Source organism: Rhizobium sp. P1_B8, from assembly GCF_056406515.1.
The window spans coordinates 114,036-168,170 of sequence record NZ_JBFTZZ010000005.1; the positions used below are offsets into that span (position 1 = coordinate 114,036).

The 54,135-nt window shown below is 61.4% G+C and carries 57 protein-coding genes, 1 tRNA gene and 2 pseudogenes (2 of these 60 running past the window's edge); 32 read left to right on the plus strand and 28 right to left on the minus strand.

What is annotated here, in order from left to right; genetic code table 11:
• From AC1D2N_RS08960 to AC1D2N_RS08985, 6 genes are all read left to right on the plus strand, one after another.
• Positions 1 to 474 carry the 3' portion of an amino acid ABC transporter permease gene (locus AC1D2N_RS08960; protein WP_018245130.1) on the plus strand. It extends 234 nt beyond the left edge of the window, so 474 of the gene's 708 nt are visible here — the last part of the coding sequence; its start codon lies beyond the left edge, outside the window; it ends in the stop codon at positions 472 to 474.
• A gap of 19 nt (positions 475 to 493) precedes the next feature.
• The gene (locus tag AC1D2N_RS08965; protein WP_018245131.1) at positions 494 to 1,186 is read left to right on the plus strand and encodes an amino acid ABC transporter permease; all 693 of its coding nucleotides are present in this window, start codon (positions 494 to 496) and stop codon (positions 1,184 to 1,186) included.
• A gap of 641 nt (positions 1,187 to 1,827) precedes the next feature.
• Positions 1,828 to 1,956: a hypothetical protein gene (locus AC1D2N_RS08970; RefSeq protein ID WP_258719863.1), complete on the plus strand. Its 129-nt coding sequence runs from the start codon at positions 1,828 to 1,830 to the stop codon at positions 1,954 to 1,956.
• On the plus strand, positions 1,953 to 2,702 hold the full coding sequence (locus AC1D2N_RS08975) for a metal ABC transporter ATP-binding protein (RefSeq protein ID WP_018449257.1): 750 nt from the start codon (positions 1,953 to 1,955) through the stop codon (positions 2,700 to 2,702). Before AC1D2N_RS08970 ends, AC1D2N_RS08975 begins: the two co-directional genes overlap by 4 nt.
• Positions 2,699 to 3,571, plus strand: coding sequence for a metal ABC transporter permease (locus tag AC1D2N_RS08980; RefSeq protein WP_028734837.1), 873 nt, complete (start codon positions 2,699 to 2,701; stop codon positions 3,569 to 3,571). Before AC1D2N_RS08975 ends, AC1D2N_RS08980 begins: the two co-directional genes overlap by 4 nt.
• A 16-nt stretch (positions 3,572 to 3,587) precedes the next feature.
• Complete coding sequence (locus tag AC1D2N_RS08985) at positions 3,588 to 4,487, plus strand: metal ABC transporter substrate-binding protein (RefSeq protein ID WP_028734836.1); 900 nt, start codon at positions 3,588 to 3,590, stop codon at positions 4,485 to 4,487.
• A gap of 35 nt (positions 4,488 to 4,522) precedes the next feature.
• On the opposite strand, the gene AC1D2N_RS08990 is transcribed toward AC1D2N_RS08985, so the two are convergent.
• The 3 genes from AC1D2N_RS08990 to AC1D2N_RS09000 form a co-directional block, all read right to left on the minus strand.
• Positions 4,523 to 4,831 carry a Dabb family protein gene (locus AC1D2N_RS08990; protein ID WP_018245137.1) on the minus strand — a complete coding sequence of 103 codons (309 nt, stop codon included), beginning with the start codon at positions 4,829 to 4,831 and terminating at the stop codon, positions 4,523 to 4,525.
• Between the two features lie 136 nt (positions 4,832 to 4,967).
• Positions 4,968 to 5,393: a hypothetical protein gene (locus tag AC1D2N_RS08995; RefSeq protein ID WP_018449254.1), complete on the minus strand. Its 426-nt coding sequence runs from the start codon at positions 5,391 to 5,393 to the stop codon at positions 4,968 to 4,970.
• A gap of 142 nt (positions 5,394 to 5,535) precedes the next feature.
• Positions 5,536 to 5,979, minus strand: coding sequence for a RidA family protein (locus AC1D2N_RS09000; protein ID WP_052215302.1), 444 nt, complete (start codon positions 5,977 to 5,979; stop codon positions 5,536 to 5,538).
• 231 nt (positions 5,980 to 6,210) lie between these two features.
• On the opposite strand from AC1D2N_RS09000, the gene AC1D2N_RS09005 reads away from it, so the two are divergent.
• Positions 6,211 to 6,909 (plus strand): TetR/AcrR family transcriptional regulator, encoded by a 699-nt coding sequence (locus AC1D2N_RS09005; protein ID WP_130651866.1) that lies wholly within the window; start codon positions 6,211 to 6,213, stop codon positions 6,907 to 6,909.
• Positions 6,910 to 6,984: 75 nt separating this feature from the next.
• Here AC1D2N_RS09005 and AC1D2N_RS09010 read toward each other — a convergent pair whose 3' ends face one another.
• The 5 genes from AC1D2N_RS09010 to AC1D2N_RS09030 are packed head-to-tail and all read right to left on the minus strand — an operon-like array spanning position 6,985 to position 9,684.
• Positions 6,985 to 7,335 (minus strand): DUF2200 domain-containing protein, encoded by a 351-nt coding sequence (locus AC1D2N_RS09010; protein WP_130651867.1) that lies wholly within the window; start codon positions 7,333 to 7,335, stop codon positions 6,985 to 6,987.
• Between the two features lie 48 nt (positions 7,336 to 7,383).
• Positions 7,384 to 7,542 (minus strand): nuclear transport factor 2-like protein, encoded by a 159-nt coding sequence (locus AC1D2N_RS09015; RefSeq protein ID WP_157214111.1) that lies wholly within the window; start codon positions 7,540 to 7,542, stop codon positions 7,384 to 7,386.
• Positions 7,543 to 7,547: 5 nt separating this feature from the next.
• Entirely contained in the window at positions 7,548 to 8,444 is an 897-nt protein-coding gene (locus AC1D2N_RS09020; RefSeq protein ID WP_018245142.1) for an MBL fold metallo-hydrolase, read from the minus strand.
• A gap of 60 nt (positions 8,445 to 8,504) precedes the next feature.
• The gene (locus tag AC1D2N_RS09025; protein WP_130651868.1) at positions 8,505 to 8,993 is read right to left on the minus strand and encodes a GlcG/HbpS family heme-binding protein; all 489 of its coding nucleotides are present in this window, start codon (positions 8,991 to 8,993) and stop codon (positions 8,505 to 8,507) included.
• Positions 8,994 to 8,997: 4 nt separating this feature from the next.
• Positions 8,998 to 9,684 (minus strand): DsbA family protein, encoded by a 687-nt coding sequence (locus AC1D2N_RS09030; protein ID WP_130651869.1) that lies wholly within the window; start codon positions 9,682 to 9,684, stop codon positions 8,998 to 9,000.
• 106 nt (positions 9,685 to 9,790) lie between these two features.
• Here AC1D2N_RS09030 and AC1D2N_RS09035 point away from each other — a divergent pair, with 106 nt between their 5' ends.
• Together AC1D2N_RS09035 and AC1D2N_RS09040 are read left to right on the plus strand one after the other, a co-directional pair.
• Complete coding sequence (locus AC1D2N_RS09035) at positions 9,791 to 10,687, plus strand: LysR family transcriptional regulator (protein ID WP_130651870.1); 897 nt, start codon at positions 9,791 to 9,793, stop codon at positions 10,685 to 10,687.
• A 389-nt stretch (positions 10,688 to 11,076) separates the two neighbouring features.
• A complete protein-coding gene (locus AC1D2N_RS09040; RefSeq protein WP_130651871.1) occupies positions 11,077 to 11,703 on the plus strand; it encodes a class I SAM-dependent methyltransferase in 627 nt (208 codons plus the stop codon).
• 268 nt (positions 11,704 to 11,971) lie between these two features.
• On the opposite strand, the gene AC1D2N_RS09045 is transcribed toward AC1D2N_RS09040, so the two are convergent.
• On the minus strand, positions 11,972 to 13,129 hold the full coding sequence (locus tag AC1D2N_RS09045) for an acyl-CoA dehydrogenase family protein (RefSeq protein WP_477981130.1): 1,158 nt from the start codon (positions 13,127 to 13,129) through the stop codon (positions 11,972 to 11,974).
• Positions 13,130 to 13,293: 164 nt separating this feature from the next.
• Between AC1D2N_RS09045 and AC1D2N_RS09050 the strand changes: the two genes are divergently transcribed.
• The gene (locus tag AC1D2N_RS09050) at positions 13,294 to 13,986 is read left to right on the plus strand and encodes a winged helix-turn-helix transcriptional regulator (protein WP_028734827.1); all 693 of its coding nucleotides are present in this window, start codon (positions 13,294 to 13,296) and stop codon (positions 13,984 to 13,986) included.
• A 274-nt stretch (positions 13,987 to 14,260) separates the two neighbouring features.
• Positions 14,261 to 14,770, plus strand: a complete 510-nt coding sequence (locus AC1D2N_RS09055) for a DEAD/DEAH box helicase family protein (protein ID WP_477981132.1) — start codon at positions 14,261 to 14,263, stop codon at positions 14,768 to 14,770.
• A 253-nt stretch (positions 14,771 to 15,023) separates the two neighbouring features.
• Here the strand turns inward: AC1D2N_RS09055 and AC1D2N_RS09060 are convergent, their stop codons facing one another.
• The 4 genes from AC1D2N_RS09060 to thrC are packed head-to-tail and all read right to left on the minus strand — an operon-like array spanning position 15,024 to position 21,303.
• Positions 15,024 to 17,936: a sensor domain-containing phosphodiesterase gene (locus AC1D2N_RS09060; RefSeq protein WP_130651875.1), complete on the minus strand. Its 2,913-nt coding sequence runs from the start codon at positions 17,934 to 17,936 to the stop codon at positions 15,024 to 15,026.
• Positions 17,933 to 18,547: a GNAT family N-acetyltransferase gene (locus AC1D2N_RS09065; protein WP_018245151.1), complete on the minus strand. Its 615-nt coding sequence runs from the start codon at positions 18,545 to 18,547 to the stop codon at positions 17,933 to 17,935. Before AC1D2N_RS09065 ends, AC1D2N_RS09060 begins: the two co-directional genes overlap by 4 nt.
• 29 nt (positions 18,548 to 18,576) lie before the next feature.
• A complete protein-coding gene (locus AC1D2N_RS09070) occupies positions 18,577 to 19,875 on the minus strand; it encodes a M16 family metallopeptidase (protein WP_026231110.1) in 1,299 nt (432 codons plus the stop codon).
• Positions 19,876 to 19,878: 3 nt separating this feature from the next.
• A complete protein-coding gene (gene thrC, locus AC1D2N_RS09075; protein ID WP_130651876.1) occupies positions 19,879 to 21,303 on the minus strand; it encodes a threonine synthase in 1,425 nt (474 codons plus the stop codon).
• Positions 21,304 to 21,578: 275 nt separating this feature from the next.
• Here thrC and AC1D2N_RS09080 point away from each other — a divergent pair, with 275 nt between their 5' ends.
• A complete protein-coding gene (locus tag AC1D2N_RS09080; RefSeq protein ID WP_112906119.1) occupies positions 21,579 to 22,226 on the plus strand; it encodes a hypothetical protein in 648 nt (215 codons plus the stop codon).
• Between the two features lie 185 nt (positions 22,227 to 22,411).
• Here the strand turns inward: AC1D2N_RS09080 and AC1D2N_RS09085 are convergent, their stop codons facing one another.
• The 4 genes and pseudogenes from AC1D2N_RS09085 to AC1D2N_RS09100 form a co-directional block, all read right to left on the minus strand.
• Positions 22,412 to 23,101, minus strand: a complete 690-nt coding sequence (locus tag AC1D2N_RS09085; protein WP_028734823.1) for an HAD family hydrolase — start codon at positions 23,099 to 23,101, stop codon at positions 22,412 to 22,414.
• A 357-nt stretch (positions 23,102 to 23,458) separates the two neighbouring features.
• Positions 23,459 to 24,868, minus strand: a complete 1,410-nt coding sequence (locus AC1D2N_RS09090; protein ID WP_130651878.1) for a Dyp-type peroxidase — start codon at positions 24,866 to 24,868, stop codon at positions 23,459 to 23,461.
• Between the two features lie 206 nt (positions 24,869 to 25,074).
• Positions 25,075 to 25,302: pseudogene (locus tag AC1D2N_RS09095) on the minus strand (hypothetical protein); the annotation flags it as partial.
• 41 nt (positions 25,303 to 25,343) lie between these two features.
• A complete protein-coding gene (locus AC1D2N_RS09100) occupies positions 25,344 to 27,176 on the minus strand; it encodes a methyl-accepting chemotaxis protein (protein ID WP_130651879.1) in 1,833 nt (610 codons plus the stop codon).
• A 262-nt stretch (positions 27,177 to 27,438) separates the two neighbouring features.
• Here AC1D2N_RS09100 and AC1D2N_RS09105 point away from each other — a divergent pair, with 262 nt between their 5' ends.
• On the plus strand, positions 27,439 to 27,648 hold the full coding sequence (locus tag AC1D2N_RS09105; protein ID WP_003557162.1) for a hypothetical protein: 210 nt from the start codon (positions 27,439 to 27,441) through the stop codon (positions 27,646 to 27,648).
• A gap of 236 nt (positions 27,649 to 27,884) precedes the next feature.
• Complete coding sequence (locus tag AC1D2N_RS09110) at positions 27,885 to 28,316, plus strand: hypothetical protein (protein ID WP_026188649.1); 432 nt, start codon at positions 27,885 to 27,887, stop codon at positions 28,314 to 28,316.
• Between the two features lie 46 nt (positions 28,317 to 28,362).
• Here AC1D2N_RS09110 and AC1D2N_RS09115 read toward each other — a convergent pair whose 3' ends face one another.
• Positions 28,363 to 29,049 (minus strand): ArsR/SmtB family transcription factor, encoded by a 687-nt coding sequence (locus AC1D2N_RS09115; RefSeq protein ID WP_130651880.1) that lies wholly within the window; start codon positions 29,047 to 29,049, stop codon positions 28,363 to 28,365.
• A gap of 84 nt (positions 29,050 to 29,133) precedes the next feature.
• On the opposite strand from AC1D2N_RS09115, the gene AC1D2N_RS09120 reads away from it, so the two are divergent.
• The 3 genes from AC1D2N_RS09120 (at position 29,134) to AC1D2N_RS09130 (ending at position 31,131) form a co-directional block, all read left to right on the plus strand.
• Entirely contained in the window at positions 29,134 to 29,463 is a 330-nt protein-coding gene (locus tag AC1D2N_RS09120; protein WP_130651881.1) for an NIPSNAP family protein, read from the plus strand.
• Entirely contained in the window at positions 29,460 to 29,810 is a 351-nt protein-coding gene (locus tag AC1D2N_RS09125; RefSeq protein WP_018449230.1) for an antibiotic biosynthesis monooxygenase family protein, read from the plus strand. Before AC1D2N_RS09120 ends, AC1D2N_RS09125 begins: the two co-directional genes overlap by 4 nt.
• Before the next feature lie 178 nt (positions 29,811 to 29,988).
• Positions 29,989 to 31,131, plus strand: a complete 1,143-nt coding sequence (locus tag AC1D2N_RS09130) for a site-specific DNA-methyltransferase (protein WP_130651882.1) — start codon at positions 29,989 to 29,991, stop codon at positions 31,129 to 31,131.
• 109 nt (positions 31,132 to 31,240) lie between these two features.
• Here the strand turns inward: AC1D2N_RS09130 and AC1D2N_RS09135 are convergent, their stop codons facing one another.
• Genes AC1D2N_RS09135 through mutY form a run of 3 tightly spaced genes read right to left on the minus strand, consistent with a single transcriptional unit; the run spans position 31,241 to position 33,332 of the window.
• Entirely contained in the window at positions 31,241 to 31,606 is a 366-nt protein-coding gene (locus AC1D2N_RS09135; protein ID WP_018245163.1) for a nuclear transport factor 2 family protein, read from the minus strand.
• A gap of 5 nt (positions 31,607 to 31,611) precedes the next feature.
• Positions 31,612 to 32,226 carry an HAD family hydrolase gene (locus AC1D2N_RS09140; protein WP_130651883.1) on the minus strand — a complete coding sequence of 205 codons (615 nt, stop codon included), beginning with the start codon at positions 32,224 to 32,226 and terminating at the stop codon, positions 31,612 to 31,614.
• A gap of 2 nt (positions 32,227 to 32,228) precedes the next feature.
• On the minus strand, positions 32,229 to 33,332 hold the full coding sequence (gene mutY / locus AC1D2N_RS09145; protein ID WP_130651884.1) for an A/G-specific adenine glycosylase: 1,104 nt from the start codon (positions 33,330 to 33,332) through the stop codon (positions 32,229 to 32,231).
• A gap of 108 nt (positions 33,333 to 33,440) precedes the next feature.
• Between mutY and AC1D2N_RS09150 the strand changes: the two genes are divergently transcribed.
• The 6 genes from AC1D2N_RS09150 to smc all read left to right on the plus strand — a co-directional run bounded on the left by AC1D2N_RS09150 (position 33,441) and on the right by smc (position 39,157).
• Positions 33,441 to 33,938, plus strand: coding sequence for a DUF721 domain-containing protein (locus AC1D2N_RS09150; RefSeq protein ID WP_130651885.1), 498 nt, complete (start codon positions 33,441 to 33,443; stop codon positions 33,936 to 33,938).
• A gap of 16 nt (positions 33,939 to 33,954) precedes the next feature.
• The gene (locus AC1D2N_RS09155; protein WP_205936658.1) at positions 33,955 to 34,131 is read left to right on the plus strand and encodes a hypothetical protein; all 177 of its coding nucleotides are present in this window, start codon (positions 33,955 to 33,957) and stop codon (positions 34,129 to 34,131) included.
• 3 nt (positions 34,132 to 34,134) lie between these two features.
• The gene (locus AC1D2N_RS09160; RefSeq protein ID WP_165403078.1) at positions 34,135 to 34,299 is read left to right on the plus strand and encodes a hypothetical protein; all 165 of its coding nucleotides are present in this window, start codon (positions 34,135 to 34,137) and stop codon (positions 34,297 to 34,299) included.
• 91 nt (positions 34,300 to 34,390) lie between these two features.
• Positions 34,391 to 34,615, plus strand: coding sequence for a type II toxin-antitoxin system RelB family antitoxin (gene relB / locus AC1D2N_RS09165; protein WP_130651887.1), 225 nt, complete (start codon positions 34,391 to 34,393; stop codon positions 34,613 to 34,615).
• Between the two features lie 213 nt (positions 34,616 to 34,828).
• On the plus strand, positions 34,829 to 35,599 hold the full coding sequence (locus AC1D2N_RS09170) for a DsbA family protein (RefSeq protein WP_018245170.1): 771 nt from the start codon (positions 34,829 to 34,831) through the stop codon (positions 35,597 to 35,599).
• A 96-nt stretch (positions 35,600 to 35,695) separates the two neighbouring features.
• A complete protein-coding gene (smc, locus tag AC1D2N_RS09175) occupies positions 35,696 to 39,157 on the plus strand; it encodes a chromosome segregation protein SMC (RefSeq protein ID WP_130651888.1) in 3,462 nt (1,153 codons plus the stop codon).
• Here the strand turns inward: smc and AC1D2N_RS09180 are convergent.
• Positions 39,154 to 39,414, minus strand: a complete 261-nt coding sequence (locus AC1D2N_RS09180; RefSeq protein ID WP_165403069.1) for a hypothetical protein — start codon at positions 39,412 to 39,414, stop codon at positions 39,154 to 39,156. The two genes, smc and AC1D2N_RS09180, sit on opposite strands and share 4 nt — an antisense overlap.
• 441 nt (positions 39,415 to 39,855) lie before the next feature.
• On the opposite strand from AC1D2N_RS09180, the gene ppdK reads away from it, so the two are divergent.
• Positions 39,856 to 42,564 (plus strand): pyruvate, phosphate dikinase, encoded by a 2,709-nt coding sequence (ppdK, locus tag AC1D2N_RS09185; RefSeq protein WP_018240961.1) that lies wholly within the window; start codon positions 39,856 to 39,858, stop codon positions 42,562 to 42,564.
• Between the two features lie 37 nt (positions 42,565 to 42,601).
• Here ppdK and AC1D2N_RS09190 read toward each other — a convergent pair whose 3' ends face one another.
• Positions 42,602 to 42,880, minus strand: a complete 279-nt coding sequence (locus tag AC1D2N_RS09190; RefSeq protein WP_018240962.1) for a hypothetical protein — start codon at positions 42,878 to 42,880, stop codon at positions 42,602 to 42,604.
• A gap of 258 nt (positions 42,881 to 43,138) precedes the next feature.
• Positions 43,139 to 43,336: a hypothetical protein gene (locus AC1D2N_RS09195; protein ID WP_130651889.1), complete on the minus strand. Its 198-nt coding sequence runs from the start codon at positions 43,334 to 43,336 to the stop codon at positions 43,139 to 43,141.
• A gap of 143 nt (positions 43,337 to 43,479) precedes the next feature.
• On the opposite strand from AC1D2N_RS09195, the gene AC1D2N_RS09200 reads away from it, so the two are divergent.
• Positions 43,480 to 43,725 carry a hypothetical protein gene (locus AC1D2N_RS09200; protein ID WP_018449220.1) on the plus strand — a complete coding sequence of 82 codons (246 nt, stop codon included), beginning with the start codon at positions 43,480 to 43,482 and terminating at the stop codon, positions 43,723 to 43,725.
• Positions 43,726 to 43,740: 15 nt separating this feature from the next.
• Here AC1D2N_RS09200 and AC1D2N_RS09205 read toward each other — a convergent pair whose 3' ends face one another.
• Complete coding sequence (locus AC1D2N_RS09205) at positions 43,741 to 44,133, minus strand: hypothetical protein (RefSeq protein ID WP_018240964.1); 393 nt, start codon at positions 44,131 to 44,133, stop codon at positions 43,741 to 43,743.
• A gap of 340 nt (positions 44,134 to 44,473) precedes the next feature.
• On the opposite strand from AC1D2N_RS09205, the gene AC1D2N_RS09210 reads away from it, so the two are divergent.
• Entirely contained in the window at positions 44,474 to 45,370 is an 897-nt protein-coding gene (locus AC1D2N_RS09210; protein ID WP_477981170.1) for a DUF1499 domain-containing protein, read from the plus strand.
• A gap of 391 nt (positions 45,371 to 45,761) precedes the next feature.
• Positions 45,762 to 47,624: pseudogene (locus tag AC1D2N_RS09215) on the plus strand (adenylate/guanylate cyclase domain-containing protein).
• 341 nt (positions 47,625 to 47,965) lie between these two features.
• Here AC1D2N_RS09215 and AC1D2N_RS09220 read toward each other — a convergent pair.
• The 3 genes from AC1D2N_RS09220 to AC1D2N_RS09230 are packed head-to-tail and all read right to left on the minus strand — an operon-like array spanning position 47,966 to position 51,066.
• Positions 47,966 to 49,690 (minus strand): saccharopine dehydrogenase family protein, encoded by a 1,725-nt coding sequence (locus AC1D2N_RS09220; RefSeq protein ID WP_130651891.1) that lies wholly within the window; start codon positions 49,688 to 49,690, stop codon positions 47,966 to 47,968.
• On the minus strand, positions 49,687 to 50,136 hold the full coding sequence (locus AC1D2N_RS09225) for a thiol-disulfide oxidoreductase DCC family protein (RefSeq protein WP_018240968.1): 450 nt from the start codon (positions 50,134 to 50,136) through the stop codon (positions 49,687 to 49,689). Before AC1D2N_RS09225 ends, AC1D2N_RS09220 begins: the two co-directional genes overlap by 4 nt.
• A 21-nt stretch (positions 50,137 to 50,157) precedes the next feature.
• Positions 50,158 to 51,066, minus strand: coding sequence for an MBL fold metallo-hydrolase (locus AC1D2N_RS09230; RefSeq protein ID WP_130651892.1), 909 nt, complete (start codon positions 51,064 to 51,066; stop codon positions 50,158 to 50,160).
• A gap of 162 nt (positions 51,067 to 51,228) precedes the next feature.
• Here AC1D2N_RS09230 and AC1D2N_RS09235 point away from each other — a divergent pair.
• The 5 genes from AC1D2N_RS09235 to AC1D2N_RS09255 all read left to right on the plus strand — a co-directional run.
• Positions 51,229 to 51,302: transfer RNA gene (locus AC1D2N_RS09235), tRNA-Gln, on the plus strand.
• 158 nt (positions 51,303 to 51,460) lie between these two features.
• Positions 51,461 to 52,099: a nucleotidyltransferase domain-containing protein gene (locus tag AC1D2N_RS09240; protein WP_245484536.1), complete on the plus strand. Its 639-nt coding sequence runs from the start codon at positions 51,461 to 51,463 to the stop codon at positions 52,097 to 52,099.
• 153 nt (positions 52,100 to 52,252) lie between these two features.
• Positions 52,253 to 52,528: a hypothetical protein gene (locus AC1D2N_RS09245; RefSeq protein ID WP_018240973.1), complete on the plus strand. Its 276-nt coding sequence runs from the start codon at positions 52,253 to 52,255 to the stop codon at positions 52,526 to 52,528.
• 135 nt (positions 52,529 to 52,663) lie between these two features.
• Entirely contained in the window at positions 52,664 to 53,353 is a 690-nt protein-coding gene (locus tag AC1D2N_RS09250) for an HNH endonuclease (RefSeq protein WP_165403079.1), read from the plus strand.
• 171 nt (positions 53,354 to 53,524) lie between these two features.
• Positions 53,525 to 54,135 carry the 5' portion of a restriction endonuclease gene (locus AC1D2N_RS09255; protein ID WP_026188295.1) on the plus strand. Its footprint extends 388 nt past the window's final position, so the window shows 611 of its 999 coding nt (coding positions 1-611); its start codon is at positions 53,525 to 53,527; its stop codon lies beyond the right edge, outside the window.

Below are 54,135 nucleotides of genomic sequence, written 5' to 3' on the forward strand. Positions count from 1 at the left end.
TTGTTCGAGGTCGAGGACTTCGTGTCCCCGAATGTCGCGGCGATCGTCGGCCTCAGCCTCTACCATGGAGGCTATCTTTCCGAGGTTCTGCGGCCAGCCTACCTCGCCGTAGAACGCGGTCAGCACGACGCCGCCGACAGTCTCGGATACACCTTCCTTCAGAAGATCCTTCGTGTCGTCGGACCCCAGGCGGTGCACATCGCCCTGCCAGGCTACGGCAACTCGATCATCTACCTCATCCACAACGTCGCACTCGTGATGTACATCGGCGCCGCGGATGTCATGGCGACCGCCCATCTCGTCATGGAGCGCGATTACAATCAGTACCAGTTCGAGACCTACCTTGTGCTGGCGGTGATCTATTCGCTGCTATGCCTCGTGGCATGGATGGTCGTGCGCTTTTTCGAAACGCGAAACGCAAAGTTCGCGCCCAATACCGCACCGGCCAAGGCCACTATGATGGCAAGCGTCTGATCGAATAGGAGGTCATCACATGTTCGATTCCGAAGTCCTTCTTCCCGATCTCTGGGACATCCTGGGCGCGGTTCCCGTGACGCTCGCCATGGCGCTTGGAATCTTCGTCTTCTCTACGATCGTCGGCAGCCTTTTTGCGATGGTGGAATATCGGCGGGTCCCGCTGCTTCGGGAGCTGGTCGTCGCCTACAAAGTCGTCTTCAAGGGTGTTCCGATGGTGATCGTGATCTTCCTTGCCTATTACGGCCTGCCGCCGACGCTGCAGTTCCTGACCTCGCTCGTCGGCATCGACTATAACGGCCACTCGACGCCGAACTGGATCACGCTCATCGTCGCCCTGACCGCCTGCGTCGCAGCCTTCCAGGCGGAAGTCGTGAAGGGCGCACTGAATTCTTTCGACAACGGTCAGGCCGATGCGGCCTACTCCCTGGGCTATAAACGCAGCCAGGTGTTCCGCCGGGTGATGCTGCCGCAGGTCATCGTCGCGGCCATCCCGGATCTTGCCAACTCTATCATGGTGATCATGAAGGCACTGTCGCTGGGATTTGCCATCGAGGTCGTCGACATCTTCGCACAGTCGCAGCTGACCGCGGCGCTGAACTTCTACTACCTCGAAGCCTTCCTGATCGCTGTCGTCATCTACATGGTGATCGCCTATCTCGTCACATATGCCGCCGACCGGATGGAACGGGCGCTGAGGGTATGGGCCTAGGGGGCACTGCGCCCTTCCTCTGAGCACGATGCAGGGGTCAGGATACACTCGTTTCGGCATGTAGCGGCTATCGCTTTCGAGGTGATGCGGGTTGGCTAATGTCCAACATCGAGCGATCTCCGGCCGCACGTTCAGGCAAAAGAAAACCCCGACTGAACCGCGCCACAGTCGATGGTGATGATAATCGCCGCCTGCGGGCCAAAGGGCGCCCATCGGGGAGTTTGGCAGAAACGCGCCCTAAAACCTCCGTCGTCCCAGGCCTTGAGCCTGGGATCCATGCCCGGTGCTGATGGAGGCGAGAGTGGATCCTCGGGTCAAGCCCTGAGCCACGACTGTCCGGTTGGCGCGCGTGGCTGCCCCTCACCCTAACCCTCTCCCCGTAAACGGGGCGAGGGGACGTGCCCTGCGAGAGGCCAGTGGGGAACGGAGAGGTCGCAACATGTCCCCTTCGCCCCGCGAGCGGGGAGAAGGTGGCGGCAGCCGGATGAGGGGCAAAGCGGCAATCTCGCGGGCAGACGTCTATCTCAAACGCTGTGGACCGTCTGAAACCGAGCGGAATCAGTGTCATGCACAAGCCTCGCCTCAATCTCGCCGCAATCGTTATAACATAACCGTAATGTTATTACATTGTAGGATGCGCCATGCCCCCGAGCCCCGATCGCCCCTCCGTCAGCCTGCTGGGACAGTCGGCTTTATCTAGGGTGATCGGCATGGCGCTGGTCATTGCGCTCCTCTGGCTGGCGATCCACTGGGCGGTTCTCTTGCCATGACGCCGCTGATCCGTCTGGAGAATTTGACCGTCGCCTATAACAGGCACCCCGCCGTCCATCATGTCTCCGGCGCCTTCGCCTCGGGCAGTCTGACGGCGATCGCCGGGCCGAACGGGGCGGGCAAGTCGACGCTGCTGAAGGCGATCATGGGCGAGCTTCGCCCCGCCGAAGGCAGGGTCGAGCACCGGCTGGGGCGGGCGGAATTCGGTTACCTCCCGCAGGCGGCGGAGATCGACCGCCGCTTTCCGATCTCTGTCATCGACACCGTCATGCTCGGTGCCTGGAAGAAGACGGGAGCCTTCGGCCGCATCGCGCCTGCCGAGATGAAAAGGGCAGGCGAGGCGCTCTCCGCCGTCGGCCTCGAGGGCTTCGGCCGGCGCCATGTCGGGTCGCTGTCGGCCGGCCAGTTCCAGCGCGTGCTCTTTGCCCGCCTGCTGCTGCAGGATGCCGGCATCATCCTGCTCGACGAGCCATTTACGGCGATCGATGCCCGCACGACCAGGGACCTCATCGATATCGTCACCCGCTGGCACGGCGAGGGCCGCACGGTGATTGCCGTGCTGCACGATTTCGAGCTCGTTCGCGCGCACTTCCCGCAAACCCTGCTGCTTGCCCGCGAACTGGTCGGCTGGGGTGCGACCGCAGACGTCATGTCCTCCGTCAATCTCCTGAAGGCGCGCGCCATGGCCGAGCGCTGGGACGAGGATGCGAATGCCTGCGCACCCGAAGAGGCGCCGGCGGCATGACGGCCTACGATCTCTTCCTGGCGCCCTTTGCGGATTACGGCTTCATGCGCCGCGCGCTCGTCGCCTGCCTCTGCCTCGGGCTCGGCTCCGGACCGATCGGCGTCTTCCTGATGCTGCGGCGCATGAGCCTGATGGGCGACGCCATGAGCCATGCCGTGCTGCCGGGGGCTGCCATCGGTTACCTCGTCGCCGGCTCGCTGTCGCTGACGGCGATGGGCCTCGGCGGGCTGATCGCCGGCCTGTCGGTGGCGCTGCTTTCCGGCGCCGTCAGCCGGATGACCGTGCTGCAGGAAGATGCAAGCTTTGCCAGCTTCTATCTCGCGTCGCTGGCGCTCGGCGTGCTGATTGTCTCGCTACGCGGCTCGAATATCGATCTCCTGCATGTGCTCTTCGGCACCATCCTGGCGATCGATGCGCCCGCCCTTTATCTGATCGGCGCAATCACCTCGCTGACGCTCGTCATCCTCGCCTTCATCTACCGGCCGCTGGTGGCCGAATGCTTCGATCCGGGTTTTCTGCGCGCCGTCGGCGGGCGCGGGCCGGTCTATCACGTGCTCTTCCTGCTGCTCGTGGTGCTGAACCTCGTCGCCAGCTTCCAGGCGCTCGGCACGCTGATGGCGGTCGGCCTGATGATGCTGCCGGCAGCCGTCGCCCAGCTCTGGTCGCGCAGCCTGCCTGTGATGATGGCGATATCAGCCGCAAGTGCCGCCGCATCCGGCTATCTCGGCCTGATCGCCTCCTACCATCTCGAGCTCGCCTCCGGCCCGACAATCATCATGACGGCGGCGATCCTCTACGGCTTTTCTATCCTTTTCGCGCCCTCCGGCCTGGCCCGGCGCTTCTTTCCCCGCCCGCATTTGAAGGGCTGATCCCAAGGAGACTTCGATGACATCGCACAGACTGCTTCTCTCCGCAGCAATCCCCGCTTTGATGGCGCTGTCGGCCATGCCCGCCTCCGCCGAGACGCTGAAGGTTGTGGCGTCCTTCACCGTGCTTGCCGATGTTGTGAAACAGGTCGGCGGCGAGCACGTCAAGGTGACGAGCCTCGTCGGGCCGAACGGCGATCCCCATGAATTCGAGCCGTCGCCGGCCGATGCGAAGAATTTGAACGCGGCGCAGGTTACCTTCGTCAGCGGCGAGGGGCTGGAGGGCTGGATGGACCGGCTGATCACGGCCTCGGGCTATAAGGGCAAGCCGGTCACCGTTTCCGAAGGCATCAACACCCGCACCATGGAAGAGGACGGCGAAAAAATCACCGATCCGCATGTCTGGAACAGCCCCGTCAACGTCAAGGTCTGGGTCGCCAATATCGAAAAGGCGCTGTCATCGGCCGATCCCACGGACGCCGCCGCCTTCAAGGCCAATGCCGAGAAGTACACAAAGACGTTGGATGAATTGAACGCCTACGCCCACGCGAAATTCGACAAGGTGGCCGACGATCGCCGTAAGGTGCTGACGAGCCACGATGCCTTCGGCTATTTCGGCCGCGAATATAATGTCAGCTTCCTGGCACCGCTTGGTCTGTCCACCGAAAGCGAGGCCTCGGCCGCCGACGTCGCCAAGCTGATCGAGCAGATCAAGGGCGAGCATGTGAAAGCCTATTTCTTCGAGAATTCCAACGATCCGCGCCTGGTCAAGCAGGTCGCCAAGGCAACCGGTGCCGAGCCCGGCGGCGAGCTCTATGTCGAATCCCTGTCCGACGCCAAGGGGCCGGCGCCGACCTATGAAAAGATGTTCAAATACAATGTCGACCAGCTCGCCGCCGCCATGGCGAAATCGAGCTGATCAACGGAGGGCTGCGGGGTTTGACCCCGCAGTCTTCACAAATTGAGGTCGAAGACCAGGATGCCGGCAAGGCCTCCATCCGTCGACGAGACGATGCGCTCGCCAACAGCCACATGTTCGGGATGGATGAGATAGGCGTCGCGGGCCTCGGCGCTTTCAAAGGTCACGGCAAAACCGTCGACGAAGCCGCCATGCAGTCCCTCGGGCGAAACATTCGGCCCGTATTTGATGTCCAATATGCCGGGAATGACCTGTTTCAGGGCGACGATTGCCGCAAACAGCGACTGCTTGTCGTCGGTCGTCACCGCGGTTTTCAGCCGCAGGAATACGCAGTGCAGGATCATCCGTGGTCCTCCCGATTTTGTTTGGCCGATTTTCTTTGGCCCGATTTTCTTTGGGAGGACAATAGCGGCGAAAGCCGGGAGAGCAATGAGATTTATTTTCACGCAGGCGTTGCGCCGCAAGCTGTGAGCCGGCAGATTACATCTGGTCGGTCTTAGCCAGAGGCCGCTTGTAGATCTTCTGGACGAGATCGCTCGCCAGCGCGCGGGCTTCGTCTTTCTCAGCCGCCGTCATCGGCCGGCAGGTGATCCTGGTGTTCGAACTGTCAAGCACTGTTGTAGTACCGGAATTGGCGATGACGAGATGCCAGCTGCAGGAGGCGACCTTGTCGATGGCGACGGCACCATGGCAACCTGTGGACAGGCAGAAGGCAACGGTCGCCTGCGCCCCGTGATCGCCTTTATACGCCAGCTCGACGGCTTTCTTAATATCTGTGACCCATCGCTCGCATTGCGCCTGTTTTGCCCCCGGCTGGCAGCTCTTGGTAACGGGAGTGACGTCGCCGGCCTGAAGCGGCGATACGCAAAAAACACCCATCGAGAGGGCGAGCAGAAACTTGAGCATGGGATTTTCCTTGTACAAGGAATGAGTGGCGCACATCGCAGGCGATTGGTCAATGGCCACCCACAAAAGCGCAGGTGGCACGCCAAGCAGATGTTGGCGCGCCACCGGGAAAATCCGAAATTGTGTAGATCCGGCGCCGCCGCTATTCCAGAACGACGGTGGCTTCGACCTCGAAGAGCATGGGATCGATGGCCAGCTTGGGAACGGGAATCAACGTCTGCGCCGGCAGCGACGCGCCGAACATGTCCTTGACGCTCCTGGTCAGCACCTCGAGCTTGGACATATCGTGATCGACCACGAAGACCGTGAGCTTGGCGACCTGATCCGGCCTTGCGCCGAGCGCATCGAGGGCTGTGCGCAAATTCGCATAGGCCTGCTTCACCTGGACGGCGAAATCGGGCGACAAGGCTCCGGTGCTGTCCTGGCCGCCCTGTCCGGAGATGTAGGCCAGCCGGCCTTGGCGGGGCACGATCACCGCCGTGCTGTAGCCATTCGGCGAGGGGTCGTAGAGGTTTTTTGGATTGACGATATCAAGCTTGAGATCGTCCTCATTGGCTGGCGCCGCAGTGGGAACGCTGATGGTCATGATGATGAGTCCTCCGATAATGAGATGTTTGATTGACACGATTTTCTCTCGGCTTCTCAGGACTGCGAGCAACGGATCCTCGCGGCCTGCAGGATGGAACTTTGTCGCTATAGAATTGACTCGTACGTGGTACGATTAAATTGCATCGTACGACGTACGAGTCAATCGGTCAGGATCGACATTCCCAGCATTGTCGGCTTAGATCGACGTCTGATGAGTAAAGGGAGACGAATGGCAGCCAAACGCAGCGCCGCTGAGAGCAAAGGGTCTGCCCGGACAGGTGTGTCACCCCAGTCCGGGCAGGAGCCGCGCAATGAACCGCCTCTCTCGCTGGAACGGATCGTGGCGACCGCGGTGGAACTGCTGGACGCAGAGGGCGTCGACGGATTGAAGATGCGTCGGCTGGCCGATCGCCTCGGCGCGGGCGCGATGAGCCTCTATTGGCACGTCGACAACAAGGAAAAGGTCTTCGATCTGGCGCTCGATTCGGTGCTCGAATATCGCGGCCCGCCTGAAGTCGATGCGTCCCGAGACTGGCGCGGCGACGTCGTCCATATGCTCGAAGACTGGCGCGCCAGCATGCTGCGCCATCCCTGGTCGGCATCGCTGCTGCCACGCCGGGCGCTCGGTCCGAACATCCTCAGCCGCCTGGAACTGCTGAGCAAGACCTTGTCCGGAGCCGGTGTCGCCGACGCGGATTTGAACGTCGCGATCTGGTCGCTCTGGAATTTTGTGATCGGCGCAACCACCACCCGGGCGAACTTCGACCTCTCGGACGACGACAGGGCCGCCGCGCAACAGCGCCTGACAGGTCTCAGCCAAGACTACCCGACGATCGAGCGCTCTCGTCTGCTGCTGGACAATGATTGGGACGGCGCCTTCAGGAAGGGTCTCGACTTCCTGCTCGATGGCCTCGCGCCGCGACAGTGAACTTTCGTCATTCCTGGACGAGACGACGCCCGATTCTGCACCAAGCCTCGGGCGAACTCACGCAAACCTGACTGGCTATTTCCGCAGGATTTTCTCCATCGCTTTCCCCTTCGCGAGTTCGTCGATCAATTTGTCCAGATAGCGGATTTCCCGCATCGTCGTTTCTTGGATGTCTTCCACGCGGACACCGCAGATCACGCCTGTAATCAAAGATCGGGATGGATTCATCCGAGGCACTTGCGCAAAGAAATCCTCGAAGTTGGTCTTCTCAGCCAATTGATCGTCCAGGCTCTGCTGGCTATGCCCCGTCAGCCAACGGATGATTTCATCGACCTCTGCCTTCGTGCGCCCCTTCTTCTCTGCCTTGGCGACATAGTGGGGATAGACGCTCGCGACGCTGACTGAATAGATCCGATGCTTCGTCATGCGTGCTCCTCAGCGTTCCGGATATTTTCCGGCTTGAGATAGCTGACTTCAAGACCTCAACAAGTGGCCGACAACGGTACCAGCGTAGGGGAAACCTTCGGCTTCCGTCCACGTCGCATCAGGTGCCAAGGCCGCAAGTAGATTGCGGCCATTGTCTTCCGATGAGCCCTCATAGGTGGCCCGGATGATTTCGAGATTAGCGCTCATGGCGATCAGCCCCACTTCATTTCGCCGGTCGCGACCTTGGAGCCAATATCGAGCGCAACACCCATGCCGAGGTTGGGGAAACGGCCTTCCATGGCGGCCTTCAGCGATGCGGAGTCCTTGGCCTTGGCCAGTTCTTCCTCGAAGGCCTTCAGGTAGGCGATGGTATGTTCCACACCCGCGAGGTCGGTCTTGGCGTCGGACGTCATGTGTCCGGCCACGACGACGGCCGGCTTGCGCGCCGCGAGCTTTTCGAGATTGGCAACCCAGGCGGCGCGCAGTTCCGCGCTGTTGGTATCTGCCGTCCAGACGTGGACGCCGTTGAAGATCATCACGCCGCCGAACACGGCATTCAGCGATGGAACGAAGAGGTAGCGACGATTGGCCATGCCTTCCGCATCGACAATCTCGATGGTCTCGCCATCAACAGTCAGCCTCTTTCCGTCAAAGGTTTCCGGCATGACGATGTCAGCCAGGGTCTGGGGACCGTTTTCCTTGAGCTGCGGCCCCCAGACGGCCAGCTTCTTTTCGACGCTCGCCTTGATCGCATCGACTGTCGCCGAGGCAGCGATCACCTTGGCATCGGGGAAAGCTACCTTGATCGGGCCGAGGCTGAAGTAATAGTCCGGATCGGACTGGCTGATGTAAATCGTGGTCAGCTTTTTGCCCGTCGCCTTGATGGCGTCGGCGAGCGCCTTTCCATCGGGCAGCGTGAAGCCGCCATCGATCAGCACAGCTTCGTTCGCGCTGGAAACCAGAACGGGCGCGCGGAAGAAGCCATTCTGCCCTGCAGGGAAATGCTTCCAGGTGAGGCTTCCTGCTGCGTGGCCGAGGCCTGCGGGTGCAAGTACGGCAGTCACGCCAGCGGCGAGTGTGGTTTTCATGATGGTTCTCCTGGTGAACATGGTCCTGGTGTCCTGTCTTGGTTCATTCATGCGTCATATCAATGTGGATCGGCGGTCGGGCTAGAGCGCCTTCGCGCCGGTATTGGCGATCGCGCCATCATCTGCGGGCATGCCGCCACTGACGCCGATCGCACCGATTACCTGGCCATCGGCGACGAGAGGCACTCCGCCTTCGACCGGAAAAGCTCCCGGCACGGCAAGCAGATTGCTCTGGTTGTTATGAAGGATCATATCCTCGATCGCCTTGGTCGGCGTCTTGATACCGTTTGCGGCCTTCGCCTTACCGAGCGCAGCGTCGATCGTGCCGATACCCGCCTGATTGGAGCGTTCGAGATAGACGAGGTTACTGCCGGAATCGACGATGGCGAGCGTCATCTCAAAGCCTTTCTTGCGCATTTCCGCGAGGGCGGCCGCGGCGACCTGCTTGGCGCGCTCGATGCTGATCGGCGCGCCGTAGGGTGGCACACTCTGGGCGAAACCGGGCGTCGCCGATGCTGCCCCGAGCATGAAGACAGCCAGTGCTGTATAGGTCGTACGCTTGATCATCATCGGGTTATCCTTTCATCGGATGGCTATTGCGAGCGAGACGTGCAGGTGAAGCGCCTGTGTTGGACAGCCTGGCGAGGAGATCGCCGCCGCTGAATAGGTCCTGCGCCTTGAGCAAAGTCCGGTCCGCGCCGTCATCCACGATCAATCCCGGTACGCCATTGACTGCGAACTCACGCGTCAGGGCGCGCGCCGAGGCCATGCGCGCTCGATTGGCGGCCAGCAGATCGGAATCGGGAGAAGCGAGGCGGGAGGCTGCCGCATCAAGTCCAACACTGACCAGCACGCTCTGCAGTTCGGACATGTCCGTGACATCGCGGCCCGAAACATAGCGCGCCTCCTGGATGAACCGGAGCGCATCGAGTTCGTGCTGCCCCGCCGTCAGGGCAACGGCAGTTAGTGCCAGCGTGGCTGGACCAGAATCCAGCATGCCGCCTTTTGCCAGAACCTGGCTCCGGTAGACATCGCTAAACCGCTGCCCCGTGAGGCTCCCAATGCGCTGGTCGTTTGACCAAGCGAAGGCGGCGAACTGTTCGTCCATCGCCCTGGCCCCGGAGTCGGAAAACAGACCGGTCGGGACGAGCGACACTGTCAGATCAGGTGCCGCGGCGAGCTGTGCGAGCAGCGGCGATGCGCCATAACACCAGCCGCAAAGGGGATCGAAGAGATAGGTGATGTGGGTCTTGCCAGTCATGTCGGCTCCTTCTTGAGCCATAGATGACATGAGCCGATTGTAACGAGAAGATCGAGAAAAATGACAGAATGTATGCTAGAGGCTGACAATAAAATCGGAGAATACTATGCAGGAAGCGACCAATCTCAATCGGCTGGCTTATTTCGCGGCCGTCGTTGACGCGGGATCGTTCACGAGAGCTGCGGAATATTTGGGCATCACCAAGGCGGTTGTCAGCCAGCAGGTCGCAAGGCTTGAACAGGAGGTCGGCACCACATTGCTGATGCGGACGACGCGGCGGGTGCAGGCGACCGAAGCCGGGCTGTTGTTTCACGCCCGATGCGTCTCGATCCTGCGCGACGCAGAGGATGCCCTGGGAGAGTTGGCTCAGCGCAGGACGGAACCCAAGGGCCTTCTGAGGATCACCGCCCCCTACGACTACGGTACCTCGGTTGTCGTGCCCTTGGTCGCCGCCTTCAGCCGACGCTATAATGATTGCAAGGTGGAACTGAACCTCAGCGACAAGATGGTTGATCTGGTTGCCGACAACATGGACCTTGCCATCCGCGTCGGCTGGCTGGCTGATTCCAGCATGCAGGCACGACGAATCGGATCGTTCCGCCAACTCTTGGTGGGATCGCAAGCCTTGGCCGCGGAGATAGCGGCAATGAGCGAGCCGATTGACTGCACGCCTCTACCCTTCGTGGCCAACAACGCTTTGAGAGAGCCGCTTATATGGACGTTCACTCGCAGCGATGGAGACGCCAGGAGCGTCCGTTTTAAAGCGGACATCGCGATCAATACCACGCCAGCGGTCATGGAGGCGGTCCGACAAGGCGCAGGTCTGTCGGTTCTGCCCGATTTTCTCGCGACCGCCGGCATATTGGCGGGAGACCTCATTCCAGTCCTGCCTGAATGGCAACTCCCATCCGGCGGCGTGTACACGGTCTATCCCGCCGGGCGATTTCGGCCGCCCAAAGTTTCCGTGTTTGTCGACATGCTGATCGCAGCGTTGAAGGCGTGAAGCTATCGAATGTCGCGCAAACGATCGGAAATTGACATCGGATGTTGATATGGAGACGAAACCGGATACCAGCGCCTTGGTAAAGCCCCGCGAAATTCAGTCTGCCAAGCGTCCTCCAACATGTCTTGGTCTGGCGCTTTCCGGGCGCGACCGCTGGCGAAGCTGACCGACGGCTTCTAGTAGCTCGCGCGGGTGGTGTGAGTGACCAAAATGAGGGCGCATTGCCGCTCGGCAGCATTGGCTCGGTCGGTGGCGTCTCTGATCGCATTTCTGCTGAAGCTGGGAAGCAAATCGCCCGCGATGTCACCAACTGCCGAAGTGTGAAGGGCGCAACGGGCTGGTGGGCCTCTCGCTCATCAGGCCTCTTGTCTTGAAGGAGGAGTGCTAGGATGAGCACCGACCTGGATACCGTGCGGTCCTATGATACGGTCGCGGCAGAGTACGCTACGGAGGCCGCGGCGATGCCCGAATGGGTCGCCACAGAGATCGATGCGTTCGTGACCGAGCTGGGCGGCTCGGGCAGGGTGCTGGAAATCGGAAGCGGTGGTGGGCGAGATGCACTTGAGCTTGAGAAGCGGGGAATTAGCGTCCGGCGCACCGACATTTCAAAGGGTTTCGTCGAACTGCTTCGCGGAAGTGGCTTCGAGGCCGACCTGTTGGACCCGTTGACCGAAGACTTGGCCGACCCGGAGCGTCCCGGCACGCCATACGACGGGATCTGGGCCTGTGCCTGCCTGATTCATGTCGCGCGCGAGGATTTCGGCACGGTGCTTGGACGGCTTGCCGAGGCGACCCGGACCGGTGGCCGATTGCACGCCTCGGTTAGAGAGGGCGAAGGCGAGGATGTGTCCACACACGGCAGTGCTGCAGCGCCTCGGCGCTACGTCGAGACGTACTGGCGCGAGTCTGCCCTGCGGTTCGCACTCACAGACGCCGGCTGGATCGTCAGCGAGGTACGTCGGTGCGTCGGAAAGCCCCATGATCGGTGGCTGAGCGTTCGGGCGAGTCGGGCGTGACGCACACAGAACTTGCGGAAATGGTCGGTTGTGGCGCGACTATGAACTCTAGGTGATCACCGCAATGTCGGCTTCCGGGCGAAGGCAAAGATCCCCTCTGTGGCCGACATGGGGGCGCTTTGCTGCCGTGGTCGAGGTCGCATATCGGCCCAAAGCGCACAAGAGGTTGCTCTGTCGTCCCTGCTGGCGGGGCTCGTCCATTCGAATTCTGGACGTCAAACTACCCACCTAGCCTATGATTCCGCGGAGTTCGTCGTTGCGCCAGGCGCTAGAAAATCTTCTCGGTGGGAAGTCCGAGCGCGAATGAACCCGCGTATTGCGCCTGGGCTCCGGGCTGCATCGGATGATAGCGAGCGCCCTGTATGTCACGGAAGCAGCGCTCCAGCCCGTTCTCTCGATAGAATGCCGCGCCGCCTGCGACCTCCATTGCAAGCTCCGTCACCTCGATAGCATGCCGTGCGACCAAGGAACGGCCGATCATAACCTCGTTGACGGTTTCCGCGGACGGTTCGTTTCGAGCAACTACCTCTAACATCCAGCGATGCGCGATCTGTGCGGCCCTCAGAGACGTTTCCATGCGCCCGACTAACCCGATCACATGATCGCTGTTGGCCTTGCTACGGACCATCTTGACTGCGATGTCGCGGGCGCTCTCGGCGACGCCAAGATAGACCGCGTAGATCAGAGGAAACGCGATCGTGCCGATGACTTGAAATACTGGATGCCATTGTCCCGCGCTTCTGGAAAATGCGACACTGGCATCCGGCACGAAGAGGTTTTCGATGATGACATCGTTTGACCCGGTTCCCCTCATTCCAAGTGTTCGCCACGTATCCTCTATTGATACCTCTGGCGATGCCATCGGAACGCCGAAATGGATGACGGAGCGCGCGCCGTCCTGTTCTTCATAAACAGCACCGGTCATCAGGATGTTTCCTGCCGCCGCGCCGGAAGTGAAGCGTTTACGCGCGGTGATCCGGTATCCGCCATCAACTTTCATGGCCTTGCCCGATCCGCCGATCCAGTCCGATCCGCCGCTCGAGAGCAATATGATTTGCTCCGATGCAACACGTCTCAGGAGCGGCTCCACCGCGGCCACCTTTTGATGCCGCCAGCGCCAGGCGGGGATGGCGACTTGATGGGTATGCATGGAAAAGGCAAGCGCAGTGGACCCACATGCACGAGCAATGGATTTGAGCATCTCAGAAAGTTCGGGCACTTCCGCGTCCAGCCCGCCCAATTCGATTGGAACGCCTGCCCGCACGAGGCCAGCTTCCTTTAGCAGAGCGTAATTCTCGCCGACGAAGGTGTCGCTCTCGTCGATCGATGCGGCGCGTTGCGCGATGGGGGGCAGGACCGAATTGGTTAGTTCGACAATGGTCCGACCGTCGGCAAGGTTCTGTTTTGGTTCTGTAGTCCCGAGCATATCAATGCCTCCTATCTCGTGAGGATTGAGACTCTGCGCTCGTTTCACAATTGCGGCTAGTACACGAACTGTACTGAACGTCGCCGCCGTTGGCTGGGCAAGGAGCATTTGGCGGACCGGTTGTTTTACAATATTGTGCCTGATCCAGACCGGTGGAGGTCCTTATGGTAGAGCGTGACGGCTACGGGCAATTCTGTCCAGTATCAATGGCGTCGGAAATCCTCTGCTCGCGGTGGACGACCTTGGTCGTCCGCGAATTCCTTTGCGGATCGACGCGCTTTAATGAGTTGCGTCGCGGTCTACCAAAAATGTCTCCGGCACTCCTATCAAAACGACTGAAAGAACTGGAACAATCGGGCGTCATCACGGTGACAAGGAGTGCGAACGGCATTGCCGATTACCAACTCACGGCAGCGGGCGAAGAATTGAGACCTCTGATCATAGGTCTCGGAAATTGGGCTCAACGGTGGATGGAATCGCGACTTTCCTTGAAGAATCTCGACCCTTCTCTGCTCATGTGGGACATGCGGCGGAGCCTCGATACAAGAAGACTTCCGACCCGCCGTTGCACGATACAGTTTCTGTACCCCGAACTTTCGGCCGCGCAAAAGAGCTGGTGGCTTGTGGTCGAAAACGGAAAAGTCGATCTCTGCAACTTCGATCCGGGCTATGATGTAGACCTTCTCGTTGAAGGGTCGCTCCGTTCGATGACCGCAATTTGGATGGGCCTCACGACCATACGTCAGGAAACCGATGCAGAAACGCTGAGACTTGAAGGGGACAGGGTCCTCGCGCGCGACATGCAGGAATGGCTCGGTCTTAGTGTGTTTGCCAAAACCCCCCGGATGAGGGCCTGAACCATCGAAGGCGAGTGGTTCTGACGGATACAGCCCAGCAACGAAGACCCGTCACCCAGCCGGAAAGGCTCTAGTTCCAGTGCATCCTCAATATCCACCCCCCGGGTACCTGAAGTGTTGTCGATCTTGTTATGATCTAAGAGGATCTGGTCGGCCAAGGATTGGCCGCTCGGAAAACATAGGTCAGCAGTGAGAGGGGCTGCCATTTCTTTGGCGACGCGTTCTTAGGGAGAGTGTCTTTTCACCAGATCGAAGTCCATGATAAGCGGCGCCTATGGGAATCAAGAACTATTTGATCGAAGGCGGTTCCGGCACTGGGAAAACGTCTGTCGCTACCGAACTGGAGCGGCGGGGCTACCATGTCGTCCATGGTGACCGGGTCTTGGCCTATGTCGGCGACCCCGAGACGGGCCAGGCACTCGCACGACCACCCGAAGGCGCGGACCGCATCGTTTGGGGATACGCCCACTGGATCTGGCGTGTCGACAAGGTCCGCGCTATTGCTGCCGACACCACCCATCCTGCCACTTTCTTCTGTGGCGGCTCGCGCAATTTCCACAAATTCCTGGACCTTTTCGATAAGGTTTTCGTGCTCGACATAGACGTTGAGACTTTAAACCGACGATTGGATGGGCGGYCAAATGAGCCGGGCTTCGAGCCGGCCGAGCGGTCGCTGGTGCTCCGCTATCATCATACCCGGGAATATCTTCCCATCGGCATCAATATCGACACGACGGGTACTGTCCCAAGTGTCGTCGACGATATCCTCGCTCAACTCACCTGACGCCCTGAAAGTGTTGAGAATGGGATGGGAGGCAGTCGATTATTGCGGGAACGCTAGTCGCCTGAACGACTCACAGGCGGCATTATCGCTTTCGTAGTCGACTGGCAGCTCTCAGAACGAGAAACCGGGTGTCTTAACGACCAACAAGACGGCGCAAAGTAGCCGCATCCCTCAACAACAAACAGATGGCCGCCTCGGGCTGAAGGCGGCCTTTGGTTGCTGCCGAGGAAACCGACGAGACCGGCGGCTCCGCTTACGCCCGTTTCGTCAGCGGAAACCGGTCCCGCAGCAGCCGCAGCACCGATTCCGAAGGGATCGGCGGGCCGAAAAGGTAGCTCTGGCCGTAGTTGCAGCCCATCTTGGCGAGTTCGATCGCATCCTCGTTGGATTCGATCCCCTCCGCCACCACCTTCATCTCAAGTTCGCGCGCCATTGATATCACCGACCGGAGCACGGTTGCCTTCTTGTCGCTGCCGTCGCGCACCAGCGCCTTGTCGAGCTTGATCATGTCGAAGGGGAAGCGGGTGAGGTAGGCGAGCGACGAATATCCGGTGCCGAAATCGTCGAGCGCCAGCCCAATGCCGGCTTCCTTCAGCTTCTGCAGCACCAGCCGGGCCTGTTCCGGATTTTCCATCACCATGGATTCCGTCAGTTCGAGCTTGAGGCGCGAGGGCTGGCAATGCGTCTTGGCGAGAACCGAACGCACGTCGTCATAGAGTTCGTTGTTGAGCAACTGCACGCTCGACAGATTGATCGAGACGAAGATCGGCAGTTCGCCGGTCTGGTGCTGCCAGCTCATCAGGTCGTTGGTCGCCTGTTCCAGCGCGAACATGCCGAGCGGGCCGATAAGATCGGAGGCCTCGGCGATCGGAATGAATTCGGACGGCGGAATATTGCCGCGCTTGGGATGCTCCCAGCGCATCAATGCCTCGAAACCGGCGACCTCGACATCCTCCAGCCGGGCGATCGGCTGGTAGACCATCGACAATTCCTTGCGTTCGATGGCGCGGCGCAGGTCCGTTTCGAGCTGCAGCCGATCGGTGCCGAAGTCGCGGAAGGCCGGCTGGAACGGTTCGACACGGTTGCCGCCGGCCCGTTTTGCCCGGTACATTGCAAGCTCGGCGTCGCTGAGCAGGCCGGTGGCGCTCTCCTGCCGGTCGACCCAGGAGGCGAGGCCGACCGAGGCGGTCAGGATGATTTCGCGATTGGCGAAGTTGATCGGCACCATGATCGCCTTGCTGATCGCATCGGCGAAATCGGCGACCTTGGCCGGATTGTGCTCGGAAACCAGGATGAGGCCGAACTGGTCGCCGGCAAGCCGCGCCAGCGTATCCTGCGGTTTCAAGAGCCGGCGCAGGCGTCGTGTCAGTGCGATGAGGATGTTGTCGCCGGCGGCAACACCGAGCGAATCATTGACCAGCTTGTAGCGGTCGATGTCGATCACCATCACCGTCGGGCGCAGCGTGTCGCCGCCCGGCGCCAGCGCCAGCACCGATTGCAGCCGGTCGAGGAAGACCTGGCGGTTCGGCAGGCCGGTCAGATTGTCGTGCAGCGCATCATGCAGCAGCCGCTCGATGGAATTCTTCTGTTCGGTCACGTCGACGATCGTGCCGACGCAGCGGATGATTTCGCCGTTCGAGCCGAGCACCGGCCGGGCGCGGATCAAGAGCCAGTGGAAATGCCCGTCCTCGGCGCGGATGCGGAACTCGTGGTTCAGCCGCCCGCGGCGATGTTCGAGCAGCACGTCGAGCGTGGCGCGGAAGCGGTCGCGGTCGTCGGGATGCAGCCGCGGCAGCCAGTTACGCGCCGCGCCATGCATGGCGCCCGGCGATAGGCCGAGCTTGATCGAGACGTCGGGAATGGTGACGACGCGGTCGCGCGCCACGTCCCAATCCCACACCATGTCGCCGGAGCCGGTCAGCGCCAGCGATTGCCGCTCGAGATCGGAAAACAGCCCTTGCTGGAAGGCGCCGCCGGCAAAAGCATGCTGCATGACGGTGAAGCCGATTAGCAGCACGATGAGCACCAGGCCGCCGCCGAGCGCGGGCTGGATGATGTCGTTGTCGAGCCGTCCGGTGACCGTCAGCCACGCCCCGAACAGCCACACCAGGATCAGCGCCCAGGCCGGCACCAGCAGGATGGCGCGGTCATAGCGGTTGAAGCCGAGATAGATGATCAAAAGCAACCCCATCGTCGCCGTCAGCGCGAAGGAAAGCCTGGCGATGCCGGCGGCAATCGACGGATCGTAGATCGCCACGCCAAAGAGCAGGGCAAGACCAAGCACCCAGGCAAGCGTGGCGTAACCGAGATGCGCATGCCAGCGGTTGAGGTTGAGATAAGTGAACAGGAAGATGACGAAACTCGACGCCAGCGCCACCTCCGCACAGGCGCGCCATATTCGCTGGTCGGCCGAAGCGACGCTGATCAGCTTGCCGAGGAAACCGAAGTCGACGCAGATATAGCCGAGCACCGCCCAGGCAAGGGCCGCCGTCGCCGGCAGCATCGAGGTGCCCTTGACGACGAAGAGGATGGTCAGGAACACGGCGAGCAGGCCGGCAATGCCGAGCACGATGCCGCGATAGAGCGTGAAGGCGTTGATCGTGTCCTTGTAGGCGTCCGGTTCCCAGAGATAGATCTGCGGCAGTTCCGGCGTCGACAGTTCGGCGACGAAGGTGATGACGGCGCCGGGGTTCAGCGTGATGCGGAAGACGTCGGCCTCGTCGCTCGGCTGCCGATCGAGCGCGAAACCTTCGCTCGGGGTGATGGCGCTGATGCGCTGCGAGCCGAGATCCGGCCAGAACAGTTTGGAATTGACCAGACGGAAATGCGGCGCGACGATGACGCGCTCGAGCTGTTCTTCCGAAACGTTGGCGAGCGCAAACACCGCCCAGTCGCCCTGATGGTTCTCCGAGCTTGCCCTGACCTCGATGCGGCGGCGGATGCCGTCGGCGCCGGCCGCTGTTGAAACCTGGAAGGCCTCGCCCTGGTTGGCGTAGATCTCGGTCGTCGCCGTCAGATCGAGCGCGGTATCGTCACGGGAAATTTTTACAGGTTCGGCCGCCTGGGCAACACCCGCCACGAAGGCGAAGGCCGCCAGGAAAAGGGCTGCGATCACCGCGATCACTCGTCCGGACGGTGACTTGGGCAGCATGCGGTCTCTTGTCATCGGCTGTCGGTTTTCCTGCCTTTATCCGTATCGGTGGCGAGACGTGAAAACATCACATGGTCATGCCACTGACCGTTGATCTTTAAATATCCGCGCAGGTAGCCTTCCTGTTGAAACCCGGCTTTTTCAAGCAGACGAATGCTGCGCGCGTTATCTGGAATACAGGCTGCTTCGATACGGTGCAACTCAAGCCCGGCGAAGATGTAAGGAATAACCAATTGAAGGGCGGCGAACATATGCCCCTGGCCGGCATGGCGTTCGCCCATCCAGTAGCCGATCATGCAGCTTTGTGCCGCACCCCTTCTGATGTAGCCGATGGTAACGCCGCCGACGAGCGTCATGTCGCCTTTCAGGAAAATGAACAGCGGTACCGCCTGGCCGGAGGCATATTCCTGCTTGCCGCGGACGACGCGGGCGCGGTAGGCGCCCTCCGTCAGCTCGTCGCGCCGCCAGGTCGGCTCCCAGGGCTCCAGGAACTTGCGGCTTTCGGCGCGCAGCCGGTGCCACTGGTTGAAATCCTGATAGCGCGGCAGGCGCAGGAGATATCTGTCGTTCTCCAGCTCCACCGCTTCCGGCTGCCGCGACAGGAACCGAAAAACCGATTTTGGCATCGATCACTCCCGGCAGGACAGACGTCGGCTCAGCGGCTTGCCTGCAGCGTCTTCGACGCCGGGACCGAAAGCGAGGCGGTGATGTCTTCCATCGGCGCGAGCTGTTCCAACGGACCGATCGCCGAAAGCGTCGGCACAGTGTCATAGAACAGCCGGCCGGCGAGGTCGGTCAGCCGCTCGATGGTGATGCCCTCCAGCCGCTCCATCATCTCCGGATTGGAGATCGGCCGGCCGTAAAGCATCATCTGCCTTGCGATCTGGCCGGCGCGGGCGGCCGGGCTTTCCGCACCCATCAACAGCTGGGCGCGGATCTGGGCGCGGGCGCGCTCGATTTCCTTTTGGTGGATCTGATCGGCTGATTTGTGCAGCTCGTCGATGATGACCGGCACCAGCTCCGGCAGGTTTTCGCCGCCGGTCGCGGCATGAATGCCGAAGATGCCGGTGTCGGAAAAGCCCCAATGGAAGGCATAGACGGAATAACAGAGGCCGCGGAACTCGCGCACTTCCTGGAAGAGCCTGGAGGACATGCCGCCGCCAAGGATATTGGCGAGGATCTGCGAGCAGTAGAAATCGCGGGCGTGGTAAGGCTTGCCTTCGAAGCCGAGCAGGATCTGCGCGTCCATCAGGTCGCGCGGTTCGCGCACGCTGCCGCCGATATAACGCGCCGGTTCCATGACGGGCGGTGCGGAAGGCGCCGTCGGCAGGCTCGCGAAACGATCCTCGACCATGCGCAGGAATTCGTCATGCTCGACGGCGCCGGTGGCGACCACGAACATGCGGTCGGTCGTGTAGTTGCGGCTGAGATAGCCACGGATCTGCTGCGGCGTGAAGGAGACGACGGTCTCCGGCGTGCCGAGGATCGCCCGGCCGAGCGTCTGGTCACGATAGGCGACCTCGGAGAACCGGTCGAACACCACGTCGTCGGGCGTGTCGTTGGCGGCGTTGATCTCCTGCAGGATCACCTGCTTCTCGCGCTCCAGTTCCTCTTCCTCGAAGGCCGATTCCGTCAGGATGTCGGCGAGGATGTCGACGGCAAGCGGCACGTAGTCCTTGAGCACGCGGGCATAATAGGAGGTCGTCTCGGTCGAGGTCGCGGCATTGACTTCGCCGCCGACATCCTCGATCTCCTCGGCAATCTGGCGGGCCGTGCGGCGCGCTGTGCCCTTGAAGGCCATGTGTTCGAGCAGATGAGCGATGCCGTGCTCGTTATCCGTCTCGTTACGCGATCCCGATTTGATCCAGACTCCGAGCGCAACGCTTTCAAGATGCGGCATGGTCTCTGTGACTACTGTCAGCCCGGATTTAAGCCGGGTGCACTCAACTGTCATTGGCTATCTTTCTGCGCCTGCTGTCGTCTCGCCGCGGGCATGCTTGCCGATAAAAGTCTCAACGGCTTTCAGCTCCGGTTTGATGATCTGGAAACGCTCCTCCCTGTGCATTAGATCAGCAAGCCACGTCGGAAGCGCCGGGTCAATACCGCAGGCGGATTTTACGGCGGCGGGGAATTTCGCCGGATGCGCGGTCGAAAGCGTCACCATCGGCGTATTCGGCTTTTCTTTCTTCTGCGCGACGAAGGCGCCGATCGCCGAATGCGGATCCAGCAGATAGCCGGTCTCGGCATGGGTCTGGCGGATCGTTTCGGCCACTTGCTTCTCGCTGGCGCGCCCGGCGCGGAAGTCGCGGCGGATCGCCTTCAGCGCTTGCGCACCGATCTCGAAGCCGTTGGATTGCTTGAGGCTTTCCATCGCCGCGCGCACCTTCGAGGCGTCGCGGTCATAGGCTTCGAACAGCAGCCGTTCGAAGTTCGAGGAGATCTGGATGTCCATCGACGGCGAACTCGTCGCCTTGACCGCCTTCATGTCGTAGCGGCCGGTCTTCAGCGCCCGCGCCAGAATGTCGTTCTCGTTGGTGGCGATCACCAGCCGGTCGATCGGCAGGCCCATGCGCTTGGCGCAGTAGCCGGCGAAAATATCGCCGAAATTGCCTGTGGGCACCGTGAACGAGATCTTCCGGTCCGGTCCGCCAAGCGCCACCGCCGCCGTGAAATAATAGACGATCTGGGCCATGATCCGCGCCCAGTTAATCGAGTTGACGCCTGACAGTCTGACCTTGTCGCGGAAGGCCACGTCGTTGAACATCGCCTTCACGAGGTTCTGGCAATCGTCGAAATTGCCCTCGACGGCAAGCGCGTGCACATTTGGTGACGACGAGGTCGTCATCTGCCGCTGCTGCACCGGCGAGACCTTGCCGTGCGGGAAGAGGATGAAGATGTCGGTGCGCTCGCGGCCGGCGAATGCGTCGATCGCAGCCCCGCCGGTATCGCCCGAGGTGGCGCCAACGATCGTCGCCCGCTCGCCGCGCTTCTCGAGCGCATAGTCCATCAACCGGGCGAGCAACTGCATCGCCACGTCCTTGAAGGCGAGCGTCGTGCCGTGGAAAAGCTCCATGACGAAGCTGTTTGGCCCGGTCTGGACGAGCGGCGCGATCGCCGGATGGCGGAAGGTGCCATAGGCCTCGTCGATCATCGCCCGGAAGGTGTCGTCGGGGATCTCGCCATTGGTGAAGGGCGACAGGATGGTGAAGGCGATCTCCTGATAGGTCTTGCCCCTGAGCGCCCGGATCTCCTTCTTGGAAAAGCTCGGCCATTTCGAGGGAACGTAGAGCCCGCCGTCGCGCGCCAGCCCCGTCAAAAGGGCGTCGCAAAAGCCGAGGGAAGGGGCCTCGCCGCGGGTCGAGATATAGTCCACGTTCGTCATCCTTGATCTATCGCTGGAGGAAATCCGGCCGGGCGCGCCATGGCCCGCTCTGCCGGAAATCTGGGCCGGAAATCGAAAAGGGGCCGCCCTGCGGGCAGGGCTCTGCTTGTATGCTTTTGAACTTGCCCGCATCCGGCGTCGAAAAGTGCATCAAAACGGCGCTTACCCAATCGATTTTTATTTGCGCCGCTGATATAGACCATCGCAAACCGTCATGAAAGGCCTCGCGAAAAAGACATGGGGCCTCCAAGAAACGCTTGTACAAGGGATGGAATATGGTGCTCGGCAAGGTCTCGCGTCTCATCGTCTCCGCATCTTTTCTTGCCCTGCTGACTGGTTGCAACTCGCTCGGCATAGGCGGCGACAGCAAGTCGTCAGCGCCGACGACCCAGCCGAACGGCACCGCCCAGATCATGCCGCTGGCGCCCGCCAACCCCTCTTCGAACAATCCTTCGATCGGCACCGCCACGACGGCGCAGGGCACGGTCGCCCCCGTCGTCCAGGGCGCCTGCCCGCAGATCTTCATGCGTGACCAGGACGCGATCTTCCGCACCTATGCCAAGGGCAAGAAGGACGATCCGCAGCAGGTCGTCTTCCAGGCCTCCTTCGGCGACTACACCCGCCAGTGCACGCTGAACGACACGAACCTGACGATGACTGTCGTCGCCCAGTTGCGCCTCGTTGCCGGCCCGGCCGGCACGCCAGGCCCGGTGACGCTGCCGATCCGCATCTCCGTCCTCGACGGCGAGACCGTGCTTTATTCCGAGGTCACCAAGTTCCCGACCGAGATCCCGCCGGGCACGCCGGGTACGCAGGTCATCTTCCGCAAGGACGGCATCAAGATGCCGGTCGGCTCCGGCGCTCTGGTGCGCGTCAATGTCGGCTTCGACGCCCAGCCGGCAAAGACCAAGAAGAGCAGCTAAAGCAATTCGGGCTTCGACCTGACATCGGCCCTCATCCGGCTGCCGCCACCTCTGCCTGGGTCGAGCCACGTGTCTCCACCCCGGTAAGGTTAGTGTGAGGGGCAACCATCGGCGCGAACGGGACAGCAGTGGGAGAAACCATGAAATGGTTTCCACACAGCCCGCGGATTGCGGGCCTAAAGCGTTTAGAGAACGTTGTCCCAGGCCGCCAATGCGGCGACGACGCCCGGCAGGTCGTTCATGCGGGAGATTGCCGTTTCGGCGCCGGCATCCGTCAATTTGTCGGCATGGGCGGGATAGCTGTGCGAGGCGCCGGTAAAACCGATGACGCGCATGCCGGCGGCGCGCGCCGCATGCACGCCGTGCACAGAATCCTCGACCACAACAACCTTGTCAGGCGAAACACCCATCTGGCTTGCGCCATGCAGGAAGATGTCGGGCTTCGGCTTGGCGCGGTCCGGGCCAAGGTCCTTGGCGGAGAAAATGTTCGGCGCAAAAAGCGGCTTCAGGCCCACCTTGGTCAGCATCATGTCGAGCCGCTTGGTGCTTGAATTCGAGCAGATGCAGCGCTTGATCGGCAGCCTGGAGACTGCGAATTCGACGCCCGGAATGGCCTGGACGTCCTGCGCCAGCCTGAGGTCGAGCATCTTCTCTGACTTATCGAGCAGCGAGGCCGAAAACGGGATGCTCGCCTCGCGCTCGATCTGCAGCAGGATGTTGCGCCATGTCATGCCGGCGAAGCGCTCGCCCATTTCTTCGACGCCGATCGGATATCCGGCCTCCGTCAGAAGCGCTGATTCGACTTCCGCCGCGATGATTTCCGAATCGACGAGAACGCCGTCGCAGTCGAAGATGATGAGGTCGAAGCCGTCCATATGTTCACGCCTTGCTGAAAGTCTGGGCTGGAAGTCTGGGTCTTGTCCGGGAATGCTGCGGCTTTACACGATGCCCGGCCAAAGCTCAACCTGATCTCAAGCATGGCTGCGATGCGGCAAGCGACCGGCTCCGGCGTCGCTGCCGGATCAGCGGCGTTGGCCGCCATCATCCGGCTTCGACAAGCAGGAACCCGCTCGCTACCGAACGCGCATGGGGAGGGAACCGGAAGGCGCAATCGCAAGCCGCATCAGCCGAATGCTCGCCGAGCGCATCGTGCGCGGCGCTGTAAGATGAGAGCGTCTGGAGATGACCGTGGAATGAGGTCGGCAGGATTGCCCGCCGACGTCATGGCAAGTTTAAAGCGAGCTCAGAAACGCGAGGGACGGCATAAAGAAATATTCGCCTCCCTTCATCTTCACCGCTTGAGGAACCGTTGCAACGGTCTTGAGGGAGCTGGGATCACCCCAGATGGCAGCTCCTTCCATATCTGGTCGCGCGGCATCTTGTTTTGTTTGACCGATGACCGGATCGACCCCAGGCGGTGGAAAGCCAGCCGGAACGGCTGGGAAACCGGGATTGTTGGCCCAATTTTTCTGCGTGAATTCGAACTGATTGCCTATGTCGCTGTTGAACGCCATGAACAGCAGGCCGACGTATTTACTCGGTTTGTTCTCGATCTTGCCATCGTTCGGATTATCTGTTCGCACGCCATAGGTTTGGCCGCGTCGGGCCATGAGGTGCTTTCGCTCGCCAGCACTGTTTTCGAACCCGCCCGACCCTCGCGGATTGGTTTTTCGGATATGCCCTGAAAAGGGACACTTCGCGCCGCTCTTGTCGCTGAAGTAGTTGAAGTTGTTTGGGACGGGTGACTCAACTCCGTCTTCTGACTGCATCGTGACCGGCGTTCCGTCCTCGAAGCGCCCGACGACCATGGCGCCGGCCCTTTCGTCATCAGATCCGAATAAGCGATCTGCAAGTTTCTGCTCTTGCCTTTTGAAGCGGCGGACGTTTTGTTCCAGCTTCCGGTATACGAAGTAACTTCCGAAATGAACGGCCGGATCGGGCGCTGCTGGATCAGGAACAATAACCTGTTCTAATGGGAAAGCCGGATCCCAGTTCGCAATCCCATCTGTCGCGTTTTCTTCCGCGTCGATGTCTTCCAGCAGAAACAGCGGCTGACTGCGCCCATCGACATAGCCAAAGTGTTCGATACCTTCTTCATTGTCATTGTGAAGGCCCAGGCCATCTTGGGTCCCTACGATTGTTACCCCTTGCGAGGCTTGGATCAAGTTTACCACCTGATCATGAGCAGCGACCTTGGTGTCATTGAGCATATCTCCCACCAAAACGACCGCATGGATGGGTTTGCGAAAATAAGAATCCCACCTGCTGACATCAGGGTCATTCAAGCCGGATTTTTGCATACCCGCGCGGAATATCGGATCGCTCGGTCTTTGGGCGATTTGGAGCGCTTGATAGCCCGCGTCGGTAAGGCCAAGCCCAATGTACGGCGTTCCCGGCGTCGAAGGTTTGGCTTTGAATGCTTCAATTTCCATTAAATGTTGCTTTGCCGATTTCATCAGCGTCGTGGAAATCACTCGAAGGAAGCTTTTCGCAGCCTCCTTATCGTCAAACCGCAGAAAAAACAGAGTCAAAAACTCACGAACATGCGCCTTGATGATGTTCGGTTGAAGATTGTTAAGCATAGTGCTGTCGTCAGCCGATAGATTTTTCCATGAGATTGGAGAGTTTAACGTGACGGACATCTTGCGTTCCTCCGTTAATGACGTCGTCATTAAACAACAGGTAGCATATTAGAGTCAACGCAACCATTTATTATTTGATTTGTATTTCCAATGACGGTTTGAATCTTTTGCCATTTTTGACCTGCAAACGAACCTATTTGATATCAGGGTGCTCCGCATGTCCTCGATGCTGCGGGCGAGGGGGTAGTGGGCTTTGATCTGATTTATCACCCGCCCTCTTGGATAGGCTCTGCTGCCGGATCTGCTGAAGAGTGCAGTGACTGCCGGTCGTCTTCCGCTGAGAAGATGATGGAGCGACTTTCCGCCGTTCGGCGCGCCCAGACTTTGTCGAAGAAACTTGACAGCGGGGCCTCGCCGAGACTGCCGGCAAGATGAGCCCGCCTTTCGTTACAGTCGCGAGGCAGGAGCGGCAGCCGCGATGATCTGAGGTCCCCGCGACGTCGCGGGAATGAAAATGGCGAGCAGATAGCAGCCGTCAGGCCGCCAGCTGCCCACCCCGGCGTCCAGCTGCAGATTGCGTCGAGCCTGTCGCCCGAAGCCTGAACCGGGAAACCAGTTCGCGCAGCTTGGCAGCTTCCTGAGCAAGCTGGCCGGATGCCGCGGTGGATTGCTCCACCATCGCCGCGTTCTGCTGGGTCACCTGGTCCATGGAATTGACGGCGGTGTTGACTTCGGCAAGGCCGGTCGACTGCTCTCTTGCCGATACGGCGATGGCATCCATGTGCTGATTGATGCGGGCAATCTGCTCGCTGATCGCCTTCAGAACCTGGCTGGTATCGAGAACCAGTTTGACGCCGCTTTCCACTTCCACCGACGATTTCTGGATGTGGCCTTTGATTTCCTTTGCCGCCTGCGCCGATCTCTGGGCGAGCTCGCGAACTTCCTGGGCCACCACCGCAAAACCCTTGCCCGCGTCTCCGGCGCGTGCCGCTTCGACGCCGGCATTCAGCGCCAGCAGATTGGTCTGGAAGGCGATCTCGTCGATCACGCCGATAATGCTGGAGATCTGCTGGGACGAAGCCTCGATGCGGCGCATGGCTTCTTCGGCATGCGACACGACTTCGGAAGACTTGGCGGCGTTGCGGTTTGCATCGGTCGCTTCAGTGCGTGCCTCATCGGTCCGCTTGCTGGAGTTCGAGACATTGGCGGTGATCTGATCGAGCGCTGCGGCGGTTTCTTCGAGAGAGGCTGCCTGCTGTTCGGTTCGTTTCGACAGATCGCCGGCCCCGGATGCGATTTCCCTTGTGCCTTCGTCGATCGCGGCAATGGCGGTTGCGATGGCGCTGAGCGTCTGATCGAGCTGCCTGATCGACATGTTGAAATCATGCCGGAGGCTCTCAAAGTCGGGGGCGAAGGGCTCATCGATCTGGAAGGCGAGATCGCCGGATGCAAGCCGCTTCAAGCCTGCGGCGAGGCCCGATGTCGCCGCCCGCAGCCGTTCGGCGGCATCTTCGTCAGCCTGCTTGCGCGCCGTGATCCGCTCGGCTTCGCCCTGCAATCGGGCTGCCTCGGCGTCTTGCTCAAGCTGCTTGTTGGCAATCGCCGCCTGGCGGAAGATTTCGACGGCCGATGCCATCGTTCCGATTTCATCGGTGCGGCCGATCCCGGTGCAGGCAATGGCTGTGTCACCGCCGGCGAGCCTTTGCATGTCATTGGAAAGCGAAAGGATTGGTTTGGTGACGGTCTTGCGGGTCAGGAAATAGAGGCCAACGGCGAAGAGCGCGGCCAAGCCCAGAAGCGCTTTCAGGACGATATCGACCGACGCTTTTATGTCGGCGCTATGTTTGGAAATTTCGTCCGACGCCGCGGTGATCTCATCCCCGGCCTGTTCCATGGCAGATTCCAACGTCGAGAACTGCTGCATGAATTCGGGCAAGGCCTTCAATGCCGCCGAGGGATCCTGGCTCGCCAGATCGACGATCTTCTTGGCGCTTTCGACATAGGTCAGAAGGGGAGGTTCGATGCTGGCAAGCAGCGCTTTGGTCTTTTCGTCGGCGGCAAGCGTCTTGTTGGCAGCAATCATCTCGCGGAACGACGCGTCGTGCTCCGCCAGATCCGCCTTCACCCCGGCAGCTTCTATGCCTGCTGCCGGATTGGACGCCAGCATGGATGCCAGCACGTCCGCGCGCATTGCGTCATGCATCATGTCGGCCTGCATGTGGTTGCGCAGAATTTGTGCCGACCGGGCAACGTCGGCGTTGTTTTCGGAGAGGGTCGAGGCGGACCAGATGCCGACGCCAGTCGCGCCACCCGCCAACCCGAAAATCGCGATGCTCGCAATGATGATCTTATGCTGGATCGACGCCATGATAGGGCTCTCTCGTTAATTTAGAAGGTGAGAGTACTAGAACATGCTTAATGATTTCTCAGCAGCGTCTCGCTTAGCGGCGCGAAAACAATAGGTTGCAGCGGATATTTCACTCTCGATGAAAAGTTGAGCTCTTTGTGGGGGCGAGCGGATCCCCGATGCCGATAGAATGACGGACCTGCGCGAGTGCCGCGGCTTCGTCGAGGTTCATTGCTGCTTCACGGTCTGGGGCGTACCATGCATGGGCAAGAGGAGAGGGACAATGAGGCTTTCAGCTTTCGTCCGACCGGCGGCAGCCGTAGTGCTGCTGTTTGCCTTCACATCCACCGACGTTATCGCCAAGGGCAAGCACCGAAGCTGTGCGCAGTTGCAGGCGATGAAGGATAATGCCCTGACCGGCGGAAAGCATGCCGGGGATGGCACCGACAAGAGAGCCAAGATCGAAAGGAAGATGAGGAAGAAAGGCTGCTAGAGGCAAGTCGACGATAGCTTGCGAGCACCGAGAGAATGGTCTGGCAGCAGGCGAGCCTGTTACCGCGTTGAGGATGGCGCGACATCCATCAAATCCGCGTCATGGCAGACGAACCGCAGCCCGGGGACTACCTTTGGCAAACTCATGCACTAGATGGCGATCGAGGAGGACGCCACCGCCGCTCTTGGGAGGAGAACAAGCGGCATGCCTAGAGAATGGATGAAGAGGAAGACAGCATGACGATCGAGGACATCATCGAAACCCTGGAAAAGACTGACATGCCCGACAGCCGGATCGACGCTTTCATCACCTGTGCCTTTCTGTTGAAGCAACTCCGGCCGGCCGAGCCCAACGATTTCGACGGTCCTAACGATTACCTGCCGAGCAGTATCAAGTCAGAGCACGGCTTCCTGATGGCGCGACCCTTCACACACGACGTCAATCATGCCATCGACCTGTGCCGGGAAGTCCGGCCGGATGCGGTTTGGCACCTCGCCCGCGGCCGCCAGACAGCGGACGAGTCGCTCTACGGTGCGCAGCTGCGCGAGATCAAGGAGGGTGAAAGCGTGCTCGGTGAAGCCGAGAGCAATCACGCAGCCCTGGCGCTCACTCTCGCGGCGCTGCGCGCGCATGTGCGGCAGGAAGATGAAAAGAGGGCAGGTGCATGAGGGAGGTGGATGCTGAACTTGAATCTTTTGTAGATCCGTAACAAACCTACCCATCAATCGGAAAAAGCTTCAGGAACTGCCGGTCGCCCTCCGGCGAAAACAGGATGGAGCGGCTTTCCGCCGTGCGCCGCGCCCAGCCTTTGTCGAGGAAGCTTGAAAGCAGGGCCTTGCCGAGGCTGCCGGCGAGGTGGGCGCGTCTTTCGCTCCAGTCGAGGCAGGAGCGGCAGAGCGGCCGGCGCGACGATCTGAGGTCGCTGACATCGATGCCGATGCATTTGAGATCGCTTTCACCCTTTTCCGTCAGCGCCAGGCCGTCGCCGATCGCATCGATCGAGCCGGAGGCAATCAGGCTGACGAGCATGCGCACGCCGTAATCGCCGGCAAGGTGATCGTAGCAGATGCGCGCCTTGCGCAGCGCCGGCTCCTTCGGTCCCGGCTGGTGACGCAGATGGCCGCGTCCGGCGGCAAAGCCCATCATGCTTTCGATCAGCCGGGCGACGGCCTCGTCGGCCAGCGTGAAATAGCGGTGGCGGCCCTGCTTGCGCTGGGCAAGCAGCCCGCCGGCTTCGAGCTTGGCGAGATGCGTGCTCGCCGTCTGCACGGTGATGCCGCCGACGCCGGCAAGCTCGGTCGCCGTCAGCGCCCGGCCGCCGGTGAGTGCCGCCAGCATGTTGGCGCGGGCGGGATCGCCGATGAGCGCGCCGATCTGCGCAATGTCAGGACCTTCCTTCATAGTTCGATCGTAACCGAAGCATCGCCGTCAGGCAATGTGCGAAAACGGCCCAGGAGAGCACTGAGACAGCAAAGGAGAAACGATATGATCACCTGCTTCATCCGCTATCAGATCGACCCCTTCAAGAAGGAGGCGTTTGCCGAATATGCCCGCAACTGGGGCCAGGCGATCCCGAAGAATGGCGCCGATCTGATCGGCTATTACGGCCCGCATGAGGGATCGGCAACGACGGCTTACGGCGTCTACAATATCGAAAGCCTCGCCGCCTACGAAGCCTATCGCGCCAGGCTGGCTTCCGACCCGCTCGGCCGCGAGAATTATGAATTTTCCAGACGCGAAGGCTTCATCCTCAAGGAGGATCGCATCTTCCTCAAAAATGTCTCCGCTCCTCACGCAAAGCTGGTGCAGTCATGATCGCCGTCATCTTCGAAGTCGTGCCCTATATGGGTGAACGCCACAAATATCTGGATCTCGCCGGCGAGCTGCGCACTGAGCTCGAAAAGATCGACGGCTTCATCTCGATTGAGCGTTTCGAGAGCCTGACGAACCGCGGCAAGCTGCTGTCGCTTTCCTTTTTCCGCGATGAGGAAGCCGTCAAGCAGTGGCGCAATCTCGAGGCTCATAGGGCCGCGCAGCAGGCCGGACGCGGCGGCATCTTCGCCGATTATCGCCTGCGAATTGCCAGTGTCGTTCGCGATTACGGCATGTTCGAACGCGACGAAGCGCCTGATGACAGCCGCAGGGTTCACGACGCCGCCTGATCGCTGGCGGCGGCATTCTTGCCGCCGCTCGGCAGCCGGCCGGCGTCGACAAAGTCTGCCGCTCACTCATCGGCCACCCGAATAAATTCCCGAAATCGGCCACCGCTTCAGGCTTTGGTAACTAAGTTGCGTAACCATAACGGACAGTTAAGCGTAGAGCGTATGAGTGAGTATCAGAATGGCATCAGTTTTTCCGCTTGCCGACCTCAAGGCTTCCGTCAAGTCGGATTCCCGGCCGGATTCTTGGGTCGACACGATCATCAAGGGCGATTGCGTCAGCGCCCTTGAAGCTTTGCCCAGCCACTCCGTCGATATCATCTTTGCCGACCCGCCGTACAATCTCCAGCTCGGCGGAACGCTGCATCGTCCCGACCAGTCGCTGGTCGATGCGGTCGACGACGAATGGGATCAGTTCGCTTCCTTCGAGGCCTATGACGCCTTTACCCGCGCCTGGCTGCTGGCCTGCCGGCGGGTGCTGAAGCCGACCGGCTCGATCTGGGTGATCGGCTCCTATCACAATATCTTCCGTGTCGGCGCCACGCTGCAGGATCTGAATTTCTGGATCCTCAACGACATCATCTGGCGCAAGACCAACCCGATGCCGAATTTCAAGGGCCGCCGTTTCCAGAACGCCCATGAGACGATGATCTGGGCAAGCCCCAGCGCCAAGGCCAAGGGCTATACCTTCAACTACGATGCGCTGAAGGCCGCCAATGAGGACGTGCAGATGCGCTCCGACTGGCTCTTCCCGATTTGCAACGGCAGTGAGCGGCTGAAGGGCGAGGACGGCAAGAAGGCGCATCCGACACAAAAGCCGGAAGCGCTGCTTGCCCGCGTCATCATGGCCTCGACCAAGCCCGGCGATATCGTGCTCGATCCCTTCTTCGGCTCGGGAACGACGGGTGCAGTCGCCAAGCGTCTCGGCCGTCACTTCGTCGGCATCGAGCGCGAGCAGGATTATATCGATGCGGCCTCGGCCCGCATCGCCGCCGTCGAGCCGCTCGGCAAGGCGGAACTGACCGTCATGACCGGCAAGAAGGCCGAAGTCCGCGTCGCCTTCAACGTGCTGGTTGAAAGCGGCCTAATCAAACCCGGCCAGGTGCTGACCGACGCCAAGCGCCGCTATAGCGCGATTGTCCGCGCCGACGGCACGGTCGCTTCAGGCGGCGAGGCCGGCTCCATTCATCGTCTCGGTGCCAAGGTGCAGGGACTCGATGCATGCAACGGATGGACCTTCTGGCATTTCGAAGACGGGCAGTCCCTGCGCCCGATCGACGATCTCAGGTCCGTCATCCGCAGTGATCTGGCAAAGGCGGAGTGAGCACCTCTCTGGCGGATCGAAACTACCTTCTTCCGATTTCCCTCCAGTTGCGGAAGAAGACCAAGGCGCCCGGGGTTCGAACTCCGGGCGTCTTCTATTGAAGTCCTGATCAGAACTCCTGATAATCAGTGACATCCACCCGCGTGACGCGCCCTTCCGCATTGAAGGTGATCGTCTCCTCACCCTCGCGGATCAGCGGCTTGCCTGATTTGCTGTGGGTGGCGCGCACCGACCAGACCGATCGGCCGGAGAGCGGCGTCAACGTTTCCACCAGCGAATTTTCCGCCGTCTGATCGGGATAGTCGTCGAAATAACGCCGGAAGGCAGCCATGATCTCGGCCCGGCCGGCAAGGCTGCCGACGCCGTTCGAGACATAGGTCGCATCCTCGGCGAAATAGGCCTCGATGGCGGGAAAATCGAGGGCGTTGATGGCGGCGTGAAAACGTTCGATTTCTTCTGCGGGGTCGAATGCCATGGGTCTCAGACCTTCAATCCGTAAGCCGTGAGATCGCTGCGCAGCTTGTCCGCACCCGAAAACAGCACCGCATTCCAGCCGTAGGCCTTGGCGCCTTCGACATTGACCGTTGCGTCGTCGATGAAGATCGTCGCAGCGGGATCGAGGCCGAAACTCTTCGTATGCGTCTCGTAGATGGCGATATCCGGCTTGATCAGGCCGACATCGCCGGAAACCGTGACGCCGCGCGGCTTAGTCAGGAAGGGGAAGCGCGCCTGCGCCTCGCGGAAGGTGTCGGAGGCGAAGTTGGTTAGCATCGTCACATCACGCCCCTCGGCGATCAGCCCCTCCATGATCGCGACGCTGTCGTCATAGGCGTGCGGCACCATCTCATGCCAATATTTGCGGAAGGCGCGGATATGCTCCTCGCGCGCCGGGTGCTGCTCGATCAGCAGCGCTTCGGCCTCCGCCCAGGTGCGGCCGCGGTCCTGCTCGATGTTCCAGTCATGGGTGCAGATATTGGCGAAGAACCAGTTGCGCTCCGTTTCATCAGGGATGAGGCGGCTGAAGGGAAGATGCGGATCGTAATGAATAAGGACTTTGCCGATATCGAAAACGATATGTCTTATGTCGGTGGTCATGGTCATCCCTTGGATGTTTTAAACGCGAGAGGAATAGCCGCTGCGATCGCTTTTTTCATGATGGTCGGCAAGGCCTGGGCTTCAAGATTTGTAACCGGCTCCCACCATCCGTCATTCGGGCCGTCATCCATGGCGACCTTGGCAGCGATTGCCGCACGCCAGATCGAAAGCCTGAGCTCGAAATGGGTGAAGACATGGATGACGGTGCCAGAGGCCTGCCATGCCGCTTCGAAGGGAGCGGCCGCAGCCGAGGTCTCGCCGTCGATGCGCGCTGTCCAGGCGGTCGTCGGCACCTCGGTCATGCCGCCGAGCAGGCCGCTGTCGATGCGCCGCCGCAACAGGATCTCGCCATCACCTGTTACCGCGATGAAGGCCGCGCCATATCTGACGGGCTTCTCCTTCTTCGCCGCCTTGACCGGAAAGAACTCGGGATCGGAAAGTTTGAGCGCCTCGCACGCCCCCCGGAACGGACAGAGCGAACAGGCCGGCCGCTTCGGCGTGCAGATCGTCGCACCCAGATCCATCATCGCCTGGGCGAAATCGCCGGGCCGATCGGCGGGCGTCAACAGCGCCACCTTCTGCTTCATCGCCGGCTTTGCCGCCGGAAGCGGTGTTGCGATTGCATAAAGCCTGGAGATCACCCGTTCGACATTGCCGTCCATGACAGCCGCCTGCCGGTTGAAGGCTATTGCCGCGACGGCGGCCGCCGTATAGTCGCCGATCCCGGGCAGGGATTTGAGGCCCTCTTCGGTATCGGGAAAGATGCCGCCATGCTCGTTCGCCACCGCTTCGGCGCATTTCTTCAGGTTGCGAGCCCGCGCGTAATAGCCAAGCCCCGCCCAGGCGGCCATCACCGCGTCGTTTTCGGCCGCGGCAAGATCGGTCACCTCGGGCCAGCGCTGCAGAAACCGCTCGAAATAGGGTTTGACCGCCTGCACCGTCGTCTGCTGCAGCATCACCTCGGACAGCCAGACGCGATAGGGATCGGCCTTGACGCCGCGGGCCGCCATGCCGGGCGAAACGCGCCAGGGCAGGTCGCGGTGGTGGCGATCGTACCAGTCGAGCAGGGGCTTTGCTGAGGGCGTGTCGAGTGTGGTGATCGTCATGATTTGCCGCGATGGGGGGAAGTGCCTATACTTGGCGAAGCAATGCCGCGCGATCAAGTCGCCTATGCGAATTGAAGCGCGAATTGGCGGCGGCGCCGAAGGGTTTCGATGAGTTATCCACGCAAAGATGTGAAGCAGATCTCCGAGCTGGCGAACGGGCTGATCGATCCCGTTCTTGCCCGGCGCGCCGGCATCAGCACGGCTCTGCTCGGCTCGTGGAGCGAAATCGCCGGCGAGGATTTCGCCGATTGCACCCGGCCGGAAAAGATCGCCTGGGCCCGCGGCGGCAATGAGGTCGGCGGCTTCCGCCCCGGCGTGCTGACCATTGCCTGCGAAGGCGCGCGTGCGCTCTTCCTCACCCATGTCCAGGGCGAACTCATCCAGCGCATCAACAGCTTCTTCGGCTTTGCCGCCGTCCACCAGATCCGCATCGTCCAGAAGCCGGTCTCACAACCGATCCGCCGCTCCCGCACCCCGGCGCCGCTGAAGGGCGAAGCCGCCCGTAAGCTCGAAGGCATGATGGAGGGGATCGAGAATGACAAGCTGCGCCAGGCAATCCAGCGCTTAGGGACCGCGGTGATGGGCAAGCGGGGGAATCAACGCTGATGAGCAAACGCCCAACTTGACCGGCAACGCCAAGACCGGCGGCCTGACCCGGGCCTGTGCTGAAAAGATCAGTGCGGTTGACGGCCTGGTGCTCAGCCCGCGCATGCGCAAGCTCCTCGCCGAGACCAAGGATCAGCCGCCCGAAGAACGCCGCCAGGCGATCCGCGCCCAGTTCACGCGCAAGTCCGCCTAAGCGTTGGTCTATACCGCCGAATCCGATCCCCTCTGTTATCCGGTCGGCCTGCCATTCAATGCCGAAGTGCTTGATCGTGAACGTGTCATCGAGGCCATGATCGAGAGCTTTGCGGGCTCCGAGCAGCCGCTAGCGACGCTGATCCTCGACATCTTCACCGAACCTTGACGCTACCCTCTTGAACTTTCCTCGGCGGTGTAGAGGCACTGGCAAAACGCTTCGGATGCCATATTTGTATATAGCAGACGGGAGAAAAATCATGCTGGTCTTGCAGTTGCCCCCTGATATCGAAGCGCGGCTGATTGAGCTTTCCAGGCGTACCGGCCGCAGCAAGAGCTTCTATGCGCGTCAAGCCATCCTCGCGCATCTCGACGATCTGGAAGATGTCTATCTTGCCAAAAGGCGCCTCGAAGAACTTCGCCGCGACGAGAGCGATACCGTGCCGCTGGCCGAGCTGACGGCGCGTTACGGGGTGGACAACTGAGTCTCATCGACCAGCCGATACCGGCTGGCCGCCGCCGCGATATCTGTCGGCAAAATTCGCAGACGGACCAATCTCGCAATTTTTGGTCTAGTCGTCTTCCCGCGGTCACAATTCTTTGAAGGAAGTTGGTGAAGCGTGGCTTGTGAGCGGCCGTCAGCCGTTATATCGCACAGTCACGCCGTCAATCTCATTAGTTATGGGGAATCCATGCAGATGTCCGAAATGCAACTGACGAAACGCCGCCTGCTCAGCGGTATCGCCATCGCCGCAGCTGCCGTAGCGCTTGTCGCCTGCAACGACAGCAAGGACGCTGCCGATGCTTCGTCCTCCGGCAAGACCATGGCCGATGGCACCAATGTCGACACCATGCAGACGGCGGCCACAGCGGCGACCGAAATGCCGCAGTCCGACGGCGATGTCGACATGGCCGCAGTGCTGAAGCCCGGCGCGCTGCCGGAAATGGCGCTTGGGAAGGCCGACGCCCCGGTCAAGATCGTCGAATATATGTCGATGACCTGCCCGCATTGCGCTCATTTCCACAACACCACCTTCGACACGATCAAGCAGAAGTACGTCGACAGCGGCAAGGTGCAGTTCATCATCCGCGAATTCCCCTTCGACCCGCGCGCTGCCGCAGCCTTCATGCTCGCCCGCTGCAGCGCCTCCAATCCGGAACAGTTGAGCACGCCGGAACAGTATTTCCCGATGGTTTCGATGCTGTTCAAGCAGCAGCAGATCTGGGCCGCCGCCGATGATGGCCGCGCCGCACTGCTGCAGATGTCGAAGCTTGCCGGATTTACTGAGGATAGCTTCACGAAATGCTTGACGAACCAGAAGCTTCTGGATGAAGTGAACGCCACGCGGGAAAGAGGTTCCAAGGATTTTGGCGTCAATGCCACCCCGACTTTCCTGATCAATGGCAAGCGCTACTCTGGAGACATGCCGGTTGACACCATGTCGAAGCTCATCGACAGCCTGCTCTGAACCGGATCGTTTCGATAGAACGGGCGACGGCGAAAGCCGTGCGCCCGTTTTTTTGTGGCTGCATGACAAGCCCGTCCCGCGCTGCGGAGCGGCTGCATGAAGTTCAACAAGCTGCGCCTGGTCGGCTTCAAATCCTTCGTCGAGCCGACGGAATTCATCATCGAGCGGGGACTGACCGGCGTTGTCGGCCCGAACGGCTGCGGCAAGTCGAACCTCGTCGAGGCGCTGCGCTGGGTGATGGGCGAGAATTCCTACAAGAACATGCGCGCCTCCGGCATGGACGACGTGATCTTTTCGGGTTCCGGCAACCGCCCGGCGCGCAACACCGCCGAAGTGGCGCTCTATCTCGACAATGGCGAGCGCACCGCGCCTGCCGCCTTCAACGACAGCGACGAGATCCAGGTCACCCGCCGCATCGAGCGTGAACAGGGTTCGCTCTATCGCATCAACGGCAAGGAAAGCCGCGCCAAGGACGTGCAGCTGCTGTTTGCCGACGCCTCCACCGGCGCGCGGTCGCCGTCGATGGTCGGGCAGGGGCGTATCGGCGAGCTGATCCAGGCCAAGCCGCAGGCCCGCCGCCAGCTGCTCGAAGAGGCGGCCGGCATCTCAGGCCTGCATTCCCGCCGCCACGAGGCCGAGCTGCGGCTGCGCGCCGCCGAAGGCAATCTCGAACGTCTCGACGACGTCACCTCGCAGCTCGAAAGCCAGATCGAGAGCCTGAAGCGGCAGGCTCGCCAGGCAAATCGCTTCAAGACGCTGTCTGCCGATATCCGCGCCCGCGAGGCGATGCTGCTGCATATCCGCTGGGTGCAGGCCAAGGAAGCCGAGGCCGAGGCCGAGAGCGCGCTGAACCAGGCGACATCCGTCGTCGCCGAAAAGGCGCAGATGCAGATGGAGGCGGCGAAGAACCAGGGCATCGCCAGCCTGAAACTGCCCGAACTGCGCGAGGGCGAGGCGCGTGCGGCCGCCGCCCTGCAGCGCCTGCAGATCGCCAGAAGCCAGCTGGAGGAAGATGCCGGCCGCATTCTGCGCCGCCGCGACGAGCTGACCCGCCGTCTTGCCCAGCTTGCCGAGGATATAAGCCGCGAGGAGCGGCTGGTGGCCGACAATGCCGTCATCCTGGCGAGGCTCGACGCCGAAGAGGCGGAGATTTCAGAAATCCTCGCCGATTCCGGCCGTTATGCCGAGGAAACCCGCGAGGCCTTCGAGGAGGCGGCGGCAAAACTTGCCGACAGCGAGCGCATCTTTACGGCGCTGACGGCCGAGCGCGCCGAGGCGGCTGCCGGCCGCAACCAGCTGGAACGCGCCATCCGCGATCTCACCGACCGGCGGATGCGCCTCGAACGCCAGATGGACGAGGCAAACCAGGAACTGTCAGCCGTCGGCGAGAAGATCGCCGGCCTGCCCGATCCCGACGAAAAACGCGCCATCGTCGAAGCCGGCGAGATCGCCGTCGCCGACGCGGAAGCGGCGGTTCAGCTGGTCGACCAGGCGCTTGCCGTTGCCCGCCAGACCGAGGCGCTGTCGCGCGCGCCGGTCGATCAGGCCCGTTCGAGCCTGAATGCGCTGGAAACCGAGGCCCGCACCATTTCCCGCATGCTCGCCGCCGGTGCCGCCGCCGGCAAATTTCCGCCGGTTGCCGACGAACTGAAGGTCGACCGCGGCTTCGAGACCGCACTCGGTGCTGCCCTCGGCGACGATCTGGAATCGCCGCTCGATGCCGAGGCGCCGGCCCATTGGTCGGACAATGGCGATGGCGCTGCCGATCCCGCCCTTCCATCCGGTGTTGCGCCGCTGCTCGATCATGTCCGCGCGCCGGCGGCACTCACCCGCCGGCTGCGCCAGATCGGCCTGGTCGCGGAAGGCGATGCCGAGTCGCTGATGGCGGCGCTGAAGCCCGGCCAGCGGCTGGTGACGAAAGAGGGTGCGGTCTATCGCTGGGACGGCCATGTCACCGGTGCCGACGCCCCGAGTGCGGCGGCGCTGCGCCTTGCCCAGAAGAACCGTCTGGCCGAACTCGAAAGCGAAGCAGCCCTTGCCCGCGACGTGCTTGCCGAAGCCGAAGAGCGGCAGGCCGCTGCCGCCGAAGCGATCCGCGCCGAGGAGCGCCGACTTGCCGAGGCGCGCGACATGAGCCGCCTGTCGGCGCGTCATCTCGCCGAAGCGCGTGATGCGCTTGTTGCCGCCGAGCGTGCTTCCGGCGATCTCATTCGCCGCCGCGATGTCGTCAGCGAGGCCGCCAGCCAGCTGCGCGCGCAGCTGGAGGAGATCGCCATCCAGGAAGAGAATGCCCGCATCGAGCTGGAGGACGCGCCCGATCTGACTGCGATCGACGAGCGGCTGCGGTTCCAGCAGGCGGAAGTCGCGACCGATCGCGGCGCGCTGGCCGAAAGCCGCGCCCGCCATGAAAGCCTGGCGCGGGAAAACGAGGCCCGCCAGCGCCGCATCATGGCGATCGGCCAGGAGCGCGACACCTGGCGCCAGCGGGCGGCAAGCGCCGAAGACCATGTCGCCACGCTGCGTGAACGCGAGGAAGAGGCGCGCGAAGAGGCAGCCGAGCTCGAACTGGCGCCGGATGAATTCGACGACAAGCGCCGCGCTCTGCTCAGCGAATTGCAGAAGGCCGAGGAGGCGCGCCGCCAGGCCAGCGATCTGTTGGCTGAGGCCGAACGCATCCAGCGCGAGGCCGACCAAAAGGCGACGACGGCGCTGTCGGAACTTGCCGAATGCCGTGAACGCCGCGGCCGCGCCGAGGAGCGCCTGGTCTCTGCCCGCGAGAAGCGGCAGGAAAGCGAAGGCCGCATCCGCGAGGTCCTGAACGTCGCCCCGCACGAGGCGCTGCAGCTGACCGGGCGCCCGACCATGCAGGCGCTTCCCGATCCGCGCGAAGTCGAGCGCGAGCTCGAACGCCTGCGGATCGAGCGCGAGCGGCTGGGTGCTGTCAACCTGCGCGCCGACGAGGAGCAGAAGGAGCTGAGCGAGAAGCTCGAAGCGCTGATCAAGGAACGCGACGATGTCATCGATGCGATCCGCAAGCTGCGCGGCGCCATTCAGAGCCTCAACCGCGAGGGCCGCGAACGGCTGATCGCCGCCTTCGACATCGTCAACGCCCAGTTCCAGCGGCTGTTCACCCATCTTTTCGGCGGCGGCACCGCCGAGCTGCAGCTGATCGAATCCGACGATCCGCTGGAAGCCGGCCTGGAAATCCTCGCCCGTCCGCCCGGCAAGAAGCCGCAGACCATGACGCTGCTATCGGGCGGCGAGCAAGCGCTGACGGCAATGGCGCTGATCTTCGCCGTCTTCCTCACCAATCCGGCGCCGATCTGCGTGCTCGACGAAGTGGACGCGCCGCTCGACGACCACAATGTCGAGCGCTACTGCAACCTGATGGACGAAATGGCGGCCTCCACCGAAACCCGCTTCGTCATCATCACCCATAATCCGATCACCATGGCCCGCATGAACCGCCTCTTCGGCGTCACCATGGCCGAGCAGGGCGTCTCCCAGCTCGTCTCCGTCGACCTGCAAATGGCCGAGCGCCTGCGCGAGATTGCCTAAAGCAATTCCAGGAAAAGTGCGCAGCGGTTTTCCGTCCGGAATTGCGAAACCAAAGACAATAATTCCAGGAAAAGTGCGCGGCGGTTTTCCGTCCGGGATTGCGTGAAACCAGGCAGGCGCAATTTCAGCAAAGGTGCGGCGCGGTTTTGCGCCCGGAAATTGCGTAAAATCAAGGGCCGAGCAATAAACACCAAAAAAGGTCGGCTCTCTTGTCGCTTGTACCCCATTTGGGTGATGCTCTTTTCGCTGACTTGCATTAGAAGTTGTTTCAACGCAACCTAATTACTCTGCTGGAAAGCGGGCGACCAAAGGTTGCGCATTGTCGAATTTGCGTGCGGTTTTCCGGGCGAGGGCAAGAACCGGAAACCGAGAGCAAATCTTGGGAAGTAGCGATCTATTTTCCCAGGAATTGCGTATGACAAGGTCAGAGCGGTCTCTTTACAAAAAGCTGAGCCGTTCCTGGGTTGAGGGACCCCCCGTCCGGTTTTCCTGGCCGGACGGAAACAAGGCTTTGCGGGACATTGTTGCAGTCCCGCAAAGCTTTTTTTATGCCTTGTTTGCTGTTTGGGCGCCTTTCAACCGTTTCGATGCCTGCCGCGGCCAAGATTTATTGTGCAGCGCAACATTCTGCCGCATTTGTCGATTTTCATTTCAACACCAACGGATTAAGCTGATCCCGATTTGGTGTTGGGGGGAAGATGACCAAGTGGGTCTATAGGTTCGGCGACGGACAGGCTGAGGGCCGGGCGCGCGATCACGAGATTCTGGGCGGCAAGGGCGCCAATCTGGCGGAAATGTGCGCGCTCGGATTGCCGGTGCCGCCGGGGCTGACGATCGTCAGCGACGCCTGCAACACCTATTACAAGAATGGCCGCCATATCGAGGATGCGGTGAAGGCTGAGGTGCGCGCCGGCATATCGGCGATCGAAGCGGTCACCGGCCGCCACTTTGGCTCCGTCAGCCAGCCGCTGCTCTTGTCGGTGCGCTCCGGCGCCCGTGTCTCGATGCCGGGGATGATGGACACGGTGCTCAATCTCGGCCTCAACGACGAGACGGTGCAGGCGCTCGGTCATGATGCCGGCGACGCGCGTTTTGCCTGGGACAGCTACCGCCGCTTCATCCAGATGTATGCCGATGTCGTCATGGGCCTCGGCAACGACGCCTTCGAGGAGATCCTGGAAGACGAGAAGGCCAAGCTCGGCCATGAATTCGATACCGAACTCAGCGCCTCGGAATGGCAGCATATCGTCTCGCTCTACAAGAAGCTGATCGAGGAGGAGCTGGAGCGGGAATTCCCGCAGGATCCCGAAGTCCAGCTCTGGGGCGCGGTCGGCGCCGTCTTTTCCAGCTGGATGAGCGCGCGCGCCGTCACCTACCGCCAGCTCCACAATATTCCGGAAGGCTGGGGCACGGCGATCAACATCCAGGCGATGGTCTTCGGCAATCTCGGCAATTCGTCCGCCACTGGCGTTGCCTTCACCCGCAACCCCTCGACCGGCGAGAGGGCGCTTTACGGCGAATTCCTGGTCAATGCCCAGGGCGAGGATGTGGTGGCCGGCATCCGCACGCCGCAAAGCATCACCGAGGAGGGGCGGATTTCCTCCGGCTCCGAAAAACCCTCGATGGAAAAGCTGATGCCCGAGGCGTTTCGCGAGCTCTGCCACATCTGCACCGAGCTCGAGATCCATTACCGCGACATGCAGGATATCGAATTCACCATCGAGCGCGGCAGGCTGTGGATGCTGCAGACCCGTTCGGGCAAACGCTCGACCCGGGCGGCAATGAAGATCGCCGTCGACATGGTCGACGAGGGGGTGATCACCGAGGATGAGGCGGTGCTGCGCATCGAGCCCTCCAGCCTCGACCAGCTGCTGCATCCCACCATCGATCCGCGCGTCACCCGCCAGGTGATCGGCACCGGGCTGCCGGCGTCGCCGGGCGCTGCCACCGGCGCCATCGTCTTCACAGCGGAAGAGGCGGTCGAGGCGGAATCCGAAGGCCGCAAGGTCATCCTGCTCAGGGTCGAGACCAGCCCTGAGGATATTCACGGCATGCATGCCGCCGAAGGCATTCTCACCACCCGCGGCGGCATGACCAGCCATGCGGCGGTCGTTGCCCGCGGCATGGGCATCCCCTGCGTCGTCGGCGCCGGCACCATGCGCATCGATCAACGCAACGAGCGGCTGCTCGGCATCGGCGTCACCCTGAAGAAGGGCGATATCATCACCATTGACGGCTCGGCCGGCCAGGTGCTGAAGGGCGAGGTGCCGATGATCCAGCCGGCGCTGTCGGGCGATTTCGGCCGCATCATGGGCTGGGCCGACCGCGCCCGGCGCATGACGGTGCGCACCAATGCCGATACGCCGGCCGATGCGCTGGCCGCCCGCTCCTTCGGCGCCGAAGGCATCGGCCTTTGCCGCACCGAGCACATGTTCTTCGAGGGCGAGCGCATCCATGTCATGCGCGAGATGATCCTGGCCGTCGATGAGACGGGCAGGCGGCTGGCGCTCGACAAGCTGCTGCCGATGCAGCGCCTCGATTTCACCGGCCTCTTCACCGTCATGCACGGCCTGCCGGTAACGATCCGCCTGCTCGATCCGCCGCTGCACGAATTCCTGCCGAAAACAGACGACGAGGTGGCCGAGGTCGCCTTCGCCATGGGCATGGAGCCCTCCGTGCTTCGCCAGCGCGTCGATGCGCTGCACGAGTTCAACCCGATGCTCGGCCATCGCGGCTGCCGGCTGGCGATCTCCTATCCTGAAATCGTCGAGATGCAGGCCCGCGCCATCTTCGAGGCGGCGATTGCCGCGGCCCAGGAGACCGGGGCTGCCGTCGTGCCGGAAATCATGGTGCCGCTCGTCGGCCTGCGCGCCGAGCTCGATTACGTCAAGGCGCGCATCGATGCCGTCGCCGGCGACGTGATGAGCGAGGCCGGCATGAAGATCGATTATCTCGTCGGCACGATGATCGAGCTGCCGCGCGCGGCCCTTCGCGCCCATGTGATTGCAGAAGCTGCCGAATTCTTCTCCTTCGGCACCAACGACCTGACGCAGACCACCTTCGGCATCTCGCGCGACGATGCCTCGGCCTTCATCCCCACCTATCAGCGCAAGGGCATCATCGAGCACGATCCCTTCATATCGCTCGATTTCGACGGTGTCGGCGAATTGATCAGCATCGCCGCCGAACGTGGCCGGCGCACCCGCAACGACATGAAGCTCGGCATCTGCGGCGAACATGGCGGCGACCCGGCCTCGATCCGCTTCTGCGAGACGATCGGCCTCGATTATGTCTCCTGCTCGCCGTTCCGCGTGCCGATCGCGAGACTGGCGGCGGCGCAGGCGGTGATTTCAAATGGTCTGGACGAGGTCCGGCGCGGTCCGAAAGAGCTGCGGGCAGGCTTGTAAGATATTCGGTGGAGTTGGGCAGGAGTGCCCGTGGCGCTCAGTGATGATACCGCCAGCGATCTCGGTAGATATAAGGCCCGTTCAGATCCCAGGCCATGCTCTGCATCATCTCGGCACTCTGCGCCCGCGATTCGGCCCGCCGGTCGAGATCGATGCGCTGCAGGCAGGTGGCAAAACCATCCGTGCCGCGGCGGAAGCCATAGCTCAGGCACCGCTGCTCATCCGCCGCCCGCCGCTCCTCCGGCGTCATCGTCTGGCAGGCGGAGAGCCCGGCGACGATGGTGGCCATGACGGTGATGAGAAGACGAATACGCATTGGTTTATTCCTTGGAATGCTCGCTCCGAGCAAAGGCCATTCGGGCGAGGGCGTCAAGCCGCTCTTGGCCCGGGAGATCGCTGAGACCAGCCCCTCATCCGGCTGCCGCCACCTTCTCCCCGCGCGCGGGGCGAAGGGGACATGCCGCGACCTCTCCATTCCCCACTAACGTCTCGCAGGGCACGTCCCCTCTCCCCGTCAGAACGGGGAGAGGGTTAGGGTGAGGGGCAACCACCAATCCGACACCGAGAAACAGGATCACGCCGCCCCAGCCGGATCCCCGATCGGCAGCAGCGCCGGATTGAGCGGCGGATCCTGCGGGTTCTTCGTATCGGCCGGATCCTGTGCCGGCGTCAGCGGCGGTTTTTGCTGGATGGGGTCGGGAATGCCGGGTGTCGGCGTCGGGCCGCGCGGCGTATCGGCATTGGGTGTCGGGATCGGGTCTTTGCTGGGCATGAGTACCTCCTTTTCGAAAAAGGAACGGCAGCCTCAGCACTTGGTTCCACTTTCGCCGGCCAAGCTTTCTATGCATGAGGGGCATTCCTCTGTATGAGGAAAGCATGGCCTCTCCAAAAGAGGCCGGAATCACTGGAACGAGCATGGCCCTTCGCGATCGATTTTCGAAAAAACTGAACTGTCCGCAATGTGGCAATGAGGGCTTCGCCGAAGCCTCGGAAGTCGACGATCCCAAGCGCAAGCACCCGGATTTCAAGGTCGATCAGCTGCCGCGCGGCTTTGGCGTGCAGCGGCCCTCGAACAACCAGGAAAATTTCATGATCAAATGCGAATGCGGGCGCAAATTTCCCTTCCGCAGCGTCGCCGAAGCTGCGGCTGAGCGGCGCTGACATCTTGATCTAGACTCAGATCCGCTCCAGCAATTCGATGAAGGCATCGGCGAAACGCACCAGCGGCGCGGTCTCTTCATCGGGCGCCTGCATACGGATCTCCGTGCCGTGATCGTCGAGCAGCGCCAGCACCACGCGCATCTCCTGGCCGTCATCCGGAATGCGCAGCACGGCAATGCGCCGGCAATTCTGGACGAGGCCGCCGGCCGGCAGGTCGAACAGCAGTTCGCCGCCGGAGCGTGCCGCTGCCTGGCGCACCGCCTCGCAGAAGCCGGCATCGCCGCCGGCATAACCTTCGAGCGAAAGTTCGAGCTCGAGCAGCTCCATCGGCAGCATCGGCTCGGACTGGTGGTCGATCCCGCCAAGCGCAGACGCCTGCGGCCTTGCTGCAATCTCGGGTGAAATCATCCCGTCTCTCCTCTACATCTGGAGATGAAACCGCGGCAGAATGGCTCTTTTTTGACATATCAGCAAGGGCTTATGAAGCAGCCCCCGTTTCGCCATGGCCTTCCGCCGTGGATTCCAACGCAATGCCTCAGACAATAGTTTCAATTTAGCCGAACCTTGCCCCAGATCCGGATGATTTTAGGCCGGGCCGGCCTAAAATCTGAATCCGGATCTAAATCAAAGAATTGAGCATGATGTCGTCCGAAAACCGCTTCACACTTTTCGGCATCATGCTCTAAACAGGGGTGAGGCGATTTGCGTGGTCGAACGCGCGGGCGCTGACGAGCAACCGGTAAGTTTGATGGCCATCCGCTTCGACCGCCCCGTTTCCAACGCCGCCCGCTTTTCGCGGCTGCTCGGGGCGTTTTCCCTGGTGCTGGCGCTGGCCGTGATGATCGCCCACCGCTTTGGCGGCCTCGCCACACCCTATCTGGTGCTGCTGCTGATTGCCGCCGCCGGCGGCGCGCTGCTCGCCGCCATGCTGGCAGCCCTCGGGCTGCGCAGCCTCTGGATGACGGGGGCCGAAGGCGGGCTGGCGGCGCTGGCGGCTTTGATCTATGCCGCCGTTCCGCTCGGGCTCGGCGCGTTTGCCACCGAGCATTATTTGACCCTGCCTGATATCTACGACGTCTCCACCGATCCGGTCTCCGCACCCGACTGGCTGTCGCCGCCCTATTCCGACCAGATCTGGCTGAAGCGCAACGCTGATGTGACGCCGGAGGATCGCGAAAAGCAGCTCGCTGCCTATCCCGAACTGACCGGCCGGCGCTATGAGGGCGCGCTCGACCGCGTGCTGGAAGCAGTGCGCAAGGTCGCCAAGATGAGCGGCATTACCATCACCAAAAGCAGTGGCGACACCGAGCCGGGCCGCGATCCCGAGGACAGACCGGTCAAGCCGCCGCCGGTGGCCGATGCGCCCGATATCGTCCCCGTGCCGACGCCGCGCCCCTATGACGACGATGTCGCCAAGCTGATCCGCGGCGCCACCGGCGTGACGCTGCAGGGCACCACCCGCACGCTGATCCTCGGCCTGCGCTTCGATATCCTCATCCGCCTCCGTGAAGAGGCCGAAACCACCTTCGTCGACATCCGCGTCGCCTCCCGCTACGGCCAACACGACCTCGGCTTCAGCGCCGAAATCGCCGGTGATTTTCTGAAGGCGCTGGATGCCGAACTGCTAGGGATTGCTGGGGGGTGAGCAACGGTGGCGCAAAGCGCCAGCAATCGATCCAGTGAATCGATTGCAGTTGCGAACGCCCTGAGCCCAAAGCGAAGGGCCGGGAGAGGGTGCGGCAAACTCGCGCTATAGGGCAGCAACTGCCACCAAACGCTGGTTCCTCGAGTCCTCAACGGCGCGGCCGAATCTAGCACCGCGCGAACCGTACCCATCGCTATTGCGTCTCGACTGCTATGCGGCCTCAGCCTCACGCACCGTGTGAAAAAACGGAGCTGCGTCACGCTGTCGTAAACCAGTGAAGCAAACGGAAGACCAAGACCCAGCTCCTTGGGTTGACTCTGCGGCCGCGCGTGAAACATGCAGCAAAATCATGTACGGTGTTTAGCGCGGAATTCCTGTTGGGAGCAAAGACATGGAACGCAGATTATCTGCAATCCTGGCCGCCGACGTAGTCGGATATTCCGCACTTATGGAGCAAGACGAAGCGGGCACCTTTGACCGCCTTCGAGCCCGACGCACTGAGCTTTTTGAGCCCGAGATTGCGGGGCATCATGGGCGGGTCTTCAAGCTCATGGGCGACGGCCTCCTCGCGGAGTTCGGCAGCGTGGTCGACGCTGTCGAGTGTGCCGTATCTCTCCAGCGCGGAATGGCGGAGCGCAACGCTTCTGTAGCGGAGGAGGAGAGACTCAACGTCCGCATCGGCATCAACCTCGGCGAAGTGATCATGGACGGCGATGACCGCTATGGCGAAGGTGTGAACGTCGCGGCCAGGCTGGAGCAACTCGCCCCCCCAGGTGGGATCTGTGTTTCAGGCAAGGTGGCGAAGGAAGTCGAGAATAAGCTCGCGTTTGCCTTCGACTCTGCCGGGCAGCGGAAGGTCAAGAACATCGAAGAGCTTGTCGACGTCTACTACGTACGCATCGACGCCTCGCCACGCCGACGCCTTCCGCACAAGCGCGGGATCGGCCGTCCGTGGTGGGCACTCGGAGTCGCGGCAGCCATTGTGGCCGTGGTGGCCGCCTGGATGGCGCTGTACTATCCACTGACAGCGCGCTCCCCTGCAGTCTCCAGTACGATCCCATCCGTCGCCGTGCTTCCTTTCAAGGATCTGAGTGCCGACGAGAGCCTGGGATACTTGGGAGAAGGGGTGGCGAACGACCTCATCGCTATCCTCTCGCGCTTTGCTGATATCGCGGTCGTCTCGCGAACGTCATCGTTTGCGTATCAGGACAAGGAAGGTGACGTCCGCCAGATCGGCAAGGAGTTGGGCGTTGGCTATATCGTCGAAGGCAGCGTGCGCAAGGAAGGCGATAGGGTGCGCATCGTTGCGGAACTCATCGACGCTGAGACGGGGGACCATGTTTGGGCAGACCGCTTCGACTAGGCCGGAACCGACCCATGGGCGCTTCAGGATGAGTTGACCGGCAAGATCGTGGGGGCGATGACGGGCGAATGGGGAGCCATACGCAAAGCGGACTACAGTCAGGCCTGGGGCAAGGACAGCACCAACCTGGCTGAATACGACTACTACCTGCGTGCGGAAAGCCAATTGAACCTTTTCACGAAGGAAGGACTCGAGCGATCAGGTGACATCTCGCAGCAGGGGCTGCAGGTGTTCCCCGACTCCCCCTTATTGACCGTGGAGTTGGGGTGGTCTCACTGGATGAAGGTTGGGCTGCTTTACAGTTCTGACCCGCAGGCTGATCTTCAGGACGCGGGCCGACTGGCCGACAAGGTCCTCTCAAACAAGAACCTGAGCCCGCAGGTAGCGAGATTGGCACACTGGCTCCGTGCGTGGCTTCTAACGCTCAAGGGGGACCATGATGGGGCTGTTGCGGAAATGAACAAGGCCATTGCGGCGGCACCATACAATGCCTTCACCCTCACCGATGCAGGAAGTATTTTCCTACAGGCCGGTCAACCCGAAAAGGCGTTGGAATTGACCGACTCTGCAGCCGCTCGGGATCCGGGATTGTCCTGGTTCTTTAACTACGTGCGAGGCTTCATCTTCATCGTGCTTGGTAGAAACGAAGACGCAGTTGAGGTGCTGAAGACCACCGAATTTGCCGACGCGCCACTGCAACTCGCCATTGCCTATATGCGTCTTGGTCGCCAGGCAGACGCCCGAGCTGCCGTCGAGAAGATGCTCAAGTCAACGCCGGCTGCGACGATCCAGTCGTGGCGGCAGGCCTGGAACTTCCGAGATCCTTCCATTCTCGATCAAGCCGCCGCAGACCTTGCGCGCGCCGGTCTTCCAAGTGGTCGCGCTCAATAGCCAAACGGATTGATGTTCAGCCTTCGACGCCCCTACCGTGCCGCCGCAGGCGGCAGCAAGCGATCCGAGGAAGGAATGACGGCGAAGCGGAGTGCCGTGTCAGCCCCCCTCTGCCCTGCCGGGCATCTCCCCCACAGGTGGGGAGATTGGCTGGGCGCACCGGCTTCCCCAAACAATGAACGTCCAGAACGGCGAAACGATAGATGGGCGGGAAGTTCAAGCTACTTGTGATCTCCCCACCTGTGGGGGAGATGCCCGGCAGGGCAGAGGGGGGTATCACGGCGCGCCGGTAAGGTGAGGTAGGGCACACCTCCCAAGGCGGCATCACCCGCAACCACCGCTCACTCCTCCACCACCAACCACCCCGTATACCGCACCACCAACCCCGTCAGCCGCCCGCCGATCTCCACATGGAAGTGGAACCGCCCATCCCGCTCCTCCTCATACGTATCCCCACCCGGCGCCAGAAACATCGGCAGCGGAATGCCGAAAAACCGCCAGCCGCGCACCACGAGCCGCAACTTCTCTCCCTCCGGCACCAGCGCCAACAGCACCCGGAACGGCCCGAAGACTTCGGTCAGCAGATGCCGGTCGCGGCCCTTGCCCTCGACCTGGAAGCTGCGGAAGACCGTGCCGCCGAAATCCCGGGTCCAGATCTCCTTGTCGCCATCGGTTGCGAAGCGCACCGTGACCGGCACTTCCCAGCCCGCTTCGGGAAAGCCGATGACGCGGGCGACGACCCTGGCCAGAAGCCCGCCGCCGCGCTCGATCCGCGCCCGGCCGGAGGCGACGCGCGCGCCGCCGGCATGCAGGGCTGAAATGGCGGGCGGCAGCCGCTCCCAGGCGCTGCCGAGAATCCTGTGGTAGAGCGGCAGGGGCGCCGCCTCGGTTTCCATCCGGATGCCCGATGTGATCTGAAAACGCCGGAAGGCCGCTTCGAAATCTTCAAGCCGCAATTCCCCCGCCGCCGGCCGCGCGCCAGGCTCCGGCCGCACGCCGGTCAGCAGCCGGCGCACCAGCGCGTCGACGCCGATGATGGGAATGAACGGCCCGTCATCACCTTCGGCAATCAGATGCCAGCCTGAAGTCAGCCTCTTTCCCGCGTGATCGAGACCGCCGACGCGGACGAACATGCCGCCGCGATGTTCGCCGATCGCGAAACGATGGCTGGCGCCTTGCAGCAGCCGCGCAAACGGCAGCAGCGATGGCAGGAGCCGGAGGCGGACCAGCCGTGCCCCGAGGCTGAGCAAGTGCTGCAGCGGCTGCGGCTCGGTGCCGACACCGGTGAAGCTGGATTTGAGATCGGCAAAGCGCGCCGGCAGCAGCGCCAGATCCGGCGCATCCACAAGCAGGAACTTCCGGCTGCGCAGCGGCGTAACCCCCGGCGGCGCCACCGTCACCCGCATCGCATCGATCAGCCCGCGCCCGGCGGCCAGCCGTCCCTCGCGCAGCACGGTGACCTTCCTGCCGGCATAACTCGCGATCGCTCTCACGACATTGAGCCCGATCCGCACATGCGCCGATGGGGCAATGCCCGCCGAGACACTGTCGATCCGGGAAAAATGCGGCGCCATCGCATCGAGTGCGGCGAAGGAGAGGGCGGGCAGGCTGCTCAGCCCCGAGAGCGCAAAGGTGCCCTTGGCCCTGGCTGCGGCATCGAGCCCAGCGATGCCGGCGACGAAACCGGTGCTGTCGGCGATATCGGCATAATCGATGTCGAGATCGATGCAGGCCTCGGCCACCTTATAGGCATCCTCCCTGAAAGTCTGGAACGGCCCCGAGGCATCGACGACGAGATCGGGCCTCAGCCGCGTCAGCTGTTCGGTGAGATCGCCGTCGCGATCGAAGGCCACTGCCTGCACCATCGCGCCGAGATTGTTGCTTCCCAGGCCCTCGGCTCCATCTTTCGGCGTCCGGAGATCTGCAACGAAATCGTCAGCCTTTTCAAGCGAGCGCCCCGCAACCAGCAGCCTGAGCCTGGGTTGATCGCCAAGCAGCCGGGCAAGCCGCCCGCCGAAGGTGCCATAGCCGCCGATGATGAGCAGCGAAAACCGGTCGGCGCTCATGAGACGAAGCGGCGCCGCTGCTCCGGCGTCGGCACCATGCAGCTTTGCCGCCCGGCAATCTTCAGCCGGTTGCGGGCGATGAATTCATAGAGCGCATCGGCCGCCCGCCGCGGCAGCAGCCGGAAGATCTTGACCAGCGAATAGGGAAAGCCGAGGCCCGCCACCATGCGGATCGTGCCGTCGGATTTGAAGAAGCCGCGACCCTCTTCGATCAGGATATTGGTCTCATAGTCGCGCGCATCGAGCCCGTAATGCCGGTAGAGTGCGGCACCGAGCGGCGTCTGCGCCGCGAGGAAGCGGTATCGCTGCTGCTTGTCATGTTTCAGCACGAATTTCACCCAGCCGGAACAGAACACGCATTCGCCATCAAAGACGATCAGCGGCTGGTCATCGGCAAAATCAGGCACATCGGCATCGCTGCGATAGCTGTAAGCGGCACGCGTCATGGTAATCTCCCCATCTCCCGCTTACAACAGCCGGTAGGTGGCGGCAAGCGAAGGCGGCCCATCGGCCGCAATCTCGCCGCGCTCCAGGAGATCCTCGATATGGGCGAGCACCGAAAGGGCGGCCGCCCCATGCAGCTTCGGATCGGTATCGCGATAGATCACCTTCACCATCTCGGCAATCTGAGTGTCGCCCGCCCGCACGCGCGCCAGCACCGCCTGCTCGCGCCTGAGACGATGCGCTTTCAGCGCCCGGAGGAATCCGGCCGGCTCCGTCACCGGCCCGCCATGGCCGGGCAGCAGCAGCCGGTCGTCGCGCGCAATCAGCCGCTCGAGCGATTCCATGTAATCCGCCATCGAACCATCCGGCGGCGCGACGATCGAGGTCGACCAGGCCATGACGTGATCGCCGGAGAAGAGGATGTCGCGACCCGCAAGCGAGAAGGCGGCATGATTGGCCGTGTGCCCCGGCGTCAACACCGCCGTCAGCGCCCAGCCATCGCCCGATAGTGTCTCGCCGTCACCGATCGTTATGTCGGGCACGAATGATAGATCCGAGCTTTCGGCAAAGGGATTGATCTCGCCATCCCGCAGCGGCCGCGCCGGCCGGTGCGGCCCCCGGCCCACCGTCACCGCCCCCGTTGCCGCCTGCAGCCGGCCGGCGAGGGGAGAGTGGTCGCGATGCGTGTGGCTGACGAAGATATGCGTCACCGCGCGGCCGCCAAGCGCTGCCATCAGCGCCTGAAAATGCGCCTCGTCCTCCGGGCCGGGATCGATGACCGCGACCGAGGAAGAGCCGACGATATAGCTGTTGGTGCCGAAAAAGGTAAAAGGGCCGGGATTGTTCACTGTAACCCGCTCGACCCCTGCAACCACCGGCACGGCTTGCCCATAGGCCGGCTCGAAAGCGAGGTCGAATGCGGGCGTGTCCATGAAGGAATGATCTCGGGCCGATAACGTCGCCAATTCCTAGCACGACGGCGGCCGCTACGCAGCGCATAAATCTGCGCCGGGTTAAACTTAGTCATTGTGACAGGCGAAGAGCTTTGCTAATCAGGCGTCGATTTGAGCAAGCGGTTTCCGCTCAAGCTCTGGTGGGGCGTCGCCAAGCGGTAAGGCAACGGTTTTTGGTACCGTCATCCCTGGTTCGAATCCAGGCGCCCCAGCCACTGCTGATTTTACCCTTTTATTGCTGATCTTTGCACCCTCATGAAGCGGCGCGGATCTCTCCTATGTCATTACAAAGATGACCATAGGATTGTATTGATATCTTTACAAACATATAGATATGATTATATCATAAAGATATCTATACAATGAGGCCTTTATGGCGCGACCAAACCCAGAAAGCGCTCTGCGCTTCCCGCTTTCAACTATTTTGGGGAACGAAACGAATGTGCGGGTGATGCGGGAATTATCGCTTCACGGCGGGCAATTGAGTGTTGGCAATCTCGTCAACAGAACCAAAATATCCCGCCCTCCCATACTCGCCTCGTTGGCAACCCTCGCAAGTTTTCAAATCGTTACCGAAAGTGGAACCGGATATGCCCGTCTTTTTAGTCTCAATCGAGGCTCACCATTCTCTATCCCGGTGCAAATCCTGTTCGAGACTGAGGAAAACCGCTTTGCCCATATCCTTGCCGCAGTGAAAGAATGTGCCTCCCTCTTCGGGGACAAAGTTGTGGCGGCATGGGTATTTGGCAGCGTCGCGAGGGGCGAAGACAACGCCTCAAGCGATCTGGACGTGGCGCTCATAGCTCATGCGCCAGACATCGAAACGATACAAAACGGAAGCATCGATTTTCTTGCAGCCAAAGGAAAAGAGCTATCGTTTTCGCCGTCGATCAATACCCTGTCTATCACTGACCTGAAACGATTGCGCCAAAGCGGCGATCCCTTATGGCAAGCGTTTCTAAACGAAGGACTGGTAGTGCTTGGACCTCGTCCGGAATCAATACCGATGTGAAGAGACTACGTTGACCAGAAGCGGCCCTTCGAAATCCTCTGACGCTCGTCATGGTGCAAATCGCTTGATAATCGCCAGGGGATTTCTGGAATCGGCCAAATTGCAATCAGCAGTGCTCAAGCAGGAACACTCGGAAATCCGATTGCTGCGACTGTGGTCAACGCGGCAATCGCCTATACCGACGCACTCACGGCAACCTTCGCGAACAAGATCAATCAAAACGATCACGCAGCGGTCATCAAGACTTTGCGAGACGCATTGGGAAATCGACTGCCAAAATCTCAGGAGACCAGGCTAACTCGCATTCTCGGCAACAAAGACCTAGCCCAATACGGCGGCCGCTTCATGCTGCTATCCGACGCGGAATCTCTATTCGAGCAGTTGAAGGAATACGCAGAGTGGGTGGAAAACGAGATGACCCGCCGCTGATCTAAACTCTACGCCAGTCGCTATTTCCGCCTTCCCTAGGGGGCGTGGGTCTGGTGGACTTAACGCGGCTGCCCACTCTGTTGCCGCGAACTACCTGCCAAAATTTGAGTTCGGTTAATACTGTGGAGGATGAAGGTGGCCGAATTGTTCGGAATGCTTGATGATGAATGGGAAGGGCTGCAGCCCTATCTCGGCGGAACGTTTACAACCCAAACCTTTCGAAGCGCCGTAGAACAGAACGCACCGCATGCCTGGGCAAAACTAGTTGAGCGATATGGGCGGGGCGGAAAAGGCAGCGGCAAGTACTATTCGCCGTCGAACATTCTATACAATTACCTAAATGACAAAGCTCGCAATTCCCTGATTATTCGGCGTGGCCTCGTACCATCTGAAAAAGGGTGGGGAACGCGAATCGTGGTCCAATGGCAAATTGCCGATGCGGTTGCGCCAATCACAAGCGAAGAAGATAAGCAATTTATTGAAGGCAGAGAGGAGCGACGTGTGCACCTCTTGCGCGAACGAAAACCCGGCTTGCGACGAGATCTTCTCAGAGTTCGGAAACGTGTGGGCATGTCCTGCGACATCTGCAAAGCGACCGGTTCGCACATCGCGGAAGACATGCGCGACTCCATGTTCGAAGCTCATCACGACAAGGAGCCTTTCTCTACTCCCGGTGAGCGCGCGGTAACGATCAAAGACATGGCCTTGCTTTGTGCAAACTGCCATCGCTTGCTTCATCGCCTTGTGGCCCTGAAGGACCGATGGTTTGAGGTGGAGGAAGCCCGCCAGGAGTTTGGTTTCGAGCTCCAAGCCATATCCGCATGAAATCCGGCTTGACGCCTTAAGTCGCCGCACCGCTGACTAAATTACACTGTGACATCTCGTCCGGCGGCGCCAGCCTGTGAGCTTCTGTTAGTCGATAGCCGCTTTTTGCGTCACGCTCTTGCGCGCCATGGCTTCTTCAGCAAAGTTCGGCTTCAAATAGAAGGGTGGGGCATGAGCAAATCTTGGATGGTGCGCGCTGAGCGTGACGGGCGGCTGTTCGACGCGTTCAAAGAGAAATCGGCGGTCGCGATTGGCTGGAACGAAGTTGGTGACCTATCGAATGTGAAGACACGGAAGGCGATTAGCGATCTAGTTACGGCGACGTGGCCGGAGACTAAGCTACAGTCGGTTGCCATGGTTGCTGGCCAGCTTCATCGATTTGTCAACGAAATCGATGTCGGCGACATGGTCGTAACCTACAATCCTTCGCGCCGCGTTTATATGATCGGCGAGATCGCCGGCCCCTATCGCTACGACACTTTGGTCGATCCTGAAGATGCACAGGTTCGGCCTGTGCACTGGCAGGGAGAAGTCAGTCGGGATCTCCTATCCGTTGAAAGTCGTAACAGCCTCGGTGCAATCTCCACGCTGTTTCGGATATCAAACGATGTTGCCGCAGAGCTCAAGAAGGCGATGGTCTCGGGACAGCCTGTGAAACCAGAGGCGGTAGCGACGACAGATGCGACGGAGGACGATCTCTTCAAATCGATGGAGAGCCGCGCTCATGAGTTTATAAAGGACAAGGTCAACGCACTCGCCTGGGACGACATGCAGGAGCTTGT

Excerpts from the sequence above, each read along its gene's own strand:
- AC1D2N_RS08965 (WP_018245131.1), top strand. The coding sequence starts at position 494 with ATGTTCGATTCCGAAGTCCTTCTTCCCGATCTCTGGGACATCCTGGGC.
- AC1D2N_RS08970 (WP_258719863.1), top strand. The coding sequence starts at position 1,828 with ATGCCCCCGAGCCCCGATCGCCCCTCCGTCAGCCTGCTGGGACAGTCG.
- AC1D2N_RS08975 (WP_018449257.1), top strand. The coding sequence starts at position 1,953 with ATGACGCCGCTGATCCGTCTGGAGAATTTGACCGTCGCCTATAACAGG.
- AC1D2N_RS08980 (WP_028734837.1), top strand. The coding sequence starts at position 2,699 with ATGACGGCCTACGATCTCTTCCTGGCGCCCTTTGCGGATTACGGCTTC.
- AC1D2N_RS08985 (WP_028734836.1), top strand. The coding sequence starts at position 3,588 with ATGACATCGCACAGACTGCTTCTCTCCGCAGCAATCCCCGCTTTGATG.
- AC1D2N_RS08990 (WP_018245137.1), bottom strand. The coding sequence starts at position 4,831 with ATGATCCTGCACTGCGTATTCCTGCGGCTGAAAACCGCGGTGACGACC.
- AC1D2N_RS08995 (WP_018449254.1), bottom strand. The coding sequence starts at position 5,393 with ATGCTCAAGTTTCTGCTCGCCCTCTCGATGGGTGTTTTTTGCGTATCG.
- AC1D2N_RS09000 (WP_052215302.1), bottom strand. The coding sequence starts at position 5,979 with ATGACCATCAGCGTTCCCACTGCGGCGCCAGCCAATGAGGACGATCTC.
- AC1D2N_RS09005 (WP_130651866.1), top strand. The coding sequence starts at position 6,211 with ATGGCAGCCAAACGCAGCGCCGCTGAGAGCAAAGGGTCTGCCCGGACA.
- AC1D2N_RS09010 (WP_130651867.1), bottom strand. The coding sequence starts at position 7,335 with ATGACGAAGCATCGGATCTATTCAGTCAGCGTCGCGAGCGTCTATCCC.
- AC1D2N_RS09015 (WP_157214111.1), bottom strand. The coding sequence starts at position 7,542 with ATGAGCGCTAATCTCGAAATCATCCGGGCCACCTATGAGGGCTCATCG.
- AC1D2N_RS09020 (WP_018245142.1), bottom strand. The coding sequence starts at position 8,444 with ATGTTCACCAGGAGAACCATCATGAAAACCACACTCGCCGCTGGCGTG.
- AC1D2N_RS09025 (WP_130651868.1), bottom strand. The coding sequence starts at position 8,993 with ATGATGATCAAGCGTACGACCTATACAGCACTGGCTGTCTTCATGCTC.
- AC1D2N_RS09030 (WP_130651869.1), bottom strand. The coding sequence starts at position 9,684 with ATGACTGGCAAGACCCACATCACCTATCTCTTCGATCCCCTTTGCGGC.
- AC1D2N_RS09035 (WP_130651870.1), top strand. The coding sequence starts at position 9,791 with ATGCAGGAAGCGACCAATCTCAATCGGCTGGCTTATTTCGCGGCCGTC.
- AC1D2N_RS09040 (WP_130651871.1), top strand. The coding sequence starts at position 11,077 with ATGAGCACCGACCTGGATACCGTGCGGTCCTATGATACGGTCGCGGCA.
- AC1D2N_RS09045 (WP_477981130.1), bottom strand. The coding sequence starts at position 13,129 with ATGCTCGGGACTACAGAACCAAAACAGAACCTTGCCGACGGTCGGACC.
- AC1D2N_RS09050 (WP_028734827.1), top strand. The coding sequence starts at position 13,294 with ATGGTAGAGCGTGACGGCTACGGGCAATTCTGTCCAGTATCAATGGCG.
- AC1D2N_RS09060 (WP_130651875.1), bottom strand. The coding sequence starts at position 17,936 with ATGACAAGAGACCGCATGCTGCCCAAGTCACCGTCCGGACGAGTGATC.
- AC1D2N_RS09065 (WP_018245151.1), bottom strand. The coding sequence starts at position 18,547 with ATGCCAAAATCGGTTTTTCGGTTCCTGTCGCGGCAGCCGGAAGCGGTG.
- AC1D2N_RS09070 (WP_026231110.1), bottom strand. The coding sequence starts at position 19,875 with ATGACAGTTGAGTGCACCCGGCTTAAATCCGGGCTGACAGTAGTCACA.
- thrC (WP_130651876.1), bottom strand. The coding sequence starts at position 21,303 with ATGACGAACGTGGACTATATCTCGACCCGCGGCGAGGCCCCTTCCCTC.
- AC1D2N_RS09080 (WP_112906119.1), top strand. The coding sequence starts at position 21,579 with ATGGTGCTCGGCAAGGTCTCGCGTCTCATCGTCTCCGCATCTTTTCTT.
- AC1D2N_RS09085 (WP_028734823.1), bottom strand. The coding sequence starts at position 23,101 with ATGGACGGCTTCGACCTCATCATCTTCGACTGCGACGGCGTTCTCGTC.
- AC1D2N_RS09090 (WP_130651878.1), bottom strand. The coding sequence starts at position 24,868 with ATGTCCGTCACGTTAAACTCTCCAATCTCATGGAAAAATCTATCGGCT.
- AC1D2N_RS09100 (WP_130651879.1), bottom strand. The coding sequence starts at position 27,176 with ATGGCGTCGATCCAGCATAAGATCATCATTGCGAGCATCGCGATTTTC.
- AC1D2N_RS09105 (WP_003557162.1), top strand. The coding sequence starts at position 27,439 with ATGAGGCTTTCAGCTTTCGTCCGACCGGCGGCAGCCGTAGTGCTGCTG.
- AC1D2N_RS09110 (WP_026188649.1), top strand. The coding sequence starts at position 27,885 with ATGACGATCGAGGACATCATCGAAACCCTGGAAAAGACTGACATGCCC.
- AC1D2N_RS09115 (WP_130651880.1), bottom strand. The coding sequence starts at position 29,049 with ATGAAGGAAGGTCCTGACATTGCGCAGATCGGCGCGCTCATCGGCGAT.
- AC1D2N_RS09120 (WP_130651881.1), top strand. The coding sequence starts at position 29,134 with ATGATCACCTGCTTCATCCGCTATCAGATCGACCCCTTCAAGAAGGAG.
- AC1D2N_RS09125 (WP_018449230.1), top strand. The coding sequence starts at position 29,460 with ATGATCGCCGTCATCTTCGAAGTCGTGCCCTATATGGGTGAACGCCAC.
- AC1D2N_RS09130 (WP_130651882.1), top strand. The coding sequence starts at position 29,989 with ATGGCATCAGTTTTTCCGCTTGCCGACCTCAAGGCTTCCGTCAAGTCG.
- AC1D2N_RS09135 (WP_018245163.1), bottom strand. The coding sequence starts at position 31,606 with ATGGCATTCGACCCCGCAGAAGAAATCGAACGTTTTCACGCCGCCATC.
- AC1D2N_RS09140 (WP_130651883.1), bottom strand. The coding sequence starts at position 32,226 with ATGACCACCGACATAAGACATATCGTTTTCGATATCGGCAAAGTCCTT.
- mutY (WP_130651884.1), bottom strand. The coding sequence starts at position 33,332 with ATGACGATCACCACACTCGACACGCCCTCAGCAAAGCCCCTGCTCGAC.
- AC1D2N_RS09150 (WP_130651885.1), top strand. The coding sequence starts at position 33,441 with ATGAGTTATCCACGCAAAGATGTGAAGCAGATCTCCGAGCTGGCGAAC.
- relB (WP_130651887.1), top strand. The coding sequence starts at position 34,391 with ATGCTGGTCTTGCAGTTGCCCCCTGATATCGAAGCGCGGCTGATTGAG.
- AC1D2N_RS09170 (WP_018245170.1), top strand. The coding sequence starts at position 34,829 with ATGTCCGAAATGCAACTGACGAAACGCCGCCTGCTCAGCGGTATCGCC.
- smc (WP_130651888.1), top strand. The coding sequence starts at position 35,696 with ATGAAGTTCAACAAGCTGCGCCTGGTCGGCTTCAAATCCTTCGTCGAG.
- AC1D2N_RS09180 (WP_165403069.1), bottom strand. The coding sequence starts at position 39,414 with ATGCAAGTCAGCGAAAAGAGCATCACCCAAATGGGGTACAAGCGACAA.
- ppdK (WP_018240961.1), top strand. The coding sequence starts at position 39,856 with ATGACCAAGTGGGTCTATAGGTTCGGCGACGGACAGGCTGAGGGCCGG.
- AC1D2N_RS09190 (WP_018240962.1), bottom strand. The coding sequence starts at position 42,880 with ATGCGTATTCGTCTTCTCATCACCGTCATGGCCACCATCGTCGCCGGG.
- AC1D2N_RS09195 (WP_130651889.1), bottom strand. The coding sequence starts at position 43,336 with ATGCCCAGCAAAGACCCGATCCCGACACCCAATGCCGATACGCCGCGC.
- AC1D2N_RS09200 (WP_018449220.1), top strand. The coding sequence starts at position 43,480 with ATGGCCCTTCGCGATCGATTTTCGAAAAAACTGAACTGTCCGCAATGT.
- AC1D2N_RS09205 (WP_018240964.1), bottom strand. The coding sequence starts at position 44,133 with ATGATTTCACCCGAGATTGCAGCAAGGCCGCAGGCGTCTGCGCTTGGC.
- AC1D2N_RS09210 (WP_477981170.1), top strand. The coding sequence starts at position 44,474 with ATGGCCATCCGCTTCGACCGCCCCGTTTCCAACGCCGCCCGCTTTTCG.
- AC1D2N_RS09220 (WP_130651891.1), bottom strand. The coding sequence starts at position 49,690 with ATGAGCGCCGACCGGTTTTCGCTGCTCATCATCGGCGGCTATGGCACC.
- AC1D2N_RS09225 (WP_018240968.1), bottom strand. The coding sequence starts at position 50,136 with ATGACGCGTGCCGCTTACAGCTATCGCAGCGATGCCGATGTGCCTGAT.
- AC1D2N_RS09230 (WP_130651892.1), bottom strand. The coding sequence starts at position 51,066 with ATGGACACGCCCGCATTCGACCTCGCTTTCGAGCCGGCCTATGGGCAA.
- AC1D2N_RS09240 (WP_245484536.1), top strand. The coding sequence starts at position 51,461 with ATGGCGCGACCAAACCCAGAAAGCGCTCTGCGCTTCCCGCTTTCAACT.